45 protein-coding genes (1 of these 45 running past the window's edge) are annotated in these 57,671 nt (G+C 34.7%); 22 read left to right on the forward strand and 23 right to left on the reverse strand.

Annotated features, from left to right (window positions below):
- Window positions 1-594: 594 nt before the first annotated feature.
- The 5 genes from E0F91_RS12690 to E0F91_RS12705 all read left to right on the forward strand — a co-directional run bounded on the left by E0F91_RS12690 (window position 595) and on the right by E0F91_RS12705 (window position 3,928).
- Window positions 595-1,053, forward strand: a complete 459-nt coding sequence (locus E0F91_RS12690; protein ID WP_132066840.1) for a hypothetical protein — start codon at window positions 595-597, stop codon at window positions 1,051-1,053.
- Window positions 1,054-1,293: 240 nt separating this feature from the next.
- A complete protein-coding gene (locus E0F91_RS12695) occupies window positions 1,294-2,517 on the forward strand; it encodes a porin family protein (protein ID WP_132066841.1) in 1,224 nt (407 codons plus the stop codon).
- Window positions 2,518-2,680: 163 nt separating this feature from the next.
- Window positions 2,681-2,851 carry a hypothetical protein gene (locus tag E0F91_RS17760; protein WP_165930130.1) on the forward strand — a complete coding sequence of 57 codons (171 nt, stop codon included), beginning with the start codon at window positions 2,681-2,683 and terminating at the stop codon, window positions 2,849-2,851.
- A gap of 181 nt (window positions 2,852-3,032) precedes the next feature.
- Window positions 3,033-3,440 carry a hypothetical protein gene (locus E0F91_RS12700; RefSeq protein WP_132066842.1) on the forward strand — a complete coding sequence of 136 codons (408 nt, stop codon included), beginning with the start codon at window positions 3,033-3,035 and terminating at the stop codon, window positions 3,438-3,440.
- A gap of 59 nt (window positions 3,441-3,499) precedes the next feature.
- On the forward strand, window positions 3,500-3,928 hold the full coding sequence (locus E0F91_RS12705) for a copper resistance protein NlpE N-terminal domain-containing protein (protein WP_132066843.1): 429 nt from the start codon (window positions 3,500-3,502) through the stop codon (window positions 3,926-3,928).
- A gap of 245 nt (window positions 3,929-4,173) precedes the next feature.
- Here the strand turns inward: E0F91_RS12705 and E0F91_RS12710 are convergent, their stop codons facing one another.
- Window positions 4,174-5,364, reverse strand: a complete 1,191-nt coding sequence (locus E0F91_RS12710) for an ATP-binding protein (RefSeq protein WP_132066844.1) — start codon at window positions 5,362-5,364, stop codon at window positions 4,174-4,176.
- A gap of 398 nt (window positions 5,365-5,762) precedes the next feature.
- On the opposite strand from E0F91_RS12710, the gene E0F91_RS12715 reads away from it, so the two are divergent.
- The 6 genes from E0F91_RS12715 to E0F91_RS12740 all read left to right on the forward strand — a co-directional run bounded on the left by E0F91_RS12715 (window position 5,763) and on the right by E0F91_RS12740 (window position 14,863).
- Window positions 5,763-8,054: a DNA topoisomerase 3 gene (locus E0F91_RS12715; RefSeq protein WP_132066845.1), complete on the forward strand. Its 2,292-nt coding sequence runs from the start codon at window positions 5,763-5,765 to the stop codon at window positions 8,052-8,054.
- Window positions 8,055-8,317: 263 nt separating this feature from the next.
- A complete protein-coding gene (locus E0F91_RS12720) occupies window positions 8,318-8,797 on the forward strand; it encodes a DUF6265 family protein (protein ID WP_132066846.1) in 480 nt (159 codons plus the stop codon).
- A gap of 450 nt (window positions 8,798-9,247) precedes the next feature.
- Window positions 9,248-10,744: an ankyrin repeat domain-containing protein gene (locus E0F91_RS12725; RefSeq protein WP_132066847.1), complete on the forward strand. Its 1,497-nt coding sequence runs from the start codon at window positions 9,248-9,250 to the stop codon at window positions 10,742-10,744.
- Between the two features lie 16 nt (window positions 10,745-10,760).
- Window positions 10,761-11,243, forward strand: coding sequence for a DUF2271 domain-containing protein (locus tag E0F91_RS12730; RefSeq protein WP_132066848.1), 483 nt, complete (start codon window positions 10,761-10,763; stop codon window positions 11,241-11,243).
- A 91-nt stretch (window positions 11,244-11,334) separates the two neighbouring features.
- The gene (locus tag E0F91_RS12735) at window positions 11,335-13,533 is read left to right on the forward strand and encodes a PepSY domain-containing protein (RefSeq protein WP_132066849.1); all 2,199 of its coding nucleotides are present in this window, start codon (window positions 11,335-11,337) and stop codon (window positions 13,531-13,533) included.
- Window positions 13,534-13,861: 328 nt separating this feature from the next.
- Window positions 13,862-14,863: an FAD:protein FMN transferase gene (locus E0F91_RS12740; protein ID WP_132066850.1), complete on the forward strand. Its 1,002-nt coding sequence runs from the start codon at window positions 13,862-13,864 to the stop codon at window positions 14,861-14,863.
- Between the two features lie 226 nt (window positions 14,864-15,089).
- Here the strand turns inward: E0F91_RS12740 and E0F91_RS18230 are convergent, their stop codons facing one another.
- Together E0F91_RS18230 and E0F91_RS12750 are read right to left on the reverse strand one after the other, a co-directional pair.
- Window positions 15,090-15,263: a type II toxin-antitoxin system HigB family toxin gene (locus E0F91_RS18230; RefSeq protein WP_132066907.1), complete on the reverse strand. Its 174-nt coding sequence runs from the start codon at window positions 15,261-15,263 to the stop codon at window positions 15,090-15,092.
- A gap of 255 nt (window positions 15,264-15,518) precedes the next feature.
- Window positions 15,519-18,152, reverse strand: a complete 2,634-nt coding sequence (locus tag E0F91_RS12750; protein ID WP_132066851.1) for a valine--tRNA ligase — start codon at window positions 18,150-18,152, stop codon at window positions 15,519-15,521.
- A 211-nt stretch (window positions 18,153-18,363) separates the two neighbouring features.
- Here E0F91_RS12750 and E0F91_RS12755 point away from each other — a divergent pair, with 211 nt between their 5' ends.
- A complete protein-coding gene (locus tag E0F91_RS12755) occupies window positions 18,364-18,750 on the forward strand; it encodes a DUF1573 domain-containing protein (RefSeq protein WP_132066852.1) in 387 nt (128 codons plus the stop codon).
- 56 nt (window positions 18,751-18,806) lie between these two features.
- On the opposite strand, the gene E0F91_RS12760 is transcribed toward E0F91_RS12755, so the two are convergent.
- Entirely contained in the window at window positions 18,807-20,135 is a 1,329-nt protein-coding gene (locus E0F91_RS12760) for a PDZ domain-containing protein (RefSeq protein WP_132066853.1), read from the reverse strand.
- Between the two features lie 126 nt (window positions 20,136-20,261).
- Here E0F91_RS12760 and E0F91_RS12765 point away from each other — a divergent pair, with 126 nt between their 5' ends.
- The 5 genes from E0F91_RS12765 to lgt all read left to right on the forward strand — a co-directional run bounded on the left by E0F91_RS12765 (window position 20,262) and on the right by lgt (window position 25,365).
- Window positions 20,262-21,467 carry a pyridoxal phosphate-dependent aminotransferase gene (locus E0F91_RS12765; RefSeq protein ID WP_132066854.1) on the forward strand — a complete coding sequence of 402 codons (1,206 nt, stop codon included), beginning with the start codon at window positions 20,262-20,264 and terminating at the stop codon, window positions 21,465-21,467.
- A 224-nt stretch (window positions 21,468-21,691) separates the two neighbouring features.
- Entirely contained in the window at window positions 21,692-22,363 is a 672-nt protein-coding gene (gene folE, locus E0F91_RS12770) for a GTP cyclohydrolase I FolE (protein ID WP_073353927.1), read from the forward strand.
- A 171-nt stretch (window positions 22,364-22,534) separates the two neighbouring features.
- Window positions 22,535-24,013 (forward strand): cysteine--tRNA ligase, encoded by a 1,479-nt coding sequence (cysS, locus tag E0F91_RS12775; protein ID WP_132066855.1) that lies wholly within the window; start codon window positions 22,535-22,537, stop codon window positions 24,011-24,013.
- Window positions 24,014-24,108: 95 nt separating this feature from the next.
- The gene (yidD, locus tag E0F91_RS12780; RefSeq protein ID WP_073353924.1) at window positions 24,109-24,348 is read left to right on the forward strand and encodes a membrane protein insertion efficiency factor YidD; all 240 of its coding nucleotides are present in this window, start codon (window positions 24,109-24,111) and stop codon (window positions 24,346-24,348) included.
- Between the two features lie 63 nt (window positions 24,349-24,411).
- Entirely contained in the window at window positions 24,412-25,365 is a 954-nt protein-coding gene (lgt, locus tag E0F91_RS12785) for a prolipoprotein diacylglyceryl transferase (RefSeq protein ID WP_132066856.1), read from the forward strand.
- Window positions 25,366-25,424: 59 nt separating this feature from the next.
- On the opposite strand, the gene E0F91_RS12790 is transcribed toward lgt, so the two are convergent.
- The 11 genes from E0F91_RS12790 to E0F91_RS12840 form a co-directional block, all read right to left on the reverse strand.
- A complete protein-coding gene (locus E0F91_RS12790; protein ID WP_132066857.1) occupies window positions 25,425-26,039 on the reverse strand; it encodes an acyloxyacyl hydrolase in 615 nt (204 codons plus the stop codon).
- Window positions 26,040-26,174: 135 nt separating this feature from the next.
- On the reverse strand, window positions 26,175-29,147 hold the full coding sequence (gene secDF / locus E0F91_RS12795) for a protein translocase subunit SecDF (RefSeq protein WP_132066858.1): 2,973 nt from the start codon (window positions 29,145-29,147) through the stop codon (window positions 26,175-26,177).
- A 226-nt stretch (window positions 29,148-29,373) separates the two neighbouring features.
- On the reverse strand, window positions 29,374-30,309 hold the full coding sequence (mdh, locus tag E0F91_RS12800; protein WP_131910750.1) for a malate dehydrogenase: 936 nt from the start codon (window positions 30,307-30,309) through the stop codon (window positions 29,374-29,376).
- An 86-nt stretch (window positions 30,310-30,395) separates the two neighbouring features.
- Window positions 30,396-32,339, reverse strand: coding sequence for a DNA topoisomerase (ATP-hydrolyzing) subunit B (gyrB, locus tag E0F91_RS12805; protein WP_132066859.1), 1,944 nt, complete (start codon window positions 32,337-32,339; stop codon window positions 30,396-30,398).
- 181 nt (window positions 32,340-32,520) lie between these two features.
- Window positions 32,521-34,137 carry an asparagine synthase B gene (gene asnB, locus E0F91_RS12810; protein WP_132066860.1) on the reverse strand — a complete coding sequence of 539 codons (1,617 nt, stop codon included), beginning with the start codon at window positions 34,135-34,137 and terminating at the stop codon, window positions 32,521-32,523.
- A 443-nt stretch (window positions 34,138-34,580) separates the two neighbouring features.
- A complete protein-coding gene (locus E0F91_RS12815) occupies window positions 34,581-36,206 on the reverse strand; it encodes an amidohydrolase (protein WP_132066861.1) in 1,626 nt (541 codons plus the stop codon).
- A 313-nt stretch (window positions 36,207-36,519) separates the two neighbouring features.
- The gene (gene asnB, locus E0F91_RS12820) at window positions 36,520-38,196 is read right to left on the reverse strand and encodes an asparagine synthase B (RefSeq protein ID WP_132066862.1); all 1,677 of its coding nucleotides are present in this window, start codon (window positions 38,194-38,196) and stop codon (window positions 36,520-36,522) included.
- A gap of 221 nt (window positions 38,197-38,417) precedes the next feature.
- A complete protein-coding gene (locus tag E0F91_RS12825) occupies window positions 38,418-38,867 on the reverse strand; it encodes a hypothetical protein (RefSeq protein WP_132066863.1) in 450 nt (149 codons plus the stop codon).
- A gap of 167 nt (window positions 38,868-39,034) precedes the next feature.
- Window positions 39,035-40,843, reverse strand: coding sequence for a TonB-dependent receptor (locus E0F91_RS12830; protein ID WP_243698902.1), 1,809 nt, complete (start codon window positions 40,841-40,843; stop codon window positions 39,035-39,037).
- A gap of 51 nt (window positions 40,844-40,894) precedes the next feature.
- Window positions 40,895-41,758, reverse strand: a complete 864-nt coding sequence (locus E0F91_RS12835; RefSeq protein ID WP_132066864.1) for a PhzF family phenazine biosynthesis protein — start codon at window positions 41,756-41,758, stop codon at window positions 40,895-40,897.
- A 205-nt stretch (window positions 41,759-41,963) separates the two neighbouring features.
- The gene (locus E0F91_RS12840) at window positions 41,964-44,978 is read right to left on the reverse strand and encodes a tetratricopeptide repeat protein (protein WP_132066865.1); all 3,015 of its coding nucleotides are present in this window, start codon (window positions 44,976-44,978) and stop codon (window positions 41,964-41,966) included.
- Between the two features lie 247 nt (window positions 44,979-45,225).
- Here E0F91_RS12840 and E0F91_RS12845 point away from each other — a divergent pair, with 247 nt between their 5' ends.
- Both E0F91_RS12845 and E0F91_RS12850 read left to right on the forward strand, forming a co-directional pair.
- Window positions 45,226-45,912, forward strand: a complete 687-nt coding sequence (locus E0F91_RS12845; protein WP_132066866.1) for a cell division ATP-binding protein FtsE — start codon at window positions 45,226-45,228, stop codon at window positions 45,910-45,912.
- The gene (locus tag E0F91_RS12850) at window positions 45,912-46,814 is read left to right on the forward strand and encodes a glycosyltransferase (protein ID WP_132066867.1); all 903 of its coding nucleotides are present in this window, start codon (window positions 45,912-45,914) and stop codon (window positions 46,812-46,814) included. The genes E0F91_RS12845 and E0F91_RS12850 overlap by 1 nt, the downstream gene beginning before the upstream one ends.
- Here the strand turns inward: E0F91_RS12850 and E0F91_RS12855 are convergent.
- From E0F91_RS12855 to E0F91_RS12865, 3 genes are read right to left on the reverse strand one after another with little or no spacing between them, the layout of a single operon-like run.
- Window positions 46,801-47,901 carry a glycosyltransferase family 4 protein gene (locus E0F91_RS12855; RefSeq protein WP_132066868.1) on the reverse strand — a complete coding sequence of 367 codons (1,101 nt, stop codon included), beginning with the start codon at window positions 47,899-47,901 and terminating at the stop codon, window positions 46,801-46,803. The genes E0F91_RS12850 and E0F91_RS12855 overlap by 14 nt on opposite strands.
- The gene (locus E0F91_RS12860; protein ID WP_132066869.1) at window positions 47,898-48,302 is read right to left on the reverse strand and encodes a sugar 3,4-ketoisomerase; all 405 of its coding nucleotides are present in this window, start codon (window positions 48,300-48,302) and stop codon (window positions 47,898-47,900) included. The genes E0F91_RS12855 and E0F91_RS12860 overlap by 4 nt, the downstream gene beginning before the upstream one ends.
- 4 nt (window positions 48,303-48,306) lie before the next feature.
- Window positions 48,307-49,413 (reverse strand): glycosyltransferase, encoded by a 1,107-nt coding sequence (locus E0F91_RS12865; protein WP_132066870.1) that lies wholly within the window; start codon window positions 49,411-49,413, stop codon window positions 48,307-48,309.
- A 46-nt stretch (window positions 49,414-49,459) separates the two neighbouring features.
- On the opposite strand from E0F91_RS12865, the gene E0F91_RS12870 reads away from it, so the two are divergent.
- Window positions 49,460-50,359, forward strand: a complete 900-nt coding sequence (locus E0F91_RS12870; RefSeq protein ID WP_132066871.1) for a glycosyltransferase family 2 protein — start codon at window positions 49,460-49,462, stop codon at window positions 50,357-50,359.
- A 1-nt stretch (window position 50,360) separates the two neighbouring features.
- Here E0F91_RS12870 and E0F91_RS12875 read toward each other — a convergent pair whose 3' ends face one another.
- From E0F91_RS12875 to E0F91_RS12895, 5 genes are read right to left on the reverse strand one after another with little or no spacing between them, the layout of a single operon-like run.
- Window positions 50,361-51,116, reverse strand: coding sequence for an acyltransferase (locus tag E0F91_RS12875; protein WP_243698903.1), 756 nt, complete (start codon window positions 51,114-51,116; stop codon window positions 50,361-50,363).
- Window positions 51,109-52,596, reverse strand: coding sequence for an oligosaccharide flippase family protein (locus tag E0F91_RS12880; protein ID WP_132066872.1), 1,488 nt, complete (start codon window positions 52,594-52,596; stop codon window positions 51,109-51,111). The genes E0F91_RS12875 and E0F91_RS12880 overlap by 8 nt, the downstream gene beginning before the upstream one ends.
- Before the next feature lie 3 nt (window positions 52,597-52,599).
- Window positions 52,600-53,754 (reverse strand): DegT/DnrJ/EryC1/StrS family aminotransferase, encoded by a 1,155-nt coding sequence (locus tag E0F91_RS12885; RefSeq protein WP_132066873.1) that lies wholly within the window; start codon window positions 53,752-53,754, stop codon window positions 52,600-52,602.
- Window positions 53,751-54,701 (reverse strand): GNAT family N-acetyltransferase, encoded by a 951-nt coding sequence (locus tag E0F91_RS12890; protein ID WP_132066874.1) that lies wholly within the window; start codon window positions 54,699-54,701, stop codon window positions 53,751-53,753. The genes E0F91_RS12885 and E0F91_RS12890 overlap by 4 nt, the downstream gene beginning before the upstream one ends.
- Window positions 54,702-54,736: 35 nt before the next feature.
- Window positions 54,737-55,339 carry a trimeric intracellular cation channel family protein gene (locus tag E0F91_RS12895; RefSeq protein WP_132066875.1) on the reverse strand — a complete coding sequence of 201 codons (603 nt, stop codon included), beginning with the start codon at window positions 55,337-55,339 and terminating at the stop codon, window positions 54,737-54,739.
- 163 nt (window positions 55,340-55,502) lie between these two features.
- On the opposite strand from E0F91_RS12895, the gene E0F91_RS12900 reads away from it, so the two are divergent.
- Complete coding sequence (locus tag E0F91_RS12900; protein WP_132066876.1) at window positions 55,503-56,288, forward strand: TrmH family RNA methyltransferase; 786 nt, start codon at window positions 55,503-55,505, stop codon at window positions 56,286-56,288.
- A 54-nt stretch (window positions 56,289-56,342) separates the two neighbouring features.
- Window positions 56,343-57,671, forward strand: partial view of a serine hydrolase gene (locus E0F91_RS12905; protein ID WP_132066877.1) — the 5' portion only. It continues 219 nt past the right edge of the window; 1,329 of the gene's 1,548 nt are visible here — the first part of the coding sequence; it begins with the start codon at window positions 56,343-56,345; its stop codon lies beyond the right edge, outside the window.

The following is a 57,671-nucleotide window of genomic DNA, read 5'->3' on the forward strand; positions in this document are numbered from 1 at the left end:
AACTACATCTAATTTTGATTTTGAAATGTCAATACCTACGTAAAATAAATAGTTTTTCATAACTTTGAATTTAGGATAAACAAAAATGTTGAACTTCTTTAGAGCCTTTATTAGACCTTGATGTCTATCATTCTATTTGAAGCAATTCAACGGGATTCAAGGAGAAGACAGAGGACTAATGCGCTAAATAAGTCACAAACTTGGCGGATTTGATAGTTCACCTCTGTTTTCCTTTGAATAAATTTAATGTTTTTTTGTCAAATACAAAGTAAAGGCAGTTTTGTAAACTGTGCCCACAAAGATGATCAAATAACAAACAAACTAGATAGGATAGCTTCGTTCCTCGCAATGACTTAGTGAAGACAAAGCAAGTCAATAACCCGATCGTTAACATATGCAAAATCGTTAGTGCAGTTTGTCAACTGTGCCCACAATGATGAGCAAATAAAACAATAGATAACCACTAGATGAGATATGAATTAGATTGTGGGCACGAGCGGGACACTCGCGCTAGCGTGAAAGAAGTTTTTTCACGAACTGACTGTTGTTATCACGATCTACAAAACTGTAAGCGTAAACTAAATCTAGAAAAAAATGGAGAAAAACTTTTATATCCCCAATAGACAAAAATTATTGTTTATGGCCGAGGAATTGCATAAACAAGGTTTTGGAAATCTTACTGTAATTCCATCATTGGCACCATCCGGAATACATTGGCGCTGCAGTTTCACTGACGAAAATCAAAAAAATGATGTGATTTCATCTAATTGGATAACCGACCAGGAAAACCAGGATTTAAAGAAAGAAATTAAGAAAACCATCCAAGAACTAGCGGACTTGTTTATAAAAGAAAATTTTGAATTTATTACTTGTTGTAAAGGCCGAAATGAAGAATACACAAAATGGTACAGTGGCATGTTAAAACAAATCAAAGAACACGAACTACCGTATGCATTTGGAGATTATGAAATGCAAAAAGGATTTTGGAGGACAACAAGCGGAAATGAAATAAAAACTTTAAACCCCGATCGCTCTGATATACACAATCGTTAGCGCAGTTTTGTAAACTGTGCCAAAAATGATGAACAAATAAAACAATAGATAACTACTGGGTGAGATGGCGCCCGTTCAACGCAATGACTTAATCCCAATCACACAATTATACAAAAAATCCGTTTTTTAAACAATTTTTAATTCTAAGCTTAAATTGTATATATTTACTCATCACATAACACGCTCCTATAATTAGCTCAAATAACGTTATGAGGCGCTTTATCCTAAAAAAAATAAAATATGAAAAAAAGATTACTATTACTTTTACTTACAATCTTAAGTTTTGATGCGTCGGCACAAATTTCTTTTGAAAAAGGATACTTTATTACAAATGATGGAGAAAAAATTGATTGTCTTATCAAAAATATCGATTGGAGAAACAACCCCGTGGATTTTGAATATCAGCTTGTACAAAACGGTGCATTGATGAATGAAAACATCAAATCCGTACAAGAATTTGGAATTTACGATAACTCAAAATACGTTAGAAGTACTGTTAAAATAGATAAATCTGAAAATAATCTTAACAATTTGAGTGATGATAAAAATCCAATATTTATAGAAGAACAACTTTTTTTAAAAGTATTAATCGAAGGCAAATCTAATTTATACCAATATGAAAATGGAAACTTACGACGATTCTTCTACAATAAAGATGATGGGAATATTGAACAGTTGGTTTTTAAAAATTTTAAAAATTACGAAAACAAAACAGGGGAGAACAATCAATTTAGACAGCAGTTATGGAATGACTTAAAATGTCCTAGCTTTACACTCAATAAAATGACAAATTTAAAGTACCAAAAAAATAGTCTCGTCGCTTATTTTACGGAGTACAATAAATGCAACAATTCAGCATTCATTAACTATGAAAATAAAGTTAAAAAAGATTTATTTAATTTATCCATTAGACCGCGTTTGAATAATTCCTCTTTCTATGTAGAGGATCTTGTTTCTAATTCTCCTGATATAGATTTTGGAAATAAATCAGGATTCAGCTTTGGTGTTGAAGCAGAATTTATACTACCCTTCAATAGGAATAAATGGGCTTTAACCATTGAACCAATTTATCAGAATTACAAATCCGAAAAAGCAGTTAATGGAAGCTTCTTTTCTGGTCGAGAACAAATTGTAAATGCTAATTATAATTTCGTTGAGATTCCAATAAGTGTGAGACATTACTTTTTTCTCAATAAAGATAGCAAAGTTTTTATCAATGCTTCCTACATAATCGCTTTCAGTTCAAATTCATCATTAGAATTTACAAGCCCTCCCTTTATCTTTTCCAAATCAGTAGAACTGGTAACTCGAAGCAATTTTGGTTTCGGTGTAGGGTATAAATTTAAGAATAAATACAGCTTAGAAATGCGTACACAAACTGGTAGAAATATTGTGAAAAATTATGGTTTTTGGGATTCAAATTATAAAACATCCTCATTAATATTTGGGTATACACTGTTTTAAGAATTAACCCGATCGCTCTGATATACATCGCTAGCGCAGTTTTGTAAACTGCGCCCAACTAAAACAATAGATAACTGAATGAAATGCCACCAGCTATGCAAAGTATAAATATTACGTAACATTTAGAGATACTATTGATTAATCTATTAATAAAAAAATCAAAATGAACGATATTGAATTTACGATAAAAAATGTTTTAAAAATAGTAACTGACTATTTAATAGGAGGAAAATATAAAATTTTAGCTATAACAATTTCACTACTTTTAGCTATAACAATAATTTATAAAGCAGGGAAATCCTTAGGAGAATTTATTTATTATGTTACTGTTTAAGCTCTGAGAAGTATAAATAAGTAGAAATCCTAAAGACGCGTTTGCGACTTTGATTGCAACGATAGACACAATCGTCAGCGCAGTTTTGTAAACTGTACCCACAAAGATGAACAAATAAAAAATAGACAAACTGAACGAGATTACCTAAAAGCATAAAAAAACTACAACTAATTTGGCCAAAATGAATATAAAAAAAGAACACCTAACCAAAGGCTTTATTCTAGCTGGATTGATGAATATCGTTGGCGTATTATTATTTTCGAGATTTTTCAGTAATACTGTAATTCCAGAAACTGACCCTCAAGCCATGTCCAATTTTGGATTGTTAATGATTGTAGTTTGGGGTTTTGCTTACATCGCGGTATCCAAAAATTTTCATCAAGTGAAGTGGTTAATTGCCGTATTTACCATTGAAAAATTAATTTATGCCACGCATTGGACAAGATGGATACTCGACAATAAGATCACAGATGTGCTAGAAAAAGATAAAATGGCCGGGATATTCTATGTGATTTATGGCATTAACGACTGGATGTTTTTTTTATTTTTTTTATTTGTATTCCTACACGTAATTCGCAAAAAAATCTAACCCAATAAAAAAATACCAAAAGCAGCAAAAAGTACTAACTTAGTATACAAATCAAACTGATGAAATCACTACTGACCCTATTATTTGTACTATTCAATCTGACTGTATTTGCGCAATCAAATGGGTTTTCCGGTGATTACAATCGCACCATAAATACGACAGAAAATGACCTGTTGGACTATAAATTAACTTTAAATCAGGATGGCACATTCGTATTTCATTATTATTCTAAAATTAAAAACGGAATTCCACCTGAAGTACATAAATACGGAAAAGGAAAATGGAGTGCAAAAGACAATGTGATTACTTTCACTTCGAACAAACAAGAAGACTTTGATGAGAAATACACGTTGGATTTCAACACATCGAAAGCGCGATTTGTGACTAAAAATCCAAGAGATAAAAGTGACCGAATCATCAAGACCAAACTCACATTTGTAGCATCAGCAATTCCATGGATGCAAAGAATAGATATTTTTAAAATATAAATTTGCATAATAGCGTACATACTCTGCGAAGTGTGAATAAGTCGTAATAGCAAAATATAATCGTGATTGCTCTGCGAAGCCTCCCGACTACGCAACTGTTCCAACAATCAACAAACACAGGAAAACAAGGGTTGCTAAAATAAGAATGGCATAGAGGTACAGGTACGAAGTCGGGAAACTTAGGACAGCACTCCATTAAATATTATGATTGCTTAACCAAAAAATCCCAACAAAAACATGCTACACTAATACATAAACCCAAACAGCCAAACTGGAATTATAGTCCCATACCCTATTTCTATCATATCTTTGGCAATGTATGAATCTGGGATATCGATAATTTGTTTCCTAGTTTTGTTTTTGCCTCCTATTTCGAAAGTATACTTTTTATTGACCAGAAAATCGGCTTGAGCAGACCCATTAATTTCATGTAAATCTTTGAATTGATTTAAGAAAAACGTTTCTCTAACATTGCCAATATTGATATTCTCTTTTGCTAAAACATACATCAAATTAGTATTGTTCAAGAACAATTTTTCGGGTTTCGTCAAAACGCCAATTCCTGATGTGTCTTTGTACAATTCGTTTACTAATCCTGCACGGTCTAGGATTTTTATCGCCTGAATTAAGGTGTTTCTAGAAACGCCCACTTTTTCGCTTAATTTGGTAATATTGGGCTTAAATGGCGCGCTCGTTGCAACGGTTATCAATAATTTTTTCAATTTGACCAAAGTTTCATAATTCAAATCTTCGACTGCATTAATATCTATTTCTATGATTAAATTTATAGTGTTGCGCCATTTTTGAGGATAATCATTCTCACTTTCTTTGAAATACGGGTATGCTCCCATTTGCAAATATTTTGCAAAAAGAGGCAAGGGCTTCAGCTCTTCCAACATTTTTGAAGCTATTTCGTTGTGGTTACTCAGAATTTCTTCTAAAGAAAAAACGGGAAATTTTTTATTGGTATCCAACTCAATAAATTCCCTAAAAGACAACTCTTTTAAGGTATAAGAAACCGCTCTTCGGCTCAAATCCGATTCGGATTTGTAAATTTCGAGTATTGAAGATGAAGTAAAAATAATACTTAAGGCTGGGAAATTGTCATAAATTAATTTGATCTCTCTAGACCAATTGGGATATTTATGCACTTCGTCTAATAGTAAATGAGTGCCCCCAAATTTCACAAACAGCTTTGCCAAATCATATAATTTATTTTCAAAAAAATAAATATGATCCAAACTTACATAGAGGGTGCTTTTAAGTGGTAATTTTCTTTTTGCAATTTGCAACAATAAAGTCGTTTTTCCTGAACCTCTAGCTCCTTTTACAGCAATTAATGGGTTATTCAAATCTATTTTATCTATCAAATACTGTTGGAATTTCAAGGATACAAAAGTGATTTTTTCTTGAAATTCTAAAATAAGATCTTCCATACTGTTGTTTTTAAACAACATTTTCAAAATTATCTAAGAAAAAAATTATCAGTAAATGAGCATATAACGAAGTAATCACCGGTATTTTTTTTCGTTATTATGAAAATAAAACGAAATATTTAGCCCTGATGGAAGTGGCATCCCACGCTTTTTAGCGTGGATACAGCGGACAGCAGGACGGTTCGTGATTGAAAATACCATTCGTTCTGCTCCTAAAAAAACTTCAAGTTCTTTCTATTCTACAAATCCTTATGCAATGTTGTTAAATGAAAAATAATAAATAAAAATGATTTCAGATTTTTGATTTCAGATTTGGTAGCCGTTCATAACTCCTACCGATTTCTTTTTAATACCAATTTCTAAATTCCTAATTTGCGCCTTCAAAATAAGTAGTAAAAATGAAGGTCTGTATTGCCGAAAAACCAAGTGTCGCTAGAGAAATCGCATCCGTTTTGGGAGCCAATACCAAGCACGACGGGTATTTTGAAGGCAATGGGTATCAAGTAACGTACACCTTTGGGCATTTATGCACCTTGAAAGAACCAAACGATTACAAACCCCATTGGAAAAGTTGGGACCTCAACAATTTACCCATGCTTCCTGATAAATTTGAAACCAAAGTGGTGGCCAATTCGGGGATTCAAAAGCAGTTCAGAATCATAAAAAGTCTGTTCGACAAAGCTGAGTTGGTTATCAACTGCGGGGATGCTGGGCAAGAAGGAGAACTCATTCAGCGTTGGGTGATGAATGAAGCACAATACAAAGGCGAAGTACAGCGCTTGTGGATTTCATCGCTGACTACCGAAGCCATCAAAGAAGGTTTTAATAACCTAAAACCATCAGCCAATTATGACAATTTATACTATGCCGGATTTTCCAGAGCCATTGGCGACTGGTTACTCGGTATGAATGCGACCCGTTTGTATACCGTAAAACATGGCGGATACAAACAAGTATTGTCTATCGGACGGGTGCAAACCCCAACTTTAGCAATGGTCGTGTACCGATTTAAAGAAATTGAGAATTTTAAACCACAACCGTATTGGGAGTTGCAAACCTTGTATCGAGAAACGCTTTTTAGCTATGAGGAAGGCCGTTTTTTGAAAAAAGAAGATGGTGAACTTTTGGCCAATAAAGTCAAGGAAAGTGAATTCGAAATTGTTTCTGTCGAAAAAAAGAATGGCAATGAGTTTGCACCAAAACTGTTTGATTTAACAGGTTTACAGGTGTATTGCAACACTAAGTTTGGATTTTCGGCAGATGAAACGCTCAAAATTGTACAAACATTGTACGAACAAAAAGTGGTCACTTACCCCAGAGTTGATACCACATTTTTGCCCAATGATATTTATCCAAAAGTACCAGGAATACTAAAAAACTTAACGAATTATGCTGCGTTGACGCAACCGCTTTTGGAAAAAAAGATTAAAAAATCATCCAAAGTTTTCAACGATAAAAAAGTTACGGATCACCACGCAATTATTCCGACTGGTGTGCAAAACAAGTTACAATACAATCAGCAACAGGTGTATGATAGTATTACCAAGCGATTTATTGCCGTTTTTTATGACGATTGTTTGGTTGCTAATACCACCGTTGTCGGAAAAGCGGCCGATGTTTTATTTAAAACCACCGGAAAAGAAATCTTGAAAAAAGGTTTTCGCGTAGTCTTTGAAGACCCGAATGCCAAAGAAAAAGAAGCCGATATCCTGCCGAGTTTTGTTGTAGGTGAAAAAGGACCACACCAACCCTCGTTTTTAGAAAAGGAAACCAAACCACCGAATCAGTTTACCGAAGCGACTTTATTGCGTGCTATGGAAACAGCCGGCAAACAAGTGGATGATGAAGATTTACGCGAATTGATGAAAGAAAACGGTATCGGGCGTCCATCAACACGGGCCAATATTATTGAAACACTTTTTAGACGCCAATACATTGTACGCAACAAAAAACAGGTTTTACCAACACCAACGGGGATTCAACTGATTGATACGATTCAAAATGATTTGGTTAAGTCGGCTGAATTGACGGGTTCTTGGGAAAAGCAATTGAAAGATATTGAAAAAGGAACGTTTACTGCCGGATCTTTTATCAAGAACATGAAACTAATGGTGGCTACTTTGGTGGATGAAGTGCGCAGTGAAAGCAGACGTGCCAACATTTCGCATGTAGGAACGATCCAAAAAGAAGTGGCTAAAGTAGAGAAAAAGAAAGCGGCAGGGATTTTGGCTGAAGCCTGTCCGAAATGCAAAAAAGGAACTATTATCAAAGGTAAATCTTCATTTGGCTGTTCCAATTATAAAGCGGGTTGCACTTTTTTATTGCCTTACACTTTTGCGGAGAAAAAAATGTCCGAGAATCAGTACCTGCGATTGCTTCAAAAAGGATCTACCGTAAACTTGAAAGACTTTAAAACGGATGCAGGCGTTGTGGAAGGTTTGCTTCGCTTTGACGAAAATTTCAAACTCATTTTAGAACCTAAGAAAACTTTGGTGAAAGTCGTTCCTGACGAATTAACCTGTCCGAAATGTCAGAAAGGAACCGTGCTAAAAGGAAAAACCGCTTATGGTTGCAGTCACTATAATTCGGGCTGCGACTTCAAAGTGACTTTTGATACAGTCAGATTAAGACTAAAAGATCAAAAACCGACAAAAGAATTGGTATATGCTATTTTGAAAGAAAGTAGTTAAGAATTCAAGACAAACACATTAAAAGAGTCAACACGACCCGAACGATAGCGAACGGGCGAAGCAATTTCACGAATTTTAGTCCCAATAAAGCTATTTTGCAAAGTGACACAAAGGCAACACAGAGATTCACAAAATTTAATAAATAATTCTTTGCGTATCGCTGCGTTTTTTTCTCTGCATATCGCTGTGAAATTAAAAAAATACACCAATACTATTTTTTCATACTTTAGCTCAATATAAATAACCACATAAAATGTAAGCTTATGTTTCAAAAAACCATATTTCTAGTGCTTTTACTTACTATAGTTTCTTGTAAAGATTCTGATGCAAAAGAAAAAGAAAAAATAAAAGCTGCCAATTGGCTTTTGGGAAATTGGGAAAACAAAGCCGTTGATGGTACTCTGACCGAATATTGGAAAAAAGTAAACGACAGCACTTTTCAAGCAACTTCCTACTTCATCAAAGAAAAAGACACGCTGCACTTTGAATCCATAACCTTACAACAAAAAGGAGAAGTGCTAACGTATACTGCAACCGTAAAAGGACAAAATAATGACAATCCGGTCGCTTTTAAATTAACGGGTGAAACAGAAAAACAAATGGTTTTTGAAAATCCAAAACACGATTACCCTCAAAAAATAAGTTACACCCAAATTAATGCAGACAGTTTAGTGGCAAAAATTTCGGGAATCCAACAAGGAAAACCAAGTTCTGAACAGTTTTCGATGAAAAAAATCAAATAAAACCTTAACCCTTTATATCCAAATCAAAACCTTGCACGAAATTGTAAGGTTTTTTTATGCTCAAAAAAGTAAAATCAAGAAAAAATAATTGCTTTTCCACAAAGTTTGATTAATACATGCCACATAAAAAGCTATCACATGCTGCATGGATGCAACAAAAAAAGCAAAACCAAAATAACAACTTTATTAATTTATAGCAATCTTATATCAAGAGGTTTAAGATTCCAGCGTTAAACCTTTTGTTGATTTTGGTGTCAAAAAAGAATAGTTTGGAATAACATATTTATAGTTGATGAAAACAAAAAGTTAAATGTGAACCGGTAAAAAAAAAGTGATAATTGCTGTTTTATTTGCTTGTCATATTAGATTAATTTTTACATTTGCATTATTCTTATTTAATCTAAATAATAATACAATTTACTTTACTAGTTAAGAAACCCTATAAAAATTATGAAAAAGAATCTTTTCATCTCTTTTGCCTTAGTCGCTACTTTATTTGTGAATGCGCAGCAAAAAAACACACTTTTGGAGCAGTCATTCTGGAAAACATCACCAGATGTAAATGCAGTTAAAGCTGAAATTGCAAAAGGAAACAGCCCTTCAGCCGCTACTCCAAATGCTTTTGATGTTACTGTTATGGCTATTAATAATGATGCGCCTGCAGCAACAATACAATTCTTACTGGAGCAACCCGGGAATGAAGTCAGCAAATTGACGCACGACAATCGTATTTATTTACACTGGGCCGCCAACAAAGGAAATGTAGCAATTGTAGAATACCTTATCAGCAAAGGATCTGATCTTAATTTAGAAGACAGCAAAGGAGAAACTCCGCTAACATTTGCAGCTATTGGAGGTCAAAACAATACCGCACTGTATGATGCCTTTTTTAAAGCAGGAACCGATCCAAAGAAAAAATACAAAGACGGTGTCAACCTGTTATTAATGGCTATCGCATCCGACAAAAACCTCGCGCTTACTACTTATTTCACAACCAAAGGAATGTCAATTAAGGATACTGACAGTGATGGAAATACCGCTTTTGATTACGCTGCAAAATCAGGCAACCTACCGCTATTAAAATCCCTATTAGAAAAAGGAGTAAAAAATACTGACAGTGCACTGCTGTTTGCAGCACAAGGTTCCCGTAGAGATGTGACACCTCTTGAAACCTACAAATACTTAGTTGAAGATTTAAAAATCAAACCTACTGCGACAAGCAAATCAGGTGAAACGGTGCTTCATTTATTGGCAAGCAAACCCAACCAAACCGAAATTATAAATTACTTTTTATCCAAAGGCGTAGATGCTAATAAAGTCAATAATGAAGGAAATACAGCAGTAATGGCATCTGCTTCTGCTAGAGATAATGCAGTATTAGAACTGTTATTACCAATAGTAAAAAACAACAATGTTCAAAATCTAAAAGGAGAATCGGCATTGACAATGGCTATAAAAGCAGGAACTCCTGAGGCAGTTGCACTTCTTTTGAACAAAGGTGCAGATGCAAAAGTACTGGATAAAGACGGGAACAATTTAGGATATTACCTGATTCAATCCTACAAACCATCAGGTCGCGGACCAGAGGCAACGACTCAAGATCCTTTTGAAACCAAAATAAAATTACTTCAAGATAAAGGTTTAAACTTAGCCACTCCTCAAAAAGACGGGAATACATTGTATCATTTCGCCATAATTAAAAACGATTTGGCTTTATTGAAAAAAATCGGCGCTTTAAACATCGATATCAATGCCAAAAACAAAGATGGTTTAACAGCATTGCACAAAGCAGCTATGATTTCTAAAGACGATGCGATATTGAAATACTTAGTATCCATAGGTGCAAAAACAGACATTATCACTGATTTTGACGAGAGTGCCTATGCCTTGGCACAAGAAAATGAGACATTAACAAAAAACAAAATTTCTTTAGACTTTTTAAAATAAAAAATAGCATAAACACATGAAATCAATCTTAAAAATCAGCCTTTCAATAGCCTTTTTGTTCCTTGTATCAGCTACGGTTTCAGCACAAACGAGCAAATACAAATGCATGCTGCAAATGTCAAACTACATGGGCGAAGGCGCTTATATTGTAGTTTCACTTGTAAACGCTAAAGGCGAATATGTAAAAACATTGTATGTAATGGGTGACGATAAAAAATGGTACAAAACGATAAAAGAATGGCATAAATTCTATTCTAAAAAACCAGAAAACATCAGTGCCAAAACGGGAGCTTCTGTAACTGGCGGCGATCGCAGCATTACCACAATAGAAATTGAAGATGCTAAAATCAACAAAGGCTATAAATTGCGATTTGAAACTGCAGTAGAAGATCATAAATATTACGCCGCTGATTTAGAAATTCCGCTTACAACGGAAGGAATTGCTGCAAAAACGGAAGGTAAAAACTACATTCGCTACGTAAGATTGAACAAAATCTAAAACAAACAGCTTTTACATCAAACCATTTAAGTCATATGAGCTTTTACAAAACGTAAAACTTATATGGCTTATATGTTAAAATTTATTACCAATGACTCTTTCTTTTTGGCGTTACTCACACTTGGCTTTGGCTGTATTTTCTGCTGCGTTTCTAGTATTAGCATCCGTAACTGGCGTCATCCTTGCCGTCGATGCCATACAAGAGAAAACACCGCCCTACAAAGTAGAAAATTTCGAAAAGATAACCCTTGGAAAAACCTTACCTGTACTTAAAAAAGCATATCCTGAAATAACGGAATTGAGTGTTAACCACAATCAATTTGTAACTCTGCAAGGTATCGACCAAGAAGACAATGATATCAATGCCTATATTAACGCAAGAACTGGAAAAATACTTGGACAACCCATCAAAAAAGGGGAATTTATACAATGGACAACAGCGCTGCACCGTTCTTTATTTCTTAAAGAAACCGGGCGTTTTATTGTGGGCTTTATTTCCTTTTTGTTGGTATTAATTTCCATTTCGGGTTTTGCTTTAATACTCAACCGCCAAAGAAGTCTTCGCAGTCTATTTTCTAAAATTGTAAAAGAAAATTTCGCTCAATATTACCATGTTTTTTTAGGCCGATTATCGCTGATTCCGATTCTGATTATCGCACTTTCAGGAACCTATTTAACCCTGGAAAAGTTTAATTTTTTCATCGAAAAAACCGATTCAGAAGAAAAAACCGAAATAGTTGCAACTACTCCTATTTCCAAAAAAGGTACTGCTACTTCTATTTTTAAAAACACGCTTCTGGCTGATGTTAAAAAAATTGAATTCCCATTTTCAGATGATCCCGAAGAATATTATATTATTACATTACAAGACCGAGAAATAGAAGTCAACCAGATTACCGGAGCCATTGTCAGCGAAACTCCTTTTCCGCTTCAAACTTTAGTATCGGATTGGAGTCTAGATTTACATACCGGTCGCAGCAGTATTTTATGGGCGATAATTTTAGGAATCGCGAGTTTAAATATTCTCTTTTTTATCTACTCGGGTTTTGCCATGACATTAAAACGAAGAGCGAGCCGCATTAAAAATAAATACAAAGCTGAAGAAAGTACTTTCATTTTGTTAGTTGGTTCCGAAAATGGTAGTTCGCTATTATTTGCCAATGCGATTCAAAAACAATTGCTTGCGCACGGAAAAAAAGTTTTCCTTACCGAGTTAAATAATTATTCGGTATATCCAAAAGCAGAACATCTTATCGTATTTACTTCAACACACGGATTGGGCGATGCGCCATCTAATGCGAGTAAATTTGTTTCGCTTATCAATAAGACGGTACAGCAGCAAAAAATTAATGTTTCGGTAGTCGGATTTGGGTCGAAAGCGTATCCAGATTTTTGTGGTTATGCACAGGAAATTGATGTTTTATTAGCACAACAAAATTGGGCGAAACGCTTGTTAGAATTACAAACCGTAAACGACAAATCAGCAGACGAATTTGTAAGTTGGGTGAAATTATGGAGTGCCAAAACAGGAATTCCACTTTCGGCTACTCCATCTTTATACAATGAAGTTCCAAAAGGTTTACAAAAAATGACAGTACTTGATAAAACGGCTATTTCTGATACCGAGCATACCTTTTTGCTCACATTACGCACCAGCAGAAGCGCTAAGTTTACTTCGGGTGACCTCTTAGCTATTTATCCAGCAAACGACAACCAAGAACGACTTTACTCTATCGGGAATCATAACGGCAACATACAATTAGTGGTGAAATTACATCCTACAGGGTTAGGTTCTGGCTATTTATATACTATGGAACCGGGTTCTGTTTTCAAAGCACGAATCATTAAGAACCAAAATTTCCATTTCCCTAAAAAAGCATCTAAAGTAGCGTTGATTTCAAATGGAACAGGGATTGCTCCTTTTTTGGGAATGATAGAACAAAATAAGAAAAAAACCGAAATTCATTTGTATTGTGGCTTTCGAAAAGCAACTGAAACTGTTTTAGGATATGAAAAATTTGCTGATGAAATGATTAAAAAACAACAACTTAAAAGTTTTTATCTGGCTTTATCCCGTGAAGTAAACCATCACTATGTAATGGATCTAATCAACCGAGATGCTGATTTTTTTATGGATTTACTGTCACAAGGAGGCGTTGTAATGATTTGCGGTTCCCTTGCGATGCAAAAAGATGTGGAAGCAGCTCTTGACACACTTTGTCTAAACAAAACAGGGAAGGGAATTGCTGACTACAAAACTAATGATCAAGTGCTGACGGATTGTTATTAAATCCTCTCCCCTGCCCTCTGCAAAGGAGAGGAGCCGAAACTGGATTGAAAAATTTATGATTAATCGATTTCCCTCTAAGGACTTTTTTGGGGCTTTTAGGTATTTAAATAAATAATGACATCTACAAGGTTTTGGAAATCTTGCAGGAATAAAAATGTTATTACAAGCAAACTCCTTTTACTACGCGTGAGTGATGGCAGTGGAGCTCTTTTTTGGAGAGGCTTTTTTCAGCCTCTCCAAAAAAAGCGGGAACGAACAGCACGACCCGAAGTCTCTTCTTTTTTGATGAGACTTCGGGGCACGCCCAAATTATTTTAAACCAAATTTTATGTCTAAAAAATACTTTTTTTTAATGATTACGTTGCTTCTTGTGGTTCAAGGAAGTTATGGGCAAGCTTTACGAAAAAGAACCACCTTACTTATGGGCAGCCGGTTTGACATTACCATCGTTGCTAAAGATTCGGTATCTGCAGAACAAAACATAGATGCTGTTATTGCCGAAATTACCCGAATAGAAAATTTAATTTCTGATTGGAAACCGGACTCGCAGGTCTCTGAAGTGAATAAAAATGCGGGAATTCGTTCCGTGAAAGTGGACAAAGAAGTTTTTGAATTAACACAAAGAGCGATTCGGTTTTCTGAAATCACTAATGGCGGTTTTGACATCAGTTTTGCGGCAATGGATAAAATCTGGAAGTTTGACGGTTCCATGACTGCCATGCCTTCGGCGGAAGCCATTCAGAAATCGGTTGAAAAAGTGGGTTACAAAAATATAATCTTAGATAGCGTTCAATCCACCATTTTCCTGAAATTAAAAGGGATGAAAATTGGATTTGGCGCTTTAGGAGAAGGATATGCCACAGATAAATGCCGTGACATGATGCTAGCAAAAGGCATCAAAGCCGGTATTATAAACGGATCAGGAGACATGAGTACTTGGGGGAAACAGCCGAATGGAAAAACTTGGAATATTGGTATTACGAATCCTTTTTATCCCGAAAAACTATTGGCTGTAGTTCCCTTAGAACAAGATGCTGTAACCACCTCGGGCAGCTACGAAAAATTTGTTGTTTTTAATGGCAAACGCTATTCGCATATTATCAATCCGTCAACTGGTTATCCCGCTACAGGATTATGTAGCGTGACAGTTTTTGGACCAAATGCAGAAACCGCAAACGGCTTGAGTACTTCTTTAATGGTTCTAGGCAAAAAAGCAGGACTGCTTTTGCTACATAAATACGCTGATTATAGTTGCGTGATGATTACAGATGACGGAAAAGTAGTGAAATCAAAAAACTTCCGAATCAAGAAATTTAAGGCACGACTTTGATTTTTCAAAGCTTAACCTCCAAATTAAAATGCCTTTTCTATAAAAACAAACTTCCTATTTGTGGTTAGAATGTAACATAACACCTTATTTGAAAGCAATTTCATAAATCTAGCACATCTCTTTAGGGCGTGTTAGGCATTGCATAGAAAATTTCCATCATTCGCATCGCCGCATTATTATTCGCATCTTCCGTTTTTAACACTTTTCAATTCATCATATTTTCTATTTATTTTATTAAAATTTTAGTGTCAAATGCAATAATTTCGATATTGATTTTATCATATTCCTCGTGCGTTCCAAACCAAATAACATAACAAGCGCTTTGTAGAAAATTGACAGTAATCACTAGCCGAAAATCATTCCCTTTGCTATTAAAAACTACTCTTCTATTGTTGACAATATTGGCATTACTCTAAACTTCTTTAAGTTTAATAAATGTTTTAAATTCAACTTTTGAAAGCTTATTACACCAAATTAATAAAGGCATTTTTGCCAAGGGAAATACTTTGATATAATGTGAAATCATTTTCTTTACTAAAATTTTCATACACAAATACATTTTTGAATTTTTCAATTTGCGAATTTTTAAAAACCAAAAAATCCCATCTACTTTTTTACAGTAGATGGGATTCTATATTTCTAAAAGATTGAACGGCTATTTCAAACCCGCTAAACTGTGCTCGATAGTTTCAATTTTTGCTAAAGCATCGGCCTCCTTTTGTCTTTCGTTTGCCAATACTTTCTCTGGCGCACCAGCCACAAATTTCTCATTTGCCAGTTTGTTCTGAACAGACTTTAAGAAACCTTGCGTGTACACTAACTCAACTGTAAGTTTAGCAATCTCAGCTTCTACGTCAATGTTTCCGGTGATTGGAATAAAATATTCATTCGATTTCACACGGAACGATAAAGCCCCATTTACTTTATCCGAAACATATTCTAATGAAGTAATATTCCCTAATTTGGTTACAACCGAATCAAAATAAGTAGAAGCGGAATCGTTGTTAATCGCTTTCAATTCGATAGCATCTTTGAACGGAATATTCTTGTCTTTACGAATCGTTCTAATTCCGGATATCACTTCAATTGTGTTTTCGAAATCAGCGATTAAAGCCGCGTTAAACGGTTTCATCTCTGGCCAAGTCGAAACAATTAAGGCTTCTTCTGGAGATCTTTCGGCAAGAATTTGCCAAATTTCCTCCGTTAAAAACGGCATAAATGGATGTAATAATTTCATATTATTTTCGAGCATTTCTATAGCTTTCGCCAAAGTAACGCTGTCGATTGGTTGCTGATAAGCCGGTTTTATCATTTCAAGGAACCAAGAACAAAAATCATCCCAAACCAATTTATAAATCGCCATTAACGCATCGGAAATTCTGTATTTTTCGAAATTGTCTTCGATTTCTATAAGTGTTTGTTGCAATTTGGCTTCGTACCATTCAATCGCCACTTTGGAAGATTCCGGTTGCGATATGGCATCTGAAGCTTCCCAACCTTTTATCAGTTTGAAAGCATTCCATATTTTATTAGTAAACGCTTTTCCTTGGTTACACAATTCTTCATCAAACATAATGTCGTTTCCTGCAGAAGCGCTCAAAAGCAATCCTACACGAACTCCATCGGCACCAAATTTTTCAATTAAATCTAAAGGATCCGGGGAATTTCCTAGTGATTTAGACATTTTACGTCTTTGTTTGTCCCGAACCAATCCAGTCAAATACACATTTGTAAATGGTTTTTTACCGGTGTATTCATATCCTGCAATTATCATTCTGGCTACCCAAAAGAATAAAATATCTGGACCGGTAACTAAATCATTCGTTGGATAATAGTATTTAAAATCTTCACTTTCTGGATCCATAATTCCACCAAAAACGGACATCGGCCACAGCCAAGAAGAAAACCAAGTATCTAAGGCATCAACATCTTGTCTTAAATCTTTTGTTTCAAGTTTCAGGTTTAAAGTTTTCTCTCTCGCTAGCTTTAAGGCTTGCTCAATATTCTCGGCAACCACAAAATCTTCTTTTCCGTCTCCGTAGAAATAAGCAGGAATTTGTTGTCCCCACCACAATTGACGGGAAATATTCCAGTCGCGAATATTGTTCAACCAGTGGGCATAGGTATTATTAAAACGAGCAGGATGCAATTTGATTTCACCATCTTCTAACACCGATTTAATAGCTAGTTTTACCAAATCTTCCATTTTCAAGAACCATTGGTCAGACAAACGTGGCTCTATAACCGCTTTGGTTCTTTCCGAAGTTCCCACTTTGTTCAGGTGAATTTCTGTTTTTGCTAAAGCTCCTATCGTTTCTAATTCTTTGGCAATCGCCTCCCGAACCACAAAACGATCTTTTCCTTGGTAGTGTAATCCAAAACTATTCAACGTAGCATCTTCATTGAAAATATCAATAATCTCCAAATTGTGCTTTTCTCCCAATGCTTTGTCATTGATATCGTGCGCCGGAGTTACTTTCAAACATCCTGTTCCAAATTCAATATCAACATATTCATCTTCGATAATTGGAATTACTCTTCCGCAAATAGGCACAATCGCTTTTTTGCCTTTCAAATGGGTAAATCGTTCGTCATTTGGATTAATACAAATCGCGGTATCTCCAAAAATAGTTTCCGGACGCGTTGTTGCAATCGTGAGGAAATCTTCACTTCCTTCTATTTTATATTTTAAGAAATATAATTTTCCTTGTTGTTCTTCATAAATTACTTCTTCGTCTGACAAGGTTGTCTTCGCTTCAGGATCCCAATTTACCATTCGGTATCCTCTGTAAATCAACCCTTTATTGTATAAATCTACAAAAGATTTAATTACAGATGCCGACATATCTGGATCCATTGTAAATTTGGTTCTTTCCCAATCGCAAGAAGCGCCTAGTTTTTTTAATTGGTCCAGAATTACACCACCATATTTATCTGTCCATTCCCAGGCATGCGCCAAAAATTCTTCGCGAGTCAAATCATTTTTATTGATTCCTTCGGCTTTTAATTTGGCCACCACTTTTGCCTCAGTGGCAATCGAAGCATGATCCGTTCCTGGAACCCAACATGCGTTGAATCCTTTAAGACGCGCTCTTCTAATTAACACATCTTGAATCGTATTGTTCAACATGTGTCCCATGTGCAAAACCCCAGTCACATTTGGAGGTGGAATCACAATGGTGTAGGGTGTTCTATGATCTGGTTCTGAATGAAAATAATTATTTTTCATCCAGTAGTCATACCATTTATTTTCAATAGTTTGAGCGTCAAATTGTGCAGGAATTGTCATTTTATTTTGGATTTGATGATAAGCGAACTTGGTTCATCGATTCAATATGGAATCGACTCAACAGCTTGCCTTAAATCTTTGGTCTGATATTTGTAATTAATCTTGAGAACAAAAGTAAATAATTAAGTACACTATAAAAAGAGAAATAAATATTTGTGCGTTAATTAAAAGGAAGTATATTTACTTTAATGATTAAAAAATAAAAATGAAAATGAAAAAAACTATAATTTTATTTGCATTCGCAATGATCAGTAGTATCGGTTTTGCTCAAAACGGACCTAAAATTGTATTTTCTGCTAAAGACAATACAATTGATTACGGGCGGGTTACAAAGAATGAAGATGGCAGACGCGATTTCACTTTTACCAATACAGGTAATGCGCCACTAATTATCACTAATGTATTATCAACTTGTGGTTGTACCGTTCCTACAAAACCAAATGAACCAATCATGCCGGGAAAAACTGGAAAAATTACCGTGAAATACAATATGGCTCCGGGACCTATCCGAAAAACAATAACTGTGGAATCGAATGCAGTAAATTATGAAGGCGGAAGAGTTGCTCTGAAAATTAAAGGAGAAGTAATTTCCAATTAATACATTATGTATCAAACTAAAATGCTTCTGAACTATTTTTCAGAAGCATTTTTTTTTTACAAAATATCATCGAGTTGAAAAGTGAACTTCAAAATCTGTTTTTGCCTTTCCACTACTAGCGTAATCCACTTATTCTCTATCGATTTAAAAAGGGAATTAATTTCTTGCAACGAATACTTGTAAGGAACAACATCATTAATCATAATAATAATATCCCCTTTTTGCAACCCTGCTTCAGCGGCAGAAGAGTTCTTCCTAACATTAGCAATTTCGAAAATAGGTTTTAGTTTAAATTTATATTTAAAATCCGTCTTGGGGCTTGTACCTCCAGACTCACCATACTTATTAGCTAACGGAACTGTTTCCATCCGGACTGTCTCCTGAATCCATTGCAAACCATTGTGTTGAATCTCGACACCCGTTTTATTATAACTAAAAGGAGTTGAAAATTCACTATTCTTTTTCAAATACAATCGTTGGTTTTGATAGTCAAAAACCACATCAAATCTTTTCATGATTTCGCCACCTATAGATCCCATTCGATCGGGCACCATCGTTACATTTCTAATCGAAATAGAGTCTGGAAAAGCTGCAACTGGCTTACTAAATTCAAAATTAGCCATCTTAAATTTTTGAAGCCGCCCTCTTTTACCTTCAACGTCACCACTAAATCCCCTTCCCAAAAAATCATTAAAATTTTTAACAGGAACTTTTATTAAAGCGGAACGATCTTGAAACAACCAAACTGCATCACTATTACCAATGTCAATCAACAACTTTACCGCAACATCATGATTATCTAGCGTCACTGTGCTATTTACGTATGGCTTATATTTTTCTATAGTTATGGGAATCGTGCTGAATTTCTTTTCAAATTTAGTACGGTTTCTTTCAGTATTCTTGTAAACAACAATCCTCTTTTTATGGTAATTCACTTCGACTAAATTATTTCGGAAAAACTGATAACCAATAATCCCGTTCACAGGAATCCCAATATGAGAAGATAAATTAAACTCAGGATCCAAAACAATATAAAGCATGTGATTCTTAATCATTAGATCGCTAAATTCCAACGTATTATTCGTAGATTTTAATCCTTCAACAGCCGCTTGATTCCCTAGTCCTCTTAGTAATACCTTTTCAATATTAAAAAAACGGACTTCTTTTTTATCCTCTAAACTAAACAATATAGTCTCAGCAACTCCTGTATCTAACAAAAAATTTAGTTCTATTCCATTGACTTTTATAGGTACAAAAACTAAATTATTAATCAACTTAAACGGTACGCTGGTTTTACTTACCTCTTTTTCGAACTGAAATCCTTCTTGTGCAAAAACAGACACAACGTATAGATAGGTAAATAGTAAAAATAGTACTTTTTTCATTTGAATAATTTACATAAAAATACTAAATTAATTCGATCAAAAATGCAGATTTAACACTATATACGTCTATTGATTGTAATAAATTCGAAAAAAAAATCGCAAATTTGCAATTCAATAATTAAGACTATGCCAAAAATATCAAACAAAGGCAAACAAATGCCTGAATCACCAATACGAAAATTGGTTCCATACTCTGAAATAGCTAAGAAAAAAGGAAATAAAGTATATCATTTGAACATTGGTCAACCCGATATAAAAACACCGGAAGTTGCTATGAGTGCGGTTAAAAATATTGATTTAACCATTCTGGAATACAGCCATTCTGCAGGAAACGAAAGCTACAGAAAAAAACTAGCGAACTATTACACAAATCAAGGTATTTCCGTAAATATTGAAGACATCATTATTACAACAGGAGGATCTGAAGCGTTAATGTTTGCCATGGGGAGCACGATGGATCAGGGTGATGAAATTATTATCCCAGAGCCATTTTATGCAAATTATAACGGATTTTCAACGGCGTCTGGCGTGAACGTTATTCCTGTTATCTCAACTATCGAAACGGGTTTTGCACTTCCAGCTGTGGCCGATTTTGAAAAACTGATTACTCCAAAAACAAAAGCTATTCTTATTTGTAATCCAGGAAATCCAACTGGATATTTATATTCCAAAGAAGAAATCATGCAGCTAGCAGCTCTAGTTAAAAAACATGATTTATTCTTGATATCTGATGAAGTGTATCGCGAATTCACTTATGATGGTGACATACATTATTCTGTTATGAGCGTTCCTGGACTTGAAGAACACGCCATTATGATTGATTCGGTTTCAAAAAGATACAGCATGTGTGGTGCGAGAATAGGGTGTATTGTTTCTAAAAATAAGGAAGTGATGACTACCGCGATGAAATTTGCACAAGCACGATTGAGTCCTCCTACTATTGAACAAATTGCAAGTGAAGCAGCACTGGACACACCGCAAAGTTATTTTGACGAAGTAATTTCAGAATATAGAGAACGAAGAGATACTTTAATTGAAGAATTAAACAAAATAGAGGGTGTAATTGTAAGCAAACCTAAAGGTGCTTTTTATTGCATTGCGCAATTGCCAGTGAACAATGCTGACGCTTTCGCTCAATGGCTTTTAGAAAGTTATGACTTAGATGGCGAAACCGTAATGGTTGCACCAGCAGCAGGTTTTTACTCTACACCAGGAATGGGATTGAATCAGGTTCGAATTGCATACGTTTTAAAGAAAGATGACCTGATCAGTGCAGTTCGCATTTTAAAAGCAGCAATTCCAGTTTACAATGCAACACAAACTCAAGCATAAGTAACTAAATTCTTCAGATTTAAAACTGGACTCAACCGGATTTACTATAAAAAAGGCAATAGCGAACTCGTTATTGCCTTTCTTTTTAGGCCTAAAAAAGAAACAAAAACACCTTGCAGAAGCGATAAAGTACGTTTAAATAGTAGGAGCGATAGAAATTCTTTAATTTTTATTATTTATCTTTACCCCTTAAATAATTACACCCACTATAATAGTTGCTTTTAATGATAAATAAAGAAGAATTTCAAGACGAAATAGGAGACAATCATATTAGTTTATCCGCAAAGAATCCAATAAGAGATGATGCTTTCACCATTTCTGATGATGATAAAATCGAAAAAATAAAAAAAGACGTTGAGAACATCCTACTTACACTAGGCATGGACTTGACCGATGATAGTTTAAAAGGCACACCCAATCGTGTGGCTAAAATGTTTGTAAAAGAAATTTTTGGAGGTTTGAATCCTGCAAAAAAACCAAAAGCATCCACTTTTGACAACAATTACAAATATGGTGAAATGTTAGTCGAGAAAAACATCATCGTTTATTCTACTTGTGAACACCATTTATTACCCATTATAGGGAGAGCTCACGTAGGTTATATTTCTAACGGAAGAGTTATAGGTTTATCTAAAATGAACCGCATCGTAGAATATTATGCCAAAAGACCTCAGGTGCAAGAGCGTTTAACGATGCAAATTGTGCAAGAATTACAAATTGCTTTAGGTACTGAAGATGTTGCTTGTGTGATAGATGCTAAACACCTTTGTGTAAATTCTAGAGGAATCAGTGACATCGAAAGCAGCACGGTAACATCCGAGTTTGGCGGAAAATTTAAAGATAGCGTTACTCGTAGAGAATTCTTGGATTATATCAAACTAGAAACAAAGTTCTAAATTCTATTAAACCACAGTGTGACGTGGAATAAAATGGATATTAAACAATAAAATTATTTTAATGCAGAAATGCCCTAGCCCTGATTGAAGTGAAAATCCTTTTTATTCGCCCTTGCGAATAAAAAGATTGAAGCGGAAAGCAGGAAGCAGCTCCAAAAAAAAACAATTGAAATGCCTTTATACAAGAGTCAGACTTTAAAAATATACAATTCACTTTCGGGAGAGAAAGAAACATTTACACCTATTCATGAAGGAAATGTGGGAATGTATGTTTGCGGACCAACTGTTTACAGCAATGTGCATCTTGGAAATGTACGAACATTCATGTCTTTTGACATAATTTTTAGGTATTTTTTGCATTTGGACTACAAGGTTCGCTACGTTCGTAATATTACTGATGTAGGCCATATTGTGGATGATGTAGATGAAGGTGAAGATAAAATTGCAAAAAAAGCACGCTTGGAACAACTAGAACCCATGGAAGTGGTGCAACGATATACCGTAGATTTTCACGATATTTTGAATGCTTTCAACTTCTTACCGCCTAGTATTGAACCAACGGCAACGGGTCATATTATTGAACAGATTGAAATTATCAAGACCATTATTGATAAAGGAATAGGTTACGAAGCCAATGGATCAGTATATTTTGATGTAGTTAAATTCAACAAAACCAATCATTACGGGCGATTAAGTGGACGAAATATCGAGGATATGCTTACCAATACTCGAGATTTAGACGGTCAAACAGATAAAAGAAATCCACAAGATTTTGCGCTTTGGAAAAAAGCAGAAATACAGCACATCATGCGCTGGCCTTCGCCGTGGAGTGATGGATTTCCGGGTTGGCACTTAGAATGTACCGCGATGAGTACGAAATACCTAGGCAATCATTTTGATATTCACGGTGGCGGAATGGACTTAAAATTCCCACATCATGAATGTGAAATTGCTCAAAATGAGGCTTGCACTGGTCAAACTCCCGTTAATTATTGGTTACACGCCAATATGTTAACTTTGAATGGCAAAAAAATGGCTAAATCTACCGGGAATAATATTTTACCACGAGAAATATTAACAGGAGAAAATACTATTTTAAGTAAAGCTTTCTCAGCATCTGTAGCCCGATTTTTTATGCTGCAAGCGCATTACCGCAGTATTCTTGACTTTTCAGATGACGCGATTGTTGCTGCTGAAAAAGGATACAAGCGATTAATGGAGGCAATGAATTCGTTAAAAGAAATCAATGCAGGCTCAAAAAGCACTATAAATATTCCAGCATGGAAGCAATTGTGTTATGATGCCATGAATGATGATTTTAATACGCCTATCCTAATAGCACAGTTGTTTGAAGGTGTTCGCTTTATCAATTTGCTAAAAGAGGAGAAAGAGAGTTTGAATGCAGATGACTTAGATTGTTTTGCAAAAATAATGACTGCATTTGTTTTTGACGTTTTAGGTCTAGAGGACGAAAAAGTTTCAGACAGCACAAACGATAAATTACAAGGAACGGTCAATATGCTAATTGAAATGAGGAAACAGGCTAGAGAAAACAAGAATTTTGCTTTGTCTGATCAAATTAGAGACCAATTGATCACATTAGGAATCCAACTTAAAGATGGCAAAGAAGGTACTACTTTCTCGATTTAATGCCATCCTAGTTCTGATGTTGTGTAACTCTATTAAGCAACGAGCGTAAAAAAGGATAAACGGTATGAGACCTTTGATAATTCCCAACTAAAACTATGAAAATAACTGCTCCATTTATCATTTTAGTCCGGTTTTATCAAGTAGCGATTTCACCGTTCACACCTTCAGCTTGTCGATTTGAGCCCACCTGCTCGTCCTACATGATTGAAGCGCTACAAACTCATGGGTTATTTTACGGAGGATATCTGGGAACTAAACGAATTTTGAGTTGTCATCCTTGGGGAAAAACAGGATATGATCCCGTGCCTAAAAAATCTTGCCTTCATAAACATTAGTTTTTATAGTACAAATTTTACTTTTTATCTTTATTTTTACCTAAAATAACAAAATTACAATACATGACACATGCTTTAAACATTGTTTGGAACCCATCAGAAGGAATCGATTTAGGCTTTTTTATAATTAGGTATTACAGTTTAATGTTTGTCATTGCTTTTGGATTAGGCTGGTATATCATGAAAAATATTTTCGATCGCGAAGGCGAATCGATAGAAAAATTAGACTCTTTATTCATCTGGACCGTATTAGCGACTTTGATTGGTGCTCGTTTAGGACATGTTTTCTTTTACGATTGGGAGTATTACCGCAATCATTTATTAGAGATATTCTTACCCATAAGAGAAAATCCAAACGAAGCTCTATTTAGCATTATTAAAGGTTGGGAATTTACTGGTTTTCAAGGATTAGCAAGCCACGGAGCTGCAATTTCTATCATTATTGCTATGTACTTCTACAGTAAAAATATACTAAAAAAACCGCAGTTATGGATTTTGGATCGCGTGGTAATTCCTGTTGCCAGCGGTGCTATTTTCGTCAGATTGGGTAACTTTTTCAATTCGGAAATCATAGGGTATGAAACAACTTCTCCCTTTGGAATAAAATTCATAAAAGACCACTTTAGTCCTATGGACGCTGTCAATGCAACCCAAATAGCTAATCCTAAAGAGGCTTACACCGCCATTGCAACAGACCCTAAATTTGCGGCTTTATTAGAACAAGTACCAGTAAGACATCCTACGCAATTGTACGAAGCATTTTGTTATGTTTTTGTTTTTGCAATATTATTTTTCTTGTATTGGAAAACTCAAAAAAGAAAATATACAGGATTTATTTTCGGAATGTTTCTAGTGCTATTGTTCACGGTTCGTTTTATTGTAGAATCCGTTAAGGAAAGCCAAGGCGGTTTTGAAAGTGCTCTCGGATTATTTTCAACAGGGCAATGGCTTAGCATTCCTTTTGTACTTATAGGATTGTATTTTATATTTACTGCTGAAAGAGAAATTACGAATTAAAAAAAATAATTTGAAAGCAAAGAAAAGCGTTATCCGGATCAAAACAGGTAACGCTTTTTTTATAGTGCAAACAAAAATCCCAAGTCGATATTTTTAGTAGTATATCCGGCATTCCTTTTTTGTAACCCAGCGTTAGATACATGTCTAATACTTGGCCTTAAATCAATCGATATTCTATTAACGTTAATAGTAAATCCAAAAGCAACAACGTCAGCAAAGGCAAAACCTTTAGATAATCGCTCCGTTTCTGTATCCGTAATCAAAGGACCTACACTACCCAAAGCGTAGATACTGACTTGTTCAGAAAGTGGTTTCCTGACTAGAAATCCTAAATTCAAAACATGCTCTTTTATATCCTTTAACTTTGTGTATCGTTCTCGTTTTTCTATGTAATCCGGTTCGTCTGGCTCAATAAAATACAAATTCAAGAGTTGGTGCGTTGTGAAATTAAGTTCTGGCTGGACAAGAATTTGATAACTAAACGTTTTTGTTTCTTTTACTCTGAAATAAAATTGCAACTTATAATAGTGATTAGTATAAGAGTAATTTTTATTTTCGAATTCATTACCTAATCCATAAGCAATACCTACGTGAACCTTACTGTCTTTGACTTGCGCATAAGTTAACATTATGGGACAACAAATAAACAAAATGAAAAGTACAATCCTAGACATAACCCTGAATATAAAACCAGAAAATTAACTACAAAACTCACTGGTAAATTAATAAAAAAAAGATTCAAATTCAAGTAAAAAAAAAGAGATTCAACTTTCGCTGAATCTCTTTTTGTAAAATTATATAAAAGTATTTTAGCCTTCTTGATGCGCTTTTTCTACTTTAATTTTATCTTCTTTAGAAATTGTATCAACCAATACTGGCGTAGCAATAAACAATGAAGAATACGTTCCTACTACAATACCAACCAACATAGCGAAGATAAATCCTCTAATAGATTCTCCACCAAAAATAAACATGATCAACAATACCACAATCATCGTTAATGAAGTATTGATTGTTCTGGACATCGTTGTGTTAATAGATTGATTTACAATTTCAGAAAAAGTACCTTTAGTTTTACCAGATAAATACTCTCGAACTCTATCAAATACAATCACGGTATCATTCATGGAATATCCAATAACCGTTAAAATTGCTGCGATAAAATGCTGGTCAATCTCCATACCAAAAGGCATGAATTTATAACACAAAGAGTAAATTCCTAATACAAAAATAACATCGTGCGCAACTGCAGCAATCGCACCTAAACTATATTGCCATTTTCTGTAACTGATCATTAAGTATAAGAAAACAATTGCCATTGCTCCTAATACTGCCCAATAAGCGTTTGTTTTAATATCTTCTGCAACTGTAGGACCAACTTTAGAAGCTTGTAGAATTCCTACTTTTTTTCCTTCATAAGCGTTTACAAATTTATCGTATGTAATATCTGAAGAATAATGCTTTTTTAAGGTGTTAAACAATAATTTATTTACCTCTTCATCAGCTTTAATTCCTGGCTCTTGTACTTTATATTTAGTTGTAATTTTCAATTGATTAGTACTACCAAATACCTTTACTTCGGCACTACCTTCAAAAACTTGCGCTAATTCTGCTTTCACAGTTTCAGTTTCAATTGGTTTTTCGAAACGCACTTGGAATGTTCTTCCTCCAACAAAATCAACTCCTTGATCTAGACCATTTGTTGCTAAAGAAACAACACTGATGATAACCACGATACTAGAGAACAAATAGGTCCATTTTTTCATCCCTAAGAAATCAAAATGAAAGTTGTTAAACATATTCTTAGAGAAGTTAGTAACAAACGTCAAATTATTCTTTTTGCTAATGTTCCAATCTATAAAGATTCGCGCAATAAAAATAGAAGTAAATAATGAAGTTATAATACCAATTAACAATGTAGTAGCAAATCCTTTAATTGGTCCTGAACCAAAAATAAATAAAACAGCACCCGTTAAAATGTGCGTAACATTCGCATCAGTAATTGATGACATAGCTCCTCTCCAACTATACGATGTCTTAACAGCTTCTTCCAACGTTTTACCTGCTCTTAATTCCTCTTTTGCTCTTTCATAAATAATAATATTCGCATCTACCGCTGTACCCATTGTCAAAACGATACCGGCAATACCAGGCAATGTCAGAACAGCTCCAAGACTTGCTAAAATTCCAAACAAGAAAAGTAAGTTTATCGCCAATGCAATATTAGCATACCAACCTGCTTTACCATAGTAAATCATCATCCAAAGGGATACAATAAGTAAACCGATAATTGCTGAATTAGTACCATTATCAATTGCTTCTTGACCTAAGGATGGCCCAACAACTTCTGACTGAACAATATCGGCAGTAGCTGGCAATTTACCTGCTCTTAAAACATTAGCTAAATCTTTAGTTTGTGTGACATCAAAAGCTCCAGATATCTCAGATCTACCACCTGAAATTGGACCACTTGAAACTCCTGGTGCAGAATAAACTACTTCATCAAGAACAATAGCGATATTGCTTTTTTGAGTATACGCTCTACCTGTTAATTCTTCCCAAGATTTTGCCCCTTGACCATTCATTTGCATGGAAACTGCTGGCTTCCCTGATTGATCAAAAGTATCTTTTGCATCAGTAATAACACCACCAGCCATGGCAGGCACATTGTCTCTATTTCCTTTTAAAGCATACAGTTCCAAAACTTCAATATCTTTAGCCTTAGCATCTTTAATTGTAGTTGGTATACCCCAAACAAATTTAGCATAACGTTGCTCTGCTGTTAAAAGAATTCGGATATCAGCTCTTTTGAAATAACCATTAATTGTTGCCGTATCTTTTGGAGAGAAAAGCCCTAAAACTGGACCTCCACCTTGTCCAACAATTTTATCAAATAAAGGATTTTCCCCTTTTTTAGCTGAAGTTGAATCTTTCGAATCTGCAAGCAAAGCACTTAAAGAATCCTTTACTACTGGCTTAACCTCAGTAGTTTTGATTTCTGTTTTCTTCAATGATTCATTAGCCGCCATTAAGAAATTACCAATTTCTTCAATTTTGTATGTTTCCCAAAACTGCAATTGAGCAGTGCTTGATAATAATTTCTTAGCACGATCTACATCTTTTGCACCCGGAAGTTCAACAAGTATTTGACCTGAATTTCCTAATTTTTGGATATTAGGTTGTGTTACGCCAAATTGATCAATACGTTTTCTTAAAACGCCAAAAGCACTTTCTACCGATTCATCAACTTTTCTTTTGATAATTTTTTGAACCTCTGAGTCGGTCATTTGAAAATCGACACCACCTTCACCTTGCAAACTTCTGTTTGCAAAAATATCTGGAGATGCTAATTTTACCGTTCCTTTTGAATTAGCTTCAAAAGCATCAAAAAACTTGTCTAGATATGGTTTATTCCCCTGCAAATCAGCAGTTGCATCAGCCAAAGATTTATTAAAAACTGGATTTTTAGAATTATTCGATAATCCTTTTAAAATGTCTTTTACAGAAATTTGAAGGATAACATTAATCCCTCCTTCTAAATCTAGCCCTTTATTGATTTGTTTATCACTTACTTCATTAAAAGTAAAATTGGTAAAGCCAAGGTTAAATACTTTTTCTTTACCGATAGAGTCTAAATATTTAACTTCTTTGTCAGCATTCCCATTAGCAAAAGATTTTGCATCGTTTTTTACTTTGCTTGCCACAAAAGTGAAAGAAAGTTGGTAAATACTTACCAATGCAAATAGAATTGCGAAAAATTTAATAAGTCCTTTATTCTGCATTATTACTAAAAATTAATTATTTTTTATTTATTTATTTTTGCTTTAAACCTTATAGAATAACACTTTACATTCATTTTTAACATTAAAAAAGAATATTTCGGGCTACCTCATTTTTTTTAAACCGAGCAAATATATAATTAACGTTAAGATTAACCAATTTATTTATAGATTAATCTCAAGAAAAAGACTGCAATGATGCAGTCTTTTCTTTTTTATATGTAAATTTTTATACCAAAATCGATTTTAAAGCGTCATTCATTTGTCTGACAGCATCTGCACTTTTAGAAAATAATGCTTTTTCAGCATCATTCAGTTTAATATCAAGAATTTCTTCCACTCCATTTTTACCAATAATACATGGAACACCAATACAGATATCATTTTGGCCATATTCTCCTTCAACGAAAACAGAACATGCAATCATTTTCTTTTGATCATTCAAAATACTGTCCACCAAGAAAGCAACTGAAGCTCCCGGAGCATACCAAGCTGATGTTCCAAGAAGTCCTGTAAGTGTAGCTCCTCCAACCATAGTATCTGCAGCTACTTTTTGCAATTCTTCTTCCGATAAAAATTGAGAAACTGGGATTCCGTTATAAGAAGCTAATCTTGTCAAAGGAATCATAGTTGTATCACCATGTCCACCAATAACCATAGCTGAAATATCATTAGCCGGTTTGTCTAAAGCCAAAGACAAATACGTTCTAAAACGAGAGCTGTCTAACGCTCCACCCATACCAATAATTCTGTTTTTTGGTAATCCCGTAGATTTCAATGCCAAGTAGGTCATCGTGTCCATTGGATTAGAAACTACTACTATAATAGTATCCGGTGAATGCTTTAAAACATTCTCAGCAACCGTTTTTACGATTCCTGCATTAATCCCTATTAATTCTTCACGAGTCATTCCTGGTTTTCTTGGAATTCCTGATGTAATCACGACTACATCACTTCCTGCTGTTTTAGAATAATCATTAGTAACGCCTGATACTTTGGTATTAAAACCCGTATTAGTAGCGCATTGCATGATATCTAATGCTTTACCTTCAGCAAAACCTTCTCTAATATCCAATAATACTACTTCACTGGCAATTCCTCTATAAGAAATCACATCCGCACATGTCGCTCCTACATTTCCTGCTCCTACAATGGTAACTTTCATATTTTAAAGTTTATTCGGTTAATTGTTAATTTGGTTACTTGTTATTGTGTTAATCTATTCGAATGAAAACGAATGGTTACATTAATTTACGCATCAATATTTGCGTAAACTGCATTTTTCTCAATAAATTCTCTTCTTGGCGGCACCTCATCACCCATTAACATAGAGAAAACTCTATCGGCTTCCGCCAAACTGTCAATAGTTACCTGACGCAACGTTCTAAAACCCGGATCCATAGTGGTTTCCCATAATTGCTCCGCATTCATTTCTCCAAGACCTTTATAACGTTGAATTCCTGCGCTACCGCCCATTCTTTCATTTGCTTGATCACGTTGTAAATCATTCCAAGCGTATTCTTTTTTATTTCCTTTTTTAACTAAATACAAAGGTGGCGCTGCAATATAAACGTGACCTTCTTCGATTAATTCTTTCATAAAACGGAAGAAGAATGTCAAAATCAAAGTAGAAATGTGACTACCATCGACATCGGCATCACACATAATAATTACTTTATGGTATCGTAATTTTGAAATATTTAATGCCTTACTATCCTCTTCTGTACCAATGGTTACACCAAGTGCCGTAAATATATTTCGAATCTCTTCATTTTCAAAAACTTTGTGGTGCATTGCCTTTTCAACGTTTAAAATCTTACCACGCAAAGGTAAAATGGCTTGAAAATTACGGTCACGACCTTGCTTTGCTGTTCCTCCTGCCGAATCTCCCTCGACAAGATATACTTCACATTTTGCCGGATCTTGCTCTGAACAATCTGAAAGTTTTCCTGGTAATCCACCGCCACCCATTACGGTTTTGCGCTGTACCATTTCACGTGCTTTTTTAGCTGCGTGACGCGCTTGCGCTGCAAGAATTACTTTTTGAACAATGATACGGGCATCATTTGGATTTTCTTCCAAATAATTTTCAATCATTTCACTTACCGCTTGACTCACCGGAGAAACAACTTCTCTGTTACCAAGTTTCGTTTTCGTTTGTCCTTCAAACTGTGGTTCTTGAACTTTTACCGAAATAATAGCAGTCAATCCTTCACGGAAATCGTCTCCTGAAATATCAAATTTCAGTTTATCTAACATTCCAGAAGCATCCGCATATTTCTTTAACGATCTGGTTAGACCGGTTCTAAAACCTTGCAAGTGCGTTCCTCCTTCGTGTGTATTGATATTGTTTACATAAGAAAAAATATTCTCTGTGTAACTTGTGTTGTAAATTAACGCAACCTCAACCGGAATTTCTCCTTTTTCATGATCCATAGAAATAACGTGTGCAATAATTGGCTCACGGTTTCCATCTAAGTAGCGGATGTATTCTTTTAAACCTTCATCAGAATGAAATACTTCTGATACAAAATTTCCATCTTTATCTTTTTCTCTTTTATCTGTAAAAGTAATAGTGATTCCTTTGTTCAGGAAAGACAATTCACGCATACGAGCAGATAAAGTATCATAAGAATACTCAATTGTTTGAGTAAAAATGCTTGGATCCGGGTAAAAAGTAACGATTGTCCCTCTTTTTGTCGTTTCACCAATTTGTTTAACTGGATATAATGCTTTTCCTTTTTCGTATTCTTGTTCGTATATTTTACCATCACTACTGTGAACGGTAGCTCTCAAATGATTCGATAAAGCGTTTACCACAGAAACCCCAACACCGTGAAGACCTCCAGAAACCTTATAGGAATCTTTATCAAATTTTCCACCGGCACCAATTTTGGTCATTACAACCTCCAATGCCGAAACACCTTCTTTTTTATGAATACCTACCGGAATACCACGTCCATTATCCTCAACAGAAACAGATCCGTCTTCATTAATATCAACTATTATGGTATCACAATGGCCTCCCATTGCTTCATCGATCGAGTTATCTACAACCTCATACACTAAATGATGCAGTCCTCGAACACCCACATCTCCAATATACATCGAAGGACGCATTCTTACGTGCTCCATTCCTTCTAATGCCTGAATACTATCTGCTGAATAACTGTCCTTCTTGATTTCTTCGCTCATATATATTTATTGTAAAAAATGTAATTTTCGTATAACACGCAAATATATAAAAACGCAAATTATATAACCGTTAAAATCCCTTTTTAAGCCCTTAAGTTATTAACATTTGTTCATATAAATACAAAAAAACGCTCCCATAATTGAGAGCGTTCTTCATTTATAAAAAATTCAAATTTTTGCATCAAACTATAACTCCTGTTTTAGCAATTTCAACATCCGCTTTAACGTGTGCTGCATTGGCTCTTCCGCTTGGATCTAGGTTTTCTTGCCATTTCGGAATCCATTTCCTAACCGTTTGTGCCGAGCTTACTTGCGGATAATATTTATTAAATATCAATCTGTATAAATAAGCTTCTTTAGTGGTTGGTGCGTTATAAGGAAATTCCGTTGCAGCTCCGGCTAATTGCTCATCCGTAACTTGTGTCGCACAATAATCAATCAAATCATCAATCCACTTGTATCCTACTCCATCTGAAAATTGTTCTTTTTGCCTCCACAAAACTTCTTCAGGGAGATAAGGGTTTTCAGGTGTATCAAATGCTTTTCTTAAAATGTATTTTTCTTTTCCATTGTACGTTTTTGGCATCTTTTCTTCTGCTTTGATACGAACGGCCAAATCTAAGAACGCTTTATCTAAAAATGGAACTCTAGTCTCTAAACCATGGGCCATGGTTGATTTATCTGCTCTTAATAAATCAGCAGTGAATAATTTCTGCACTCTTTCGATGGTTTCCTTTTGAAAATCTTCCGCTGACGGTGCATTTCTAAAATACAAATACCCGCCAAAAATCTCATCGGCTCCTTCGCCCGAAAGCACCACTTTTATTCCTAAATCAGTAATTGCTTTTGATAAAAAATACATGGGCGTACTGGCTCGTATTGAAGTCACATCATATGTTTCCAGATGCCAAATTAATTTATCTAAGATCTGAATTCCATCTTCAACAGTAAAATGAATTTCGTGATGTTCTGTTCCTAAATACTCCGCTACTTTTCTGGCGGCCGCCGCATCCGGTGCATCCGCATCTAAGCCGATAGAAAATGAATGTAATTTTTTACCGCTTTCCGCCAATAATCTAGAAGCAATTGCTGAAGTCAAGGAAGAATCCAATCCTCCCGAAAGCAATACTCCAATAGGTACATCGCTCATTAAACGCTTGCGAGTCGCTTCGGTTAACGTTTGCCTGATTAATTCCAAATCTAATGCTTGGTCGGCTTTTAAATAATCTTCGTATTCCGGTTTGTAATATTTTACAAAACCTGTTTTTGCAGTGTAATAATGTCCCGGTGGAAAAGTAGAAAATGTTTTACATTGATCCGCAATAGGTTTCATTTCAGATGCGAAATAGATCCTTCCTCTTTCGTCCAAACCATAATACAACGGTTTCACTCCCATTGGGTCTCTGCCAGCAATAAAATCATCGCCATCAACTACTACAAAAGCCCAATCGCCGTCTAGCATGTTACAGAAATCATAACCAAACTCTTCGTATAAATGCACAATAACCTCGGAATCTGATTTGGTTCTAAAAGTATGTTCTTTCAAAACTCCATCTCTTAATTCCTGATGATTGTATATCTCGCCATTATGAACCATATAGGCTGTTTTCGTACCTTTTATAGGTTGTTTTCCAGAATGCAAATCGATTATAGACAAGCGTTCATGACTTAAAATATGCCCTTTTTCAGTAACCTGCAAATCGCTTTCATCCGGACCACGATGCGTCATTCTTTTTGAAAGTTCCCCAAATAACTGTTCCTCTTTTCCTCTTCCGATAATGGCTAATATTCCGCACATAACACTATATTTTTATTTTTTACCAATTCTAAGTCGACAAATATGCAATAGGAGTTACAAACACAAAACATAATTGGTGCATTTAGTTACTATTTAAAACCAAAAAGTGAATTTTATCTTAAAAATGTAATTTAAATACCAATAAATTAAAATATTCTATTTCAACTGTAAACTATCGCTATATTCTAAAATAAACAGCATCAATTTTAAACATATAAGTCATGTAAGTTTAAAAAAGTCAGTTTCTCAAATCGTGATTAAAAGGGAATATAAGTTAAAAACGTTCTTTGCAAGGCTATATGACTTTACTTAAATGAACTTTTAGATTTATTTGATTTTATTCAAATTAAAAACTTATGTGACTCCTATGTTTTAACAATCTATTCTACAAAATGCTGTTATTTGAAAAATTAAGCGTGACTTATCAAAGACTGACAATTCAATTACTTCACTTTCTTCCCTTTTAAATAGGTGTTGATAGGTTTCATTTTTACTATTTTATTTTCTTCCACTTTTATTAAATCCTGATCAAACATCACAAAATCAGCCCATTTTCCCACTTCCAAACTTCCCTTTTCTTTTTCTTCGAAATTAGAAAAAGCAGCCCAAATAGTCATTCCTCTTAAAGTTTCTTCTCTAGTCAACGCATTTTCCATTTGGAAACCGCCTTTTGGATATTCCTTACTGTCTTTTCTGGCTACTGCAGCATGAAAAGTCAACATCGGATTCACTTCCTCCACAGGAAAATCAGTTCCTAAAGCTACCATTCCTGCTTTTTGAAGCAATTTTTTATAAGCATACGCATTTTTAAGACGTTCTTTTCCTAATCGGTCTCCAGCCCAATACATATCAGATGTGGCGTGCGTAGGTTGAACCGAAGGAATAATTCCGAATTTGAAATAGTCAAAATCGGCCTCACGTAAAACTTGGGCGTGCTCAATCTTCCATCTTCTATCCTTTGTATCGGCTAACACTTCTTTATATATTTTTAAAATCACTGTATTGGCAGAATCTCCAATAGCATGCGTATTCAACTGAAACTTTGAAGCCGCAAGTTGTTTTGCTACCTCTTTTAATCCGGAAATAGGTGCCAACAAAGCACCATATTGATTTGGACTATCGGAATATGGATTATGCATACAAGCGCCACGAGAACCCAAAGCGCCATCGCCATACATTTTAAAAGAACGAACATTTAGATTATCCGTTTTATAAATTCCTTTTTTTAGATACAAATCGATATTTTTTTGATTTGCAGTAACCATAGCATATACGTTAAGCGTCATCACTTTTGCTTTTTGCAAACTGTCTATCAAATGAATCACATCAGGATCTAAACCCGCATCATTTACGGTTGTCAATCCATAATCAAACATCACTTTTTCAGCATCTAGCAAAGCCGCTATTTGTATTTTACGGGTTGGTTTTGGAATTATCTTAAACACTAATTCCATCGGATTATCAACCAGAATTCCTGTTGGCTCTCCATTTACAATTTCAATTTGACCACCATCTGCATTCGTATCTTTGGTGATTCCTGCTAATTTCAACGCTTTACTGTTAACGATAATCGCATGACCGTCAACTCTATTTAACACCACAGGAATATCAGGAAAAGCAACATCTAATTCTGCTTTTGTAGGATACTTTTTTACTTTCCAATCGTTTTGATCCCAACCGTTACCTACAATAAACGTTGGATTCTTCTCTTTTTGAAAAGCTTTTAAACGAGTAATTATTTCGTCCATACTTTTAGTATCACGTAAGTCAACCTCCTGCAGGCTTAATCCATAATTGTAAAAATGGCAGTGTGCATCAAACAAGCCGGGATAGATGAATTTTCCTTTCGCTTCAATAGTGTTTTTGGATTCATATTGTTTAGTAATGTCACTATCTGTGCCAATGGCGACGATTTTCCCTTTATCGATCGCCATAGCCGAAGCTTGCGAAAAAGAGTTGTTAACCGAGTAAATGGTGGCATCTGTAATAATGGTATCAACAGCAATTTTATTTTTTTGATCACAGGAAATCAATAAAAATAAAGCTAGGAACAGTGAAATAGATTTCATAATTAAAAATTTAGTTAGGCTAATATAAAAAAACTCCACCTAATTATTTGAGACAAAGCGGAATTATAACGTATTTTCAAATTCTATACTTCTACATGAATATAATTTCCATAAAAAAACGCTCTCGAAATAGAGAGCGTTTTCAGTATGAAAATCTAAAATAATTAATGTTAAATGATTTTTTAAACCATTAAGATCATGAAGCTCCATTAAGTTCTAATTTCGCTGCAACTTCAAGGTAGATTTCTAATTTATTGGTTGGCCTGAACTGCCTGTATATACATAATAAAAGGTAAATCTTCTTTTTTACTGTTTATGCTTTGACATACGCATCATCATGCACACTTGCCACTGCTCTACCCGATGGATCATTCATGTTTTTGAAAGCTTCATCCCATTCTAAAGCAATTTTTGTACTACACGCCACACTTGCTTCTTGTGGTACACATAAAGCTGCGGCATCACTCGGAAAATGCTCGTGAAAAATAGAACGATAATAATATTCCTCTTTTGAAGTTGGCGTTTGCAAAGGAAACTTGTATTTAGCATTTGCTAATTGTTCATCCGAAATCTCTACAGCAACTGTCGCTTTTAAGGTATCAATCCAACCGTATCCAACACCATCACTAAATTGTTCTTTTTGTCTCCAAGCTACACTTGGTGGCAACATCTCTTCAAAAGCTTTACGAAGCACCCATTTTTCCATTGGGTGTTCTTTGTTGATCATTTTATCCTGTGGATTAACTCGCATCGCCACATCCATAAATTCTTTATCTAAAAACGGCACACGTCCTTCAATTCCCCAAGCCGCTAAACTTTTATTGGCTCGCAAACAATCATACATGTGCAACTTCCCTAATTTACGAACGTTTTCTTCATGAAATTCTCTGGCGTTTGGTGCTTTGTGAAAATACAAGTATCCTCCAAAAAGTTCATCAGCCCCTTCACCTGATAATACCATTTTAATTCCCATCGATTTAATAACTCTCGCCATCAACCACATAGGTGTCGATGCTCTAATCGTAGTCACATCATAGGTTTCTAAGTTATAGATCACATCTTTAACTGCGTCTAAACCTTCCTGAATAGTGAATTTTATTTCGTGGTGAATCGTTCCAATATGATCCGCAACAATTTGCGCTGCTGCTAAATCTGGAGAACCTTCCAATCCTACCGAGAAAGAATGCAATTGTGGATACCAAGCATCAGCAACATCACCGGATTCAATACGTTTTTGCGCATATTTTTTGGCTACAGCCGAAGTAATCGAAGAATCTAACCCTCCAGAAAGCAATACTCCATAAGGCACATCGCTCATTAATTGTCTGTGAACCGCGGCTTCTAAAGCAACTTTAATTTCGTCAATGCTGGTTACGTTGTCTTTTACGGCATCATAATCCGTCCATTCCCTGTTATACCATTGTATAAATTCGCCATCTTTGCTTGTCATGTAATGTCCTGGAGGAAACAATTGAATTTTGGTACAATATCCTTCTAGCGCTTTCAATTCTGAAGCTACATAAAAAGTTCCATGCTCATCCCAACCAATATATAATGGAATAATTCCCATGTGATCACGAGCAACAAAATACTCATCTTTTTCTACATCATAAATGGCAAATCCGAAAATACCGTTCATTTCATCTATAAAATGAGGTCCTTTTTCTTTGTAAAGTGCTAAAATTACTTCGCAGTCGCTTTCTGTTTGAAAGTTGTATTTCCCTTCAAATTGTTTACGCAATGCTCTGTGGTTATAAATTTCACCATTTGCCGCTAAAACCAATTGTTTATCTTCACTGAACAACGGTTGTTTTCCTGAAGCTGGATCCACAATTGCCAAACGTTCGTGAGACAAAATGGCTTTTTCATTACTAAAAATACCACTCCAATCCGGTCCACGATGACGGATAATTTTTGACATTTCTAATACTTGTGGTCTTAAAACTTCCGCTTTTTGTTTTAGGTCAAAGGCACATACTATTCCACACATAACTTTATATTTTAAATGTTTTTGTTTATTTTGATAAGGCAAAGATGGTATTATAGTTCTAATTGAAAAACACAAATACTATTTTTAGTTTATATTGACAACCAAAAATAGCGATTTGTATTTAAAATGTAATTAAAAAAGAATAAAAATAGAATTGAAGTTGAAGACTGTAAAGTTGTGGTCTAGATAAGACAATGTCAAAATAAAATTACACTCTATTTTTATCTAATTTCCTCCACCAAATACTTCGTACCATTAATCTCAAAAGTAAAACCTTCTTGATTTCCCATCAATTTATTTCCTAAAGGAGACTGTGGTGACAATGCGATGATATTGATTCCCTCGACATTAATTTTAGGAAGCGCCACACTCAGATATAAGTAAATTCCGTTGGCTTTTACCAAGCTCCCCACAATTATAGTATTAGCAATTGTAGCAGCATCAATTTTGTCTAAAACTGCTTTTTGATCCAATACTTCTCTTAATTTCCGATTGAGTTTTTCCTGCTCAATGTGCATCATAGACAAAGCAGTTTCGTGTTTGTCTCCAGCAGAACCTTTGGCATCGTTTTTAGAATCTTCAGTAAGCGCTACAATCATGTCCTTGAAAACGTCAATTCGATCTTGAACTAATTGTAAATAATGGGTATGTATTTTTTGTTTGAAAGTCATTTGAAGAGTTTAACCGCAAAGTAAGCAAAGTTTTCCGCAAGGTTCGCAAAGTAATTTTGTAAAATCGATTGTAGCTAAAACATTTATATTCTAATTATATAAAACTTCCAAAAATAAAATCTTCCCATTCTTTGCTATAACCTTTGCACACTTTGCGGTAAAGAAAACTAAAAATCAAATTTATAATTCGCTCCTAAAATCACTTGAAATCCTTGAACAGGATAGTTCAACCATTTTTGGTAGGCATTATTGGTGATATTGTTCACTCTTGCAAATGCTGTCAATCGGTCGCTGTATTTGAATCCTACATTAGCATTGACATCAAAATAAGATTTTAAAGTTACTGGAACAGCATTTGCCACAAAGTCCGTATTCATTTGAAAATCTTTTCGCTCGCCTACATAAAAAACATTGGCCCCAGCAAACCATTTTTCAGTAATATTAAAATCCAAACTGGAGTTTATTTTTATTGCTGGCAAATTCCACGCTTCTTGCTGAAAATTATTAGTAAAACTACTAAAGCTTCCATTAATTCCAAAGGTGAAATCTTTAGACAAATCTGCTTTTAATTCTCCATAAAAGGTTAAGGTTGTCATATCATCGTACACGACTTGAAAGGAATTTCCAAAACCGTAATCGGCATTTCCAGCATTCTCATCATAATTATTGCTTTTAAACAATGCTTTATTGCTCTCATTTATATATGAACCTCTAAGGTTGTAACTCACTGTATTAGTCAACTTCCCTTTCAGTCCAGCAAAAACATCATACTGCTGATCCGTAGGTGCAATAGCTAATGTTGGGGATAAAAACGGATTGGTATCCGCGAAATCCTGATACGAATTTTGCTTTAAATCACCTTCGGCACCCGCATAGAAAATCATCAAATCACCCACCACTTTATAAGAGGCATTGAATTTTGGATAGACATAAAAGGCATTACTGCTATTTTGATTGTCCCTACTATAAAAAACAGCCGCACCAATATTCAGTGTCCAATCCTCTTCTTGCATTACAAAACTTGGTGAAATTCCAAAATTTGTAAAACTATATTTCAAAGGTTCCGTATTGGTATTTGTATAATTATTTTTGAAATTTCCAGCGACATAATCAACAGTTAAATCTGTTTTCACTTCACTTTCCATTACATCAAATGCGATGGTTGGTTTAGCATAAAACCTATTTTCAGAAGAATCAAAACCATCTGAAAACCGATTGAATTTCAAACTTGTTTTATTCAATATACTTTCGCTAAAAGCCACATTTCCTCCCAGAGATATCGTGTTGTAGGACTGTTTTGGATTAATACTATTGATCAAAATAGATCGATCTTGAGACGATAAAGTACTACCAAAACTCTCTGGTAATCCATACCAATTGTAAATTTGATTTTGAAACCCTAAATCCAAATTCCAAGACACATTCTTTTGATTCGATCCATACATTAAATCAAGCGAAGTATCGAAAAAACGGTCGTCAAGATTCACGCTTTCTATACCGCCTTGAGAGGAATGGTGCCGGAACATGCCGCCAACATAGTCCGTAGCATTTAAGTCCTGATTCACAAATAATTCTCCTATAAAAGTTCCGTAATTCCCCACCCCAAACGTAGCATAATTTTTAAACAAATCTGCTTGTTTTTCTTTCTCTACACCTTCGGCTTTTCCCTTTGAAGGTGTAAAAGTAGAAGCTACAGGAAAAGAAAAAATGGTGTATTTAATCTTTTCTTTTTTGGCATTTTCCTCCTCATCGAGTTCTGGTATTTCTTTAACTTTGAACGCGTCTGAAATTTTTGGCGTATACGGTTTTACCACATTTACAGTCTCGGCTCCTATTTGATCTTTCTTTTGTGCAAACGAAAATTGTGAAAATAAAACAAACAAAATCCCCACTCCTACACGCCCAATAGAGAATGAACTGGAATACCTTGTTGCTTTATTTATGATTGAATTTATTTTTGATTGTTCAAATGTCATGTTTATTTTTTTTACTTCTTAATTTCTAATTCTTCCTTCCAAGCCTTCTGCTTAAACTTCCCATTCGCCTTTAGCGATGAATTGCGTTTTCCCACCTATTTTTATATCAAAATGATTCTCTGTTAGTTTTCCATTAAAATAAATCTGGGACGGCCTCTTGATGAAATCGCCTTGATGATTAATAATTTGAATTTCTGGGGCATTATATTTTAAAAGAAAAGCCTGCAAACAAGCGCTTGCACTACCAGTGGCAGCATCTTCTATCAGTTGATTATTTTCAATACACAGCATTCTACTAGTGAGTTTTTGCTCTTCCAAACAATAAAAATACAAAGCTCTATGACTTGTTTTACAATGCTTGTGTAACCATACGTTCGTCTTATCCTTATCCAAAACCAAATTTTCCAATGCCCTTTTACTTTTTACAGGAACTATTACAAAAGCGCTTCCTGTGGTCACTTCCTGAATGGGAAATGTATCATTAAAATCAGTACTGCTTAAATTACTGAAGTTCAAAAAATCTTCTGCTGAAAAAGTATCCAGAAACTCGGGTTGAGCAGCCTGAAGCCAAACCAAATCTCCCGATTGATATACTGGAATTTCTCCAATTGGGACCAACAACGTAATCTTTTCAGGTTGGTGCTCAAATATGGTATTCATTAAAACCCACGAAGTTCCAATAATTGGATGACCCGCGAACTTCATTTCGTGCTCCGGAGTAAAAATTTTGATCGTTGCCGAATTCTTTTCAACATCAAGTTTGGTTATAAAAGTGCTTTCTGCAAAATTTATTTCTCGCGCAATTTCTTGCATCTGTTTGTCAGTTAAAGCATCGGCCCCTGAGAAAACTGCGAGTTGGTTTCCCGCATATTTTTTCTCTGCAAAAACATCAACGATATAAAAAGATAAGTTCATTCTATGTGTTTATTGGGTTGCAATTATACCTTTTATTATTAAAAATATTTTTTTAAACCATTAAAATTAAGTTTCATTAAGCCTTAATACATCTTAATTTCTTAATGGTTCAAATATTTTATTTATTATTCAGGCTATGCTAAGTGCTATTAATCATTGGTATTACTTAATAAATCTCATGCCTCTTTTCCTATTTCTTACTTATTTATTTTGTAATCGATGAATTGGTTTTAGATTCTTCGGCTTTAATAGTGTTTAATTCTGTTTGTGCATCTGAAACTACATCAGGAAAATCAGTAAAATTTTGAATTACATTTTCTAAAATATAAGTCGCCTGATAACTGTCTTTCAAACCGTAGAAGTTTTTTGCCATTAACACCAATCCTTTGGCTCCAAAATATTTATATCCGGAATAATTCTTTGCTAATTTTTGAACTGCAGCATTGGAATCTTCATATTTTTCGTCCTTGTTTTTAAAATAAGCGTCATAATATAAAGCTTCAGCAGCTAATTCTCCTTTAGCAATCGTCATTAATTTTACGTAGGCTACTCTTGCTTTTGCTTCGTCACCGGTCTCAATTGCTGCACGTGCAATGATAATTTGCGCATCACTTTTTACAGCATCATCCGTTTTAGGATCCATCAAAACCTTCTCTGCATAAATAACTGAATTTGGATAATCTTTTTTGTCGTAATACAATTTCATTAAATTCGATTGCGCATACGTTTTATTCTGAGAAATATCCGCTTCATTTTCTAAACGGGTCAAAATCACTTGAGCTTTAGCAACATCTTTATTTTTAAGGAAAATTTGAGCCAATCGCGACAAAGATTGTTCTGTAAATTCACTTCTGGACTGCGCAATCACATATTCATAATTCGGAATCGATTTACTCTCTGATCCTTCCGCAAAATACAATTGGCCTAAATAATAATTCGCCTGCAAAGCATGAATCCCACGAGGAAACTGATTTACATAACCACTAAATCCTGCAATAGCCTGCTTGGTATTATTTTGTTGAAACTGTTTTTCAGCCGCTTCATACGTGTCATTATCTAATTCTGCATCCGTTACAGCAACAAAATCTAAGGTACGAACCCAAGTAGCATATTCATCTACTCTGCCATTGTCCACATAAATCAATCGAGCGGTTGCAACTGCTTCTAGAGCCTCTGGAGTTCTAGGGAAATCTGCCGCAACTTTCTTGAATTTCAACAATGCCTGATCGTCTTTGTCTGTGTTATAAAACACTAATCCTTGGCGCAAAATAGCTCTCGAAGTAAAAGAACCTTTTTTAAACTCCGTGTTTAAACGTTCGTACGTCTTTACGGCAAGGTCATTTTTGTTCTCGGCAACGTATGTATTTGCCAATTCAAAAAGCGCATCGTCTCTATATTCTGATTTTGGATACACTTGTAAAAAAGCGTTTAACTCCTCAATTTTCTTATCATTTTTAGCCAAGAATCCGTAGGAAATAGCTTTTTGGAAATAGGCATAATCCGCATCGACACTTTTAGATTCGATTACTTTCGTATATGCCTCCATTGCCGCAGCATATTTTGAAGTTACAAAACGACAATCTGCTAATCGCAAATAGGAATCATTCAAACGAACCTTTTCCAAAGGTGCTTTGTCTATTTGGTTTTGGAAATAATTCCCCGCTTGGTCGTATTCCTTCAATTTAAAATATGCATACGCAATGTTGTAATTACTGTTTTTAAATTCCGGTGTTTTTGATGCTTGGTTCGCACCAATAAACTGCTTAAAACTCAACAAGGCTTCTTTAAAATCATTCAAAACATATTCTGTTTCTCCCTTCCAGAACGTTGCACGAGCGGAAAAAACAGCCTCTTTTTGTTCAACAATTGATTTGGTAAACATTTTCAGCGCTTCTGGATAATTCCCATCCGTATATAATTCTAAACCTCTATAAAAAAGCACTTTTTGGTACGCTAACTTATTTTCTGGCGATTTATTTCTTTCCAATAATACTAGGGCTTCTTTGTAGTTTTTTGAAGAAATATAGGAATCTATCAATAATTTTTCCACCTCAGAACGGTTGGCATTATTTGGATATTTTTTTAAGAAAGCCTGCAAAACGGCTGGTACGCTTTGGTACGAATTCCCTAATTCATAACTTAACTTAGCATAATTCAAACTCGCATCTTCTTGAATAGCGCCATCAAAATCCATTTCCGAAGCATTTTTAAAGGCATTCAAAGCTTGTTGCTTTTTATCGGTATTCAGGTAACTTTCTCCCAAATGATAATACGCATTTTGCGCTACGAAATCTTTCCCGCCAATGATTTTATTGAACTGAGAAATCGCATTTTCGTAGTCTTTTTGTTTGTAATATGCATATCCCAATTGATAAAAATCCGTATTGTTCCATTTTCCTTTTTTCCCTTTGTAGGCTACTAAAAATGGAATGGCTTGATCATATTGTTTCAAATTGAAGTAGCTTTCACCAATGATTTTATTCAGTTCTGATTTTTCCAAAGGAGTTGATTTTGCCATGGCTTTCTGACCTAAATCAATTGCTTTCTGGAAATTCCCCAACTTAAAATTCATATCCGCTTGATAATAGGACAGTTTTTCTTTGTATTTTTCTTCGCCCGAAACTTCGTCAAAATACTTGGTTGCTTGCTTATAATCATCTCCTTCATAGGCCATAAAACCTAAATAATATTTGGCTTGAGAACCATATTCTGCAGAGTTTACGACTTTATTGAAATAAGAGGTAGCTTCTTTTTTCTTTTTGGCATTAAAAAAACTGTATCCTTTTTGGAAATTGAATTTATCTTGATCTTTTCTGCTTAAACTACTTTCGTCCACTTTATCAAACCATTGTAATGCTTGTGGATAATTCCCTTGGTTAAAATGAAAATGTGCCACTTCAATATACGCCTGATTTTGTTTTACGCTCGTTGGATAATCCGAAACAAATTGCTCCATCAATTCATCGGCATTCGATTGATTGGTGCGAATGGCACAATTTGCAGCATAATACGCGCAATCTGATTTCAATTCTTCAGTTGTGGCAGTTTGTTTTACTTTATTAAAAATAAGTTGTGCCGATGCATACTGTTCCTCTTTAAATAAAGAAACCGCTTTATTGAAATCTTTTGAATCGTGGGTATAAATGGTTGATTTTTGTGCCGAAACATTGGGCGTTATGATGAAAATGAAAAAAAAGTAGCCCCAGAAAAGTTTACGCATTGTGATTTTATTTTAATAATTCAAATGTATCATATTCTAAAGTCTATAACGAATCGTTGTTGGTTTTTATTATGAACATTTTTTAAACACCATAGAATTCAACTTTCAGTAGCGAAGTAATGATCGCTTTAAAGGGCGCTACTTTCTTCGATTTTTTATAATTATTGCAATTCTATCTAATTGAACAGAATTTATTTTGAATAGAACCGATATCTTATTACTTTTACCCAATAAACAAATGCAAATTATGTCACAATCCGTACTGTCTTTAAAAAATGTAACGATTTATCAAGAAGCAAAATCTATTCTAACAGAGGTCAACTTGGAGGTAAATCATGGAGAATTCCTTTACATCATTGGGAAAACAGGCTCTGGAAAAAGTAGTTTAATGAAAACTTTATATGCTGATTTACCTTTAACGGAAGGAGAAGGAAACATCGTAGATTTTGATTTAGGTTCTTTAAAAGAAGATGACATTCCGTTTTTGAGAAGAAAAATTGGGATTGTTTTTCAAGATTTCAAATTACTTCCGGACCGAACTGTGAATGACAATATGCTATTTGTATTGAAAGCAACAGGCTGGGTCAACGACATTGACATGCAAAATAAAATTGAGGAAGTTTTAAATAAAGTGGGAATGAGAGATTTTGGTAAAAAAATGCCTCATCAACTTTCTGGAGGGGAACAACAACGTGTAGCAATTGCTCGTGCTTTATTGAATGACCCCGAATTAATCCTTGCGGATGAACCTACAGGAAATTTAGATCCACAAACGAGTGCCGAAGTATTGGAAGTCTTAAAAAAAATCAATGCCAATGGAAAAACCATCATTATGGCAACGCATGATTATGCCTTATTGATGAAATTCCCTTCGAAAACATTAAAATGTGAAGACTCTAAAATTTTCGAAGTGATCCAGCAGAGAACGGCATAATGCTTTCTATTCTGGTTCCAATATACAATTACAATGTGTACCCTCTTGTTGTAGCGCTGCACAAACAGTGTACGGATTGCGGAATAGCATTTGAAATTCTATGCCAAGATGACGCGTCTAACTCCAATTTAAACTCCTTTAATGAAGAGGTAAACACACTTTCCAATTGTAGTTTTATCTCCTTAAAAAAAAATCTGGCACACCGCGAAAACAGAAATTCACTTGCCGCACAAGCACAATTTGATTATTTGCTTTTCATAGACGGAGATTCCATAATTATTGATGACCACTACATAAAAAAATACATCGACAATCTTCTAGATTTTGATGTTGTTTATGGTGGAAGGTTGCATCCTGAAAAATGTCCTTCAAACAATCAAAAACTACGCTGGAAATACGGGAAATTCGTTGAAGATAAAGCTTCCGAAAACCGAAAGAAAAAACCATATCTATCGCTACTTTTTAACAATACCGTTATTAAAAAAGCATGTTTCAACAAAGTAAAATTTGACACCAACAGAAAGAAATACGGTCATGATGACACCCAACTTTCGTATGCGTTGAGTCTATTACAATGTAAAGTAAATCACATTGAAAATCCTGTTGAACACGGAGATATTGACACTAATTTAGTTTATTTAAACAAAACCAAAGAGTCTTTAGAAAATCTGATTGCGCTTTATGAAGAAGAAAAAATTGATGTTGCGTTTGTAAAGTTGATTCAATTGTATCATTTTTTAAAAAGTACAAAAATTACTTTTATCATTTCCAAAATACATTCCGTTTTTCAGCATTTATTAATGAAGAATTTGACAGGAAATCATCCTAATTTATTTCTTTTTAATTGGTATCGAGTTGGATATTTATGCGCTATCGATGATAAAAAAATTAATTCTTTTTGATTCCGGTGAACAATTGATTCCAAGTTTCCATAATAGCATCGATATGGTATTTTTTGCTGGATACTTTTGCCTTTGTACCCATTTCGTTTCTTACTGTATTATTTTCGATTAAAGTCTCAACTGCTTTTACATAATCTGATTCGTTTCCATTTTTAATCAAAAAACCGTCCTCTCCTTGAGAAATTATTCCTCTCGGCCCGCAAGGACAATCATAAGCAACACAAGGCAATCCTGAAGCCATCGCCTCGATTAAAACCATTCCAAAACCTTCAAATCTGGAGGTCATCAGATAAAAAGAAGCTTCTAAATATTTTTGCTCAATATCTTGAACTGGTTCGTGAAAAACAATATTATTTCCAATATTTAGGTTTTCAGCCACTACTTTTAAATCTACATTTCCAGAAGATTTTCCGTAAACTTCTAATATCCAATCAGGATGTTTCGCAACTACTTTTTTCCAGATTTGCAACAGCCTGTCAAATCCTTTTTCATACGTATGTCGACCAACAGCAATGCCTTTTTTATTTTCTAAAGCGCTAACTTTATTGGAAGCAAACCATAAGGGATTCGGAATAACAATAGTATTTTTGATATTCCATTCTGCAATACTACCGCTTGTTTCCACTACAAATCGATCGTATTGCTGTATTCCGATTTTTTTAAAAACAAGCGTAGCTTTTGCAACCGCTTTAGTAAAAATACTTTTATCCAATTTTCTTTCTTCAATAAACTTAGAACTGTGCATTTCTAGCACCAAAGGAATTTTAATTTTTAAAATAAAAGGAATTAAGTACGCTTTTAAACCATTATCACAAACAATAATAACATCGGGCTGAATGGTTTTAATTTTAGTTTTTAACCCTATGGAAAATGAATTAAAAAACTGAAGCAAGTTCCCTTTCAATACCATATCGTGAAAAAAAATATTGGAATTAAAAGAATAAAACAACGGAGAAAAACCCTCATTTTGAGTTAGAATATGCACTTCATATCCTAATTTTTCAATTAGATAATTTGCTTTAATAGAAAGGACTCTTGCAACACCTCCCTCGTTATTGATGTTGGGAACAACGTATAAAAGCTTCATTTTTTTGATCCCAAAAATTGATTAAAATCCCGAATATAATCTTGTTCATCATAAACATCAGAAGCCAAAACCAAGCAAACCGCTCCCGAAGAAAAATTTTCTAATTCTCTCCAAATTCCTGTTGGGATGTACAACCCAATATTAGGTTTGTTCAATAGAAATGATTTCTTTTCTATTCCGTCATTTAGAACAACTTCAAAACTTCCGCTCAAAGCGATGAGCACTTCGCATTGATTGATGTGCGAATGACTCCCTCTGAAGGAATTGCTGGGCACATCAAAAAGATAATACACACGCTTAAATTCAAATGGCACAATATCCTCTTGAATAAATGCCAAATTTCCACGCCTATCCTCCACAACAGGAATTTGTAAAAGTTGTATGTCTTTTAATGTTGTCATAATTCTATTTTAAGCTTATTTTCATTAAATCCAACCATTGTTTTCCGATAGTTGAAACCGAGAAAGATTGTATACTTTGCAATGCATTTTGCTTGCAATATCGATATAAATTTTCGTCTTCCACCAATAAATTCATTGCTTCAGCAAGTTTTTCTATATCTTGGTTGGCAACCAACAATCCATTTTCCTTATGCTGTATCATTTCTCGTGGTCCTGATGCACAATCAAAAGCTATGACTGGCGTTTCACAAGCCAAAGATTCTAAAATAACATTAGGCAAACCTTCATTCAAACTACTTAAAACAAAAAATCGTGCCTTTTTTAAATATTTAAAAGGATTGTCTTGATAGCCCAAAAAATGTACTTTATCAACTACATTTCTTTTTTTAGCCACATTTACAAGCATTTGCTTTTGTTGACCATCACCTAGTAAAACCAAATGAATAGTATTGCTTGACAAAACAGATTTAGCATACGCTTCAATGAGTTTATCAAATTGTTTGATGTTCGTTTCCATTTGGCCCACGCCAATAATATAATCAAATTCAAGCTCATTTTCCGCTTTACTCTTTACGGTAATTTCATCAATATCAATTGGATTATATATTCGGATAACATTTTTAAGCTGGTGTTTCTGCTCTATTAATGCTTTGGATTCATCCGAAATACTGACTATTTTATAACAATTGCCATACATAAAACGGCTAAGAAAAGAACCGTTTGGCAGGTAATGATCTATTAAAAAACTATGAACCGTAAAAATTGTTTTCGTTTTATAAAGCCATTTTGCGATGAGCACTTCTTGAAGGGGTTTTATTCTAAATCGGAAATCGATGATGAAATCAAATTGATTTTCGTCCAGGTATTTTTTAAGAAAAGTGAACCGTTTCCATTTATTAAAAAGGCCGTTGGATGCATTTTTCAGTTTCCCTAAATTGACTAGTTTCCCTGAATAGGCATACGAAACGGAATCGAGAACGATGATGTTATGAATCTCTAATCCTTGTTTTGCAAAAAATTGAGACAAGACCGCCATCACCTTTTCGGCTCCGCCAGTACTTAATCGATAACCAATTAAAGCAATTTTAATTTTTTTGTTGGGCAATATCATTATCGATTTCTTATTTTCGTATCAAATATAACTCTTTTAAAAAAATATGCAAGACAATCCATTGGTTACCATTATTTGCTTGTGTTACAATCAGCAGGACTATATCTTGGAGAGTTTATTTTCAGTAATTAATCAAGATTATCCTTGCATAGAACTAATTGTTGTTGATGATTGTAGTACAGATAATTCAAAAGCTGTAATTGAAAAATGGCGACTTGATTTCCCGAAAATCCAATTTATTGCAAACGAAACTAATTTAGGGAGTACCAAATCGTTCAATAAAGCCTTGAAAAAAGCCAAAGGTGAATATATCATTGACTTGGCGGCTGATGATGTTTTAATGTCGCATTGTGTTAACTCACAAATAAATGCGTTCAAAAATACAGCTTATAAAAATCTTGGCATTGTCTATGGAAATGCTGAATTAATCACTGAAAAAGGAGTTTTTGATTCTTATTATTTTCCTGTGGACCGATATAAAAAAGTAATAACTCCACGTATTACGGGTAACATTTATGAATCCGTTCTTACTGGCGGAGATTGTATGTGTTCCGTTTCATCGATGGTCAAAAAATCAGTATTTGATTCTTTAAATGGATATGACGAGTCGCTGGCTTATGAAGATTTAGATTTTTGGATTCGCGCGTCCCGAAGGTATGACTTCGATTTTATTGATGCCATTTTAATCCAAAAAAGGACAGTCAAGAATTCATTAGGAACCCATTTTTTTAAGAAAAATGATGCTCGAGGTCGAAAAATAAACCACTCTACTTATTTAATTCTGAAAAAGGCAATTGCACTAAATAAAACAAAAAAAGAGAATAAAGCCGTTCTAAAACGCATCCATTTTGAATTGATTTTAGCCTATAAAACAGCAAACTACATGTTACTATTAAAATACATTTCTCTCGAAATAAAGCTAAGATTGCAAGTGCTTTTTCCCTAATCTAGACCCTCAAATAAGCATCCAATGCCGCTTTTTCACCCTCCCAATCTCTGGAAATAGAATCTTTTATGAATTTTGCAGGAATGCCTCCAATTAAAATATTGGATCCAAAAGAAAAATAATCGGAGTTGCACAAACTATTTGAAGCTATCGTACAAAAATCAGGCGTTTTAGTTCCTTGGAGTACCGTCACTCTACTGGATGTGTAATTGTAATTCCCAATTGAAATAGGTGCCGTCATTTTAAATTTTTCGCCACTTTGAGTATCCATCATCTGATGGAAATTGGTATCCATAATTTGAGCTTCCGAACCAAAACGGGCGTAATTTCCGAATACAATTCGTTCGATACAGATCAACTTTGCATTTGAAGCTAAGGATGACATGTGACCGAATTCGCAGTAGCCCTCTTCACCGATATACATAAAATAATCTTTACCAAATTGCACATGTCCTTTAAAAACGAGCGTTCCCAGAATGTTAATTTCGGCAATACCTTTGTGCAGTGTGTTCATTTCATACGGTTGCCCAAAACCAATCATTCCCCTTTTAATAGGTTCAATGATTTGGATTTTTCCAGTTATTGCAGTGAATTTTACTTTTCCATAAAAAAACACAGGCAAATGTTTAGCAATACTTAAAGGAAATTTTTTGAAATTAAAATACAACGTTTTTGTCCAATTTACGGAGTAATAAAATTGTAGCTTTTGATAAATTGACCTTGCTTTTCTATAATTATGTTGTACAATTTTAATCATTTTTTTTCTTGATTAAAGCATTGAAAAATTCTTTAAGTGCCATCTTTTTATTCATCTGAAATAAAACAAAAACAATAGAGAGCACGGCCATTATTGCCATTGCACTGTATTTTAAAATTGGAATTGGAATGTATCGAAACAAAAAAGTGGCCAAACACATCAAGATACAAATTAAATATATTTGGTAAAAATCACTATCGAAATAAAAACCATATCTTTTTCTAGTAATTATTTTTAAACCAAAAAAATGAATCACATAATACACTAAAAAACTAAAACCCAGTCCTTCCAATCCATAAAAATAATAGCCTAAAACATTTAATAGTAAGGATACTGCATTGAAACCTATTGCTGTTTTTAGAAACATTTTTGAATCTCCTTTGGCAATCAAAATGTATCCCATAGACCACGAGACTGCCCGGAATAGCATTGCCAAAATTCCAAAACAAACCATCGGTATGATAGTAGTAAATACAGGTGTAAATACCACTTTAACGATAAGCGGAATCAACGTTAAAAACAAAATTATTATCGGAGTTATAATCAATATCGAAAGAAACGATTGTTGCGAAACACTCGTTCTAACTAACTCATTTTGATTACTAATGGAAGCTAATCTCGGAAAATAATCAGTACTCATCACCGTGAAAATAATCCCAACATACGAATTCAATAACGTAAAACCGGCATTATAAAATCCTACTTGTTCTAAACCACCTTGTTTTCCAACATAAATTTGGATTAAATACGTAGTCAATAAAGTCAATAAACCGCTTATCGTAAGCATAAATCCTAGCTTGACGATACGCTTTCCCTCTATCATTAATTGCGGTTTTGTTACGTTCCTTTTTTCGATTACTACTTTTTTCGAATAGTAAAAAGAAAAGAATAAAGCCGATAACGAAATCCCAATTATTGTGGGTACAATTGCATCAATTCCATAAAAATAATACAACGGAACGGAGAGTAGCAAACCGAAAATATTTCCATATAAATTCGCTTTAGCCAAAAATCTCATTTTTCGTAATCCTTGCAAAATAGCTAATTCTGCCACTGTCAATTGTCTAAAAAGTAACACAAGGGAAAGTAACATAAACGAATGCATTTGGTCTGTATTTCCAAAAGTAATAAGGCTCAACCAATTTGAAAAAAGCAACGTCAGTACCGATCCAATGATTCCAGTTACTAATGCCACTTTTTTAACCACTGAAACCGTAACCGAAACTGTATTCAAATCTTCATTCTTGTAATCTGCTGAAATATGCTTAACCGCACTTGTTTCAATTCCTAAACCAGAAAATCCACCAATGATACCAATGGCTGAGTTTAATAAAGCAATTATACCCATTCCTGCTGGACCAACAAAAACAGCTATTAATTTGGTTCGGATTATGGCAATGAAAATCGTGAACAATTGAACACCACCAAAAAGCGAAGTCGTTTTTAAAATTTGATGATATGACGTTTTAGTATCAGCCATTCATTAATATCGATTTAGAACAGCAATAATAAAATTCACCTCCTCGACAGTCAAAACTGGACTCATAGGCAAACTCAATACTTCATCATGAATTTTTTCAGTGATTGGAAAAGTGAGATTATTCCATCCCGAAGCTTCAGTAGAAAATGCTTTTTGCTTATGAGGCGGAACTGGATAATGAATTGATGTCTGAATCCCATTTTGATGTAAATAATCCTGTAGATCGATTCTGTTTTGTGTTCTAATAACAAACAAATGAAAAACGTGATTAGATTGCTTCGTTCCTCGCAATGACACTGTTGGAAGAATTATTTTATCGTTTTTAATTTCAGACAAATACCGTTTGGCAATTGTTTTGCGCTGTTCATTATTGGCATCTAAAAAAGGCAATTTCACATTTAAAAAAGCCGCTTGAATTTCGTCTAATCGTGAATTTACACCAATATAATCATTGTAATATTTGGTTTCCGAACCATAATTCCGAAGCGATTGAATCACTTGAGTTAGCTCCAAATCATTTGTGGTAACTGCGCCACCGTCACCTAAACAACCTAAATTCTTACTGGGGTAAAAACTATAAGCAGCAGCACCGTCCGAACCAAAAGTAGTCGCCTTCTCTTTCACTTTTGTTCCCCCTTCGGGGATTATGGGGCTTGTTGCACCGTGTGCCTGAGCCGCATCTTCAATTACAAGTAAAGCATTTGCAACAGCAATTCGATGTACAACATCCATTTCTGCCAATTGTCCGTACAAGTGAACGACGAGAATCGCTTTGGTTTTTGAGGTGATTTTTTCTGCAATTAAATCAGGATTGATATTGTAAGTTTCTAGTTTTGGCTCGACCAAAACAGGAACTAAATCAGCTTGTAAAATTGCGAGAATACTAGCAATATAGGTATTTGCAGGAACAATGACTTCATCGCCTTTTTGCAGTTTTCCAAGTTGAATATAGCCTTTGAAGATCAAAACTAAAGCATCAAAACCATTTCCAGTTCCAATGCAGTATTGTGTTCCGCAATACTTCGCAAAGTTCGTTTCGAATTCCTTTACTTCATTCCCTAAAACATACCAACTATTGGCTAAAACCACTTTCAATTTTTCTTGAAAAGCAATTTCATACGGTTCGTTTATTTTCTTTAAATCAAGAAATGGTATCATATTAGCTTCATTTTATAAAAATCCTGACTGTAAACGGAACAGCCTAATTCTTCTTTTTGTTTCAAAAGTCCAACATGATATCCTTTGTCATTATCGTCGTTCACAATTCCCATATCAAAAAATAGTTTGCCTTCGCTCTTGTATTTTTGTATCAAATTAATGAATAAAAAATCTAACGCACGCAACGCCTCCCCTTTTTTAGTAGTGGCTCCATATTGTGATTTCACCACTGTTTCCGTCTCAAAAAGTGTTATCCCGGCAATGATAGTACCATCATAATAAGCTGAAAACTGTCTGATATTATTTGGAAACTTTTCTTTAAGTGCTGTAATTTCTTGTAGCGTATGTACGGGCTTAGCATTGTGTTTTTCTAATAGTCTTGGCTCTAGGACCAATTCCCAAAATGACTCCAATTCTTGTTCTTCTACGAGTTCTACATCGAGTTCTTCTACTTTCCTAAAATGCTTTAATTTACTTTTTGAAATGGTTAATGGCATCGCTAAATTAATACCCAAATTCATTTCTTTTTTATCTAAAAACGCTCCTTTTTTAAACATAAAAAATTCCATTTCAGCGTTGCCTTTTGACACATAGAATAAAGGAATCGGATTGTAATAAAAGGACTGTATCTCCTTGCCTTTGTAAAAAGACAGAACAGCATCCAAAATCGTTGCTACTTTTTCTCCATTTAATTTAGCCGAGTAAACTAATCCGCCATACGTTAAACCTTGATGCGAAAAAACGACAACTCCAACTCTATTGGCAGGTAAAACAGCCACTAGCGTGTCATCCTCAAAAATCATCAACGAGAAATCCTCGAACCGATCGTTGTGGTATTCCATAAAATCTCGGTGAAATAAAAAAGTAGCATTTTTGGCTTGACCAATAAAGGCATTCCAATTTATATAATCGTTTTTTTGGTATTGTTTGACAGCGTAGTTTATCACTATATAATTTTAGACTTCGTGAAAGTAAGCAATTTTTATTTATGTTCTAAAGTAGGTAAATACCATTTAAATTTTACAGCCATCAAACGAACGGAGATAATAACCAGCGAGGTTGTCAAATATAAAACATCATTTTCCAAATTAAATTCTCGAAGGACAAAGAAAACAATTCCACCCAAAATGCAAATCGTTGCATAAATTTCTCTCCTAAAAATAACGGGGATTTCAGTACACAAAATATCTCGAATAACGCCTCCAAAACAAGCGGTCATAGTTCCTAAAGCCACACAAATAACTGGATGAAGACCTATATTTATTCCTTTTTCAAGACCTATTAACGTAAAAACACCTAAGCCAATAGTATCAAATAAAAACAAGGAAGTTCGTAATCTATCGAATTTTTTTCGAAAAAGGATTGCTAATACAAAGCCTATAATGATTACATAAACGTATTTTAAATCCAACATCCATCCTACCGGAGTTCGACCAATTAGGATGTCTCGCAAGGTTCCGCCGCCAACCGCAGTCACAAATGCAATAATAAAAACTCCAAAAGGATCGAGTTTTTTACTCATTGCCGTTAATGCGCCTGACATGGCAAAAGCCATCGTTCCGATGATGTCTAATAAATGAAACATTTCAATTGGGATTTTGGCAAAAATAGAGAAAATACCCGTGAATACAGCTTGAAACACCTACAATAAATGAAACTAATGCTTTCAAATAAATATTCAAATCGGATTAGAAAACTGAATTTTCTCTGTGTATCTTTGTTTCCTATAAATTAAATAGTTGTACCTCTTGAAACAAATCACTTCGATACAAAATCCATACATCAAATCCTTAGTGCAATTGCAGGAAAAAGCAAAGGCACGCAAACAATCTGGAACCTTTTTAATGGAAGGAAAACGCGAAATTTCAATTGCCATTAAAGGCGGTTATAAAATAGAGACGCTGTTGTTTTTACCTGAAATTTGCTCAGAAACTGAAGCCCGGCAATTAGCTGCAACTGCAGAGCTGATTGAAATCAATAAAGAAGTCTTTCAAAAACTGGCCTATCGGGATACTACCGAGGGTATTTTGGCTGTAGCCAAAACTAAATCGATGCAGTTATCCGATCTGAAATTATCTGAAAACCCATTGATTCTTGTTGCCGAAGCTCCAGAAAAACCAGGAAATATTGGTGCTTTATTGCGTACCGCCGATGCTGCAAATCTCGATGCGGTGATTATTGCCAATCCAAAAAGTGATTTGTATAACCCAAATATTGTGCGTTCCAGCGTAGGTTGTTTGTTTACGAACCAAATTGCAACTGGAATCACATCAGAAATTATTGCTTTTTTGAAAGAAAGAAATATCAGTTTTTATTGTGCTACTTTACAAAACTCCACTTCGTATCACACGCAGGATTACACGACTCCAACGGCATTAGTCGTAGGAACAGAAGCCACAGGATTGACAGAGGAATGGCGAATAGCAGCAACCCAAAATATTATTATTCCGATGCAAGGCGAAATTGATTCGATGAATGTTTCCGTTGCCGCAGCCATCTTAATTTTTGAAGCCAAAAGACAAAGAGGGTTTTAAATTTTTGATAGCAGATTAACGATTTTTGATGGCAGATTTAAAAACAAAAAAAATATGAAAAATAATTTATTCGTTGTAATAGCATTAATTTCAACCACTCTTTCCTTCGCACAAATCAGCTCGACTCAAGTGGATGAATTAGCAGATCGCACTTTAAAAACATTTAATGTTCCTGGAATTGCAGTGGCAATAGTCAAAGACGGAAAGATTATTCATGCGAAAGGATATGGTGTAAAATCTATTTTGACTAATGAAAAAGTAGATGCCAATACGCTTTTTGGAATTGCATCCAATAGTAAAGCGTTTACAAGCGCCGCTTTGGCCATGTTAGTGGATGAAGGAAAAGTAAAATGGGATGATAAAGTCATCAAATACCTTCCTAATTTCAAGATGTACAATGAGTATGTAACGAGTGAATTTACGATTCGGGATTTATTGACGCATAGAAGCGGATTGGGTCTTGGCGCCGGCGATTTGATGATTTGGCCTGACGGAAGCGACTTTACAGCACAAGATATCATTCAGAATTTACAGTATTTAAAACCCGTTTCGGCATTTAGAACGCAATACGATTATGACAATTTACTCTATATCGTTGCTGGTGAAGTTATTCGTGAAACAAGTGGTTTGAGTTGGTGTGATTTTGTAGAAGAACGTATGATGAAACCTTTAGAAATGAAGCATAGTGCTGCTTCTTTTTTACGTTTAAAAGACACTACAAACATCATTGCGCCGCACGTCCCTATAGACGGTAAATTAAAAGTAATCAAACGCTATCAAAATCAACTTTTTGATGCGGCTGCCGGAATTTACTCCAGTGTAAATGATTTGAGTAAATGGACCATTATGCAAATGAACAACGGAAAATATGGTGCTGATAACAGGCAATTATTCTCGAAAAAAGAGCATGATGAAATGTGGCAATTACAAACCATAATTCCAGCGGCCACAAGACCTCCGTACAATACGCATTTCAGTGGTTATGGATTGGGCTGGTTTTTAAGCGACGTAAAAGGATTCAAACAAGTAACGCACACCGGAGGATTAGAGGGAATTGTAACTCAGGTTACTCTTATACCAGAACTGAATTTAGGAATTATTGTTTTGACGAATCAACAATCTGGCGCTGCCTTCAGAGCAATTACAAATACAATAAAAGACAGTTATTTAGGAATCCAATCCGAGGATTATGTAACAAACTATAGCGCGAGTTTAAAAGAAAATGAAGCCTCTGCTGACAAAGTAACTGATGAAGTTTGGGCAACCGTAGCCAAGAATAAAAAAGACAAAATCAAAATTGATTTCAAAAGTTTTACTGGTACCTATAAAGACAATTGGTTTGGAGAAGTCGTCCTTTCAGAAAAAAAAGGAAGATTATTTTTT

It is taken from the genome of Flavobacterium sandaracinum (genome assembly GCF_004349135.1).
GTDB lineage: Bacteria > Bacteroidota > Bacteroidia > Flavobacteriales > Flavobacteriaceae > Flavobacterium > Flavobacterium sandaracinum.

Bases quoted from the DNA above. Each gene is read 5' to 3' on its own strand.
- E0F91_RS12690 (WP_132066840.1), top strand. From the start codon at position 595: ATGGAGAAAAACTTTTATATCCCCAATAGACAAAAATTATTGTTTATG.
- E0F91_RS12695 (WP_132066841.1), top strand. From the start codon at position 1,294: ATGAAAAAAAGATTACTATTACTTTTACTTACAATCTTAAGTTTTGAT.
- E0F91_RS17760 (WP_165930130.1), top strand. From the start codon at position 2,681: ATGAACGATATTGAATTTACGATAAAAAATGTTTTAAAAATAGTAACT.
- E0F91_RS12700 (WP_132066842.1), top strand. From the start codon at position 3,033: ATGAATATAAAAAAAGAACACCTAACCAAAGGCTTTATTCTAGCTGGA.
- E0F91_RS12705 (WP_132066843.1), top strand. From the start codon at position 3,500: ATGAAATCACTACTGACCCTATTATTTGTACTATTCAATCTGACTGTA.
- E0F91_RS12710 (WP_132066844.1), bottom strand. From the start codon at position 5,364: ATGGAAGATCTTATTTTAGAATTTCAAGAAAAAATCACTTTTGTATCC.
- E0F91_RS12715 (WP_132066845.1), top strand. From the start codon at position 5,763: ATGAAGGTCTGTATTGCCGAAAAACCAAGTGTCGCTAGAGAAATCGCA.
- E0F91_RS12720 (WP_132066846.1), top strand. From the start codon at position 8,318: ATGTTTCAAAAAACCATATTTCTAGTGCTTTTACTTACTATAGTTTCT.
- E0F91_RS12725 (WP_132066847.1), top strand. From the start codon at position 9,248: ATGAAAAAGAATCTTTTCATCTCTTTTGCCTTAGTCGCTACTTTATTT.
- E0F91_RS12730 (WP_132066848.1), top strand. From the start codon at position 10,761: ATGAAATCAATCTTAAAAATCAGCCTTTCAATAGCCTTTTTGTTCCTT.
- E0F91_RS12735 (WP_132066849.1), top strand. From the start codon at position 11,335: ATGACTCTTTCTTTTTGGCGTTACTCACACTTGGCTTTGGCTGTATTT.
- E0F91_RS12740 (WP_132066850.1), top strand. From the start codon at position 13,862: ATGTCTAAAAAATACTTTTTTTTAATGATTACGTTGCTTCTTGTGGTT.
- E0F91_RS12750 (WP_132066851.1), bottom strand. From the start codon at position 18,152: ATGACAATTCCTGCACAATTTGACGCTCAAACTATTGAAAATAAATGG.
- E0F91_RS12755 (WP_132066852.1), top strand. From the start codon at position 18,364: ATGAAAAAAACTATAATTTTATTTGCATTCGCAATGATCAGTAGTATC.
- E0F91_RS12760 (WP_132066853.1), bottom strand. From the start codon at position 20,135: ATGAAAAAAGTACTATTTTTACTATTTACCTATCTATACGTTGTGTCT.
- E0F91_RS12765 (WP_132066854.1), top strand. From the start codon at position 20,262: ATGCCAAAAATATCAAACAAAGGCAAACAAATGCCTGAATCACCAATA.
- folE (WP_073353927.1), top strand. From the start codon at position 21,692: ATGATAAATAAAGAAGAATTTCAAGACGAAATAGGAGACAATCATATT.
- cysS (WP_132066855.1), top strand. From the start codon at position 22,535: ATGCCTTTATACAAGAGTCAGACTTTAAAAATATACAATTCACTTTCG.
- yidD (WP_073353924.1), top strand. From the start codon at position 24,109: ATGAAAATAACTGCTCCATTTATCATTTTAGTCCGGTTTTATCAAGTA.
- lgt (WP_132066856.1), top strand. From the start codon at position 24,412: ATGACACATGCTTTAAACATTGTTTGGAACCCATCAGAAGGAATCGAT.
- E0F91_RS12790 (WP_132066857.1), bottom strand. From the start codon at position 26,039: ATGTCTAGGATTGTACTTTTCATTTTGTTTATTTGTTGTCCCATAATG.
- secDF (WP_132066858.1), bottom strand. From the start codon at position 29,147: ATGCAGAATAAAGGACTTATTAAATTTTTCGCAATTCTATTTGCATTG.
- mdh (WP_131910750.1), bottom strand. From the start codon at position 30,309: ATGAAAGTTACCATTGTAGGAGCAGGAAATGTAGGAGCGACATGTGCG.
- gyrB (WP_132066859.1), bottom strand. From the start codon at position 32,339: ATGAGCGAAGAAATCAAGAAGGACAGTTATTCAGCAGATAGTATTCAG.
- asnB (WP_132066860.1), bottom strand. From the start codon at position 34,137: ATGTGCGGAATATTAGCCATTATCGGAAGAGGAAAAGAGGAACAGTTA.
- E0F91_RS12815 (WP_132066861.1), bottom strand. From the start codon at position 36,206: ATGAAATCTATTTCACTGTTCCTAGCTTTATTTTTATTGATTTCCTGT.
- asnB (WP_132066862.1), bottom strand. From the start codon at position 38,196: ATGTGTGGAATAGTATGTGCCTTTGACCTAAAACAAAAAGCGGAAGTT.
- E0F91_RS12825 (WP_132066863.1), bottom strand. From the start codon at position 38,867: ATGACTTTCAAACAAAAAATACATACCCATTATTTACAATTAGTTCAA.
- E0F91_RS12830 (WP_243698902.1), bottom strand. From the start codon at position 40,843: ATGACATTTGAACAATCAAAAATAAATTCAATCATAAATAAAGCAACA.
- E0F91_RS12835 (WP_132066864.1), bottom strand. From the start codon at position 41,758: ATGAACTTATCTTTTTATATCGTTGATGTTTTTGCAGAGAAAAAATAT.
- E0F91_RS12840 (WP_132066865.1), bottom strand. From the start codon at position 44,978: ATGCGTAAACTTTTCTGGGGCTACTTTTTTTTCATTTTCATCATAACG.
- E0F91_RS12845 (WP_132066866.1), top strand. From the start codon at position 45,226: ATGTCACAATCCGTACTGTCTTTAAAAAATGTAACGATTTATCAAGAA.
- E0F91_RS12850 (WP_132066867.1), top strand. From the start codon at position 45,912: ATGCTTTCTATTCTGGTTCCAATATACAATTACAATGTGTACCCTCTT.
- E0F91_RS12855 (WP_132066868.1), bottom strand. From the start codon at position 47,901: ATGAAGCTTTTATACGTTGTTCCCAACATCAATAACGAGGGAGGTGTT.
- E0F91_RS12860 (WP_132066869.1), bottom strand. From the start codon at position 48,302: ATGACAACATTAAAAGACATACAACTTTTACAAATTCCTGTTGTGGAG.
- E0F91_RS12865 (WP_132066870.1), bottom strand. From the start codon at position 49,413: ATGATATTGCCCAACAAAAAAATTAAAATTGCTTTAATTGGTTATCGA.
- E0F91_RS12870 (WP_132066871.1), top strand. From the start codon at position 49,460: ATGCAAGACAATCCATTGGTTACCATTATTTGCTTGTGTTACAATCAG.
- E0F91_RS12875 (WP_243698903.1), bottom strand. From the start codon at position 51,116: ATGATTAAAATTGTACAACATAATTATAGAAAAGCAAGGTCAATTTAT.
- E0F91_RS12880 (WP_132066872.1), bottom strand. From the start codon at position 52,596: ATGGCTGATACTAAAACGTCATATCATCAAATTTTAAAAACGACTTCG.
- E0F91_RS12885 (WP_132066873.1), bottom strand. From the start codon at position 53,754: ATGATACCATTTCTTGATTTAAAGAAAATAAACGAACCGTATGAAATT.
- E0F91_RS12895 (WP_132066875.1), bottom strand. From the start codon at position 55,339: ATGTTTCATTTATTAGACATCATCGGAACGATGGCTTTTGCCATGTCA.